Source organism: Citrifermentans bremense R1 (assembly GCF_000426865.1).
GTDB classification, from domain to species: Bacteria; Desulfobacterota; Desulfuromonadia; order Geobacterales; family Geobacteraceae; genus Geomonas; species Geomonas bremensis.
Window position 1 is genome coordinate 111,701 of sequence record NZ_AUGE01000007.1, and the last position, 54,483, is coordinate 166,183.

Here is a 54,483-nt window from a genome sequence, read left to right on the forward strand (position 1 = left end):
GAAGCCGTCTTCCTCGAGGTAGGCGTCCAGGCGCTCGGGGTCGATCTGACCGCAGCCGGTCATGACCACGCGCATCTGCTGGTCGACGAAGGTGTTGTAGTACTCCTTCGCCTTTTTCTTCTCGATGACCTCGTTGGCGACGATGTGCTGATCGAGAATGGCCTCGACGTCGGCGGGCACGACGAAGTCGTAAGTGACCCTGCCCAGTTCCGGAGTGATGACGTCGACGAGGACGTCGTTGGCGCACAGGCCGCGGCACCCCGTCTTGACGACGTCGCAACGCTTCCCTACCTGGGCCACGATTCCCTTTTCCGCGATCAGCCTGGTGAACTCGGCCTCGACCTGCTTGGCGCCGGCGGAAATACCGCCGGTACCCTGACAGATTAATATTTTTACTGCTGCGTTATCACTCATGACAAAAGGTCCCCTGCTCAAAAATTGACGTCGGCTACTTCATCGGCCTTTGGTTGTAGGTTTCCACGATCTCGTCCACCTTCTGGACCGTCATCTTGCCGTAGGTGTCGTCGTTGACCATCGCCAGGGGAGCCATGCCGCAGGCGCCCAGACAAGCAACCTTTTCAAACGTGTAACGGAGGTCCGGCGTGGTCTCGGCGTGCCCGATTCCTAGGCGGCCGAAGAAGGTTTCCACGATGCGCTCCGCCCCCTGCACGTGGCAGGCGGTACCGACGCAGACCCTGATGATGTAGCGGCCGCGGGGCTTCAGGTGGAACTGGGCGTAGAAGGTCAGCACGCCGTAGATCTGACTCGGGTAGACGTTCAGCCTCTCCGCCACCAGGTCGATGGTCGGTCTGGGGATGTACCCGTAGGAATCCTGGATCCCCTGCAGAACCGGCATGAGGTTACCCGGCAGGGTCAGGTACTTGTCGATGATATGATTGGCCTCGGCCAGATCGATTTCTTCGGCCGGAATTTCTTCGGCTGGAGCGTTAGACATTTACCCCATCTCCTTTAGTTATGTTTGAATTACCGGTCTATTTCGCCAAGAACGATGTCGAGCGTTCCGATTACAGCCACGAGGTCCGCGATCATCGAGCCTTTGGCCATCTTCTCGATGGCGCCCAGGTTCACGAATGAGGGGGGACGCACCCTCATGCGGTACGGCTTGGAGCCGCCGTCGGAAACCATGTAGTAGCCGAGTTCCCCTTTCGGGTTCTCAACCCCCTGGTAAACCTCCCCTTCAGGAACAGGGAAGCCTTCGGAAGCGATCTTGAAGTGATGGATCAGCCCCTCGATGGAGTTGTAGACGCTCTCTTTCGGCGGGTAGCAGACCTGCGGCGCATCGGCCAGAACCGGTCCGGGCTTCAGGCGCTTCATGGCCTGGTCGATGATCTTCACTGCCTCGCGCATCTCCACCAGGCGGACCTTGTAGCGGTCGAAGGTGTCGCAGTTCTCGCCGACCGGCACCTTGAAGTCGTACTTCTCGTAGCCGGAGTAGGGGAGGTCGCGCCTGAGGTCGAAGTCGACGCCGGAGCCCCTGAGGGCCGGGCCGGAGATGCCGAAGTCGATGGCGTCCTCCGCGGAGATGACACCGTTGCCGATGGTCCTCTGCAGCCAGATGGTGTTCTTGGTGAGAAGCCCCTCGTAGGTGTCGAAGTGACCCGGGAAGGTGTCCACGATCTCCTGGACCGCGCTCTCGAAGCCGGCCGGCAGGTCGCGGGAGAGCCCGCCCACGCGGAAGTAGTTCGAGGTCATCCTGGCGCCGGAGACCATCTCGTACAGCTCCATGATCTTCTCGCGCTCGCGGAAGGCGTAGATGAAGACGGTCATGGCGCCGATGTCGAGGGCGTGGCAGGCAATCCAGACCAGGTGGCTCTTCAGACGGGTAAGCTCCGCCATGATGACGCGGATGGTCTCAGCCCGCTCGGGAACCTCGATGCCGAGGAGCTTCTCCACGGCCAGCACGTATCCCAGGTTGTTGTGCATAGGCGCCAGGTAATCCATGCGGTCGGTAAGCGGCAGCGCCTGGTGGTAGGTGCGGTGCTCGGAGAGCTTCTCGATGCCCCGGTGCAGGTAGCCGATGTGGGGAGTAATCTTCTGTATCACCTCGCCGTCCAGCTCTACTACGAGCCTGAGAACGCCGTGGGTACTGGGGTGCTGGGGCCCCATGTTCAGTGTCATTATTTCGCTAGCCATTGATCGCCTCTATTTTTTGGAGATGGAAATCGTCCTGGTTTGTGACTAAGACAGCCGCCCCTTGTACGGTTCGCGGTCCGGTCCCTGCAGCGGGTAATCTTTCCTGAGGGGATGCCCCACCCAGTCGTCGGTCATCAGGATGCGCACCAGATTCGGGTGGTTCTTGAAGTCGACGCCGAACAGGTCGTAGGCCTCGCGCTCCAGCCAGTTGGCGGAGTTCCAGAGTGCGGTGGCGGAATCGATGGAGCAGTCCGCCTCGGTCACCGGCGCCTTCACCCTGATGCGATCCTTGTTCGGGATCGACATGAGGTGGTAGACCACCATGAAACGCGGATCCTGGCCCAGGTAGTCGACGGCCGTGATGTCGGTCAGGAAGTTGTAGCGGAGGTCGTCCCTGAGGCACTTGAGCACCTCGAGGATGTTCTCTTTCTTCACGGTGACCGTCACCTCGCCCCGATATTCCTTGCAGTCGAGGAGGGCATTTGCGAAACGCTCTTTCAGTTTCACTACAGCGCGATTATTTTCTGCCATGTCAGCCTTACCTTTCCCTTTGGTCGTTGTAGATTAAGCAGCCGGTTCGAGTCTTTCGCCCAAGCCGATGGAAGAGCCGAAAGAGTTGCGCTCGTTGGCGATCTTCTCCTGGAGCTTCATAAGGCCGTAGAGGAGTGCCTCCGGACGCGGCGGGCAGCCCGGGATGTAGACGTCGACCGGAAGCGCCTCGTCGATGCCCTGCACGACGGAGTAGGTGTCGAAGACGCCGCCGGAGCAGGCGCAGGCGCCCATGGCGACCACCCACTTCGGTTCGGGCATCTGCTCATACACCGTTTTGATGACCGGAAGCATCTTCTTGGTCACGGTGCCGGCGATGATGATGCAGTCTGCCTGGCGGGGTGAGGCGCGGAAGATGATACCGAAACGGTCCAGGTCATGCTTGGCCGCACCGGTCGCCATCATCTCGATCGCGCAGCAGGCAAGACCAAAGGTCATCGGCCAGATGGAGGACTTCCTGGCCCAGTTGACCAGGCTGTCGAGGGAAGTCGTGATGATATTTTCGCCAAGCGGCTGATCTACTCCCATTCCAGTGCTCCTTTTTTCCAAACGTATACGTATCCTACGAAGAGGATGACTATGAAGACCCCCATCTCGATGAGGCCGAACATGCCGAGCCTCTTGAAGAGGACTGCCCAGGGGTACAAGAAGACCGCCTCGATGTCGAACAGGATGAAGAGCATCGCGATCAGGTAGAACTTGATCGAGAAACGCTCCCTTGCGCTGCCGACAGGCTCGCAACCGCACTCGTAAGGTGCAAGCTTCACGGTGGACGGTTTCTTCTGGCCGATCAGGGTGGAGAAGACCACCGAGCCCAGGCCGAACAACACCGCTATGACAACCAGCACCAAGATTGGCAGATAAGCACCAAGCATCCCTATCCTCCCGTACTCCTAAGGTTTGTTATTTTGTTGCATGCACGCGGAAAAGCCGTATACTGCACACTCCTTGAGCGTCAAACCCCAAACTTTTTGTAACTTGCGAAAGGAGACGGCGTCAAAAAGGTATACTGTATACAACATCGGGTCAGAAAATTATTTCATTTCCCCCACTTTGTCAAGCACAAATTATCTTGAAATCTTTGCCTCATTCCGCAGAAACCGTATACTTTCCCGCGCACATGACTCATTAGGAAGCCTCCCTTTCGACGCTAATCGAGAACCTCCCTCCCAAAACTTTTTAATTTCTTGACAGATAAGCCGGGCGCGTGCTACCAAACAGCCCATTATTTGTCAATTAACAGCGAGTTAGGAGAATCAGCCCATGCAAAACAGCCGCTCGACCAAACTCTTTCAGCAGGCGCTTCAGTCCATCCCCGGCGGCGTCAACAGCCCGGTGCGCGCCTTCAGGTCCGTTGGCTCCGATCCGCTCTTCATCAAAAAGGCCGCAGGCCCCCGCATCTATGATGAAGACGGCAACGCCTTCATCGACTACGTTGGCTCCTGGGGCCCGATGATCCTGGGGCACTGCCACCCGCAGGTGGTTGCCGCCATCAAGGCCGCCGTCGACAACGGCGCCAGCTTCGGCGCACCGACCGAGCTCGAGATCACCCTGGCCGAGATGGTGATCGACGCGGTCCCCTCCATCGAGATGGTGCGCATGGTGAGCTCCGGTACCGAGGCGACCATGAGCGCCATCCGGCTCGCCCGCGGCTACACCGGTCGCGACAACATCCTGAAGTTCTCCGGCTGCTACCACGGCCACTCCGATGCGCTTTTGGTCAAAGCCGGATCCGGCGCCGCCACCTTCGGCGTGCCCGACTCTCCCGGCGTTCCCGCCGACCTCGCCAAGCACACGCTGACCGCGATCTACAACGACCTGGACTCGGTCCGGGCGCTGGTGGCGGCCAACAAGGGGAGCATCGCCTGCATCATCGTGGAACCTGTGGCTGGCAACATGGGGACCGTCCCCCCCAAGGAAGGATTCCTGGAAGGGCTTAGGAGCATCTGCAGCGAGGAAGGGATCGTACTGATCTTCGACGAGGTGATGTCCGGCTTCAGGGTTGCCTACGGCGGCGTTCAGGAACTCTATGGCGTGACCCCCGACATGACCACCCTGGGCAAGATCATCGGCGGCGGGTTGCCGGTGGGGGCGTTCGGCGGGAAAAAAGAAATCATGTCGCTTCTTTCACCGGCAGGTGGAGTCTATCAGGCCGGAACCCTCTCTGGCAACCCCCTGGCCATGACCGCCGGCATCGAGACCTTGAAGCTCCTCAAACAGCCCGGGTTCTACCAGAAGCTGGAAGAAAAGAGCGCCTTCGTGGCGGAGGGGATCGCCAAGGCCGCCAAGGACGCCGGCTTCCCGATCTACTCCACCCGGGTAGGCTCGATGTTCTGCGCCTTTTTCTCCAAGGATCCGGTCTACGACTGGGACAGCGCCGCCAAGTGCGACACCAAGGCCTTCGCCGCCTACTTCAAGGCGATGCTGAATGAAGGCATTTACCTCGCGCCTTCGCAGTTCGAGACCGCTTTCGTCGGCATCTCCCACAGCACTGAGGATCTGGAGCAGACCATCGCAGCCGCCGCCAAGTGTTTCAAGGCGCTGTAGCGGGAATTGGCATTAGCACTGGCCCAGGGGATGCGACAGCATAGGCTCCCCTCACCGCGCTAATGCGCCCCGTTCCGCCTCAGATTGTTTATTAATTAAGAAGGGCGCCCAGCTTGGCTGCGGCGCCCTTGTTTTTTGCCTCTTCCGCTCTTTCATCACCCGGTCATGATCCTTTTCCTGAGTGAAAGCATCTCGAAGCTCAACTCTGCCATCACGGCGACCCGTTGCAGCTCGAAGACCCCACCGCCGAGTCTCCCCCTCTGATCGCTGGCGCAGATAACCCCCACCACATGCCCGCCAAGCGCCACGGGCACCAGCAGTGCCGCCCCGGGCACCGCCCCCCCCATCGCACTTAGCAACACCCCATCGCCCTGGTCCGGCCCTAGCTCCCCTAGAAAGAGCCGTCTTTCCTCCACCACCCGTTTCACCTGCCTCATTTCCGCCACCGCCGCGGCAAAATACGGGAAGCCTTTCACGGGTGCACCGGCATCAACTGCCTGGACCCCGTGCGCGCACCCCCCTTTCAGCCTCAGGAAGGCACCCCGGTCGAATTCCCCCGCCAAATAGGACAGTACTCCCTGGACAACCTCGGATTCGCCAACGGCTTTTGCCAGCCGCTGGGACAGATCCTCCAGGCTGACCCGCTCCGAAAAATGGCGAACGGCGCCGCCATCCCAGGCGGGGTCCGCACTCCCCCTCTCGGCGAGGGTGGCGGCGAAGCGGCTCCTAGCACCTCCCTCAACAGGGATGTAGCGCATGGGGCGCTTCACTCCGAAGATACGCTCCAACGCGATGCTCAGCCGGAGTTCGGAGCAGACCCTTGGGATGATGACCATCCCGGTAACGAAAGCGATGTCTTCGAGCGCCTTGAAATCCGAAGGCTTCGTCATGGCCACGGTGAGCCGCTTGCCGTCCAGGGCGAGGGGGAGCACACGATAGCGCTGCACCAGCTCAAGCGGGAACATCCTCACTAGGGATTCCGGAATGGAGCCGAGTTCGGAGGGGTGGGCGCAGGGTACGCCGAGCTGTTCGCTCAATACGTGCGCCAATTCTTCCTCTTCGACGAACCCCATCTCCACGAGATTTGTCCCGAGCCTGCCGCCATAGATGGACTGCGCGTTAAGAACCTGCTCCAGTTGGTCCTCGGTCAGGGTTCCAACTTTCAGCAACATCTCGCCAAGCCGTGCCGACATGTGACACCCCCTCGGTGAAGAAGAGTTTTAAAGGAATGGAAACAGCCGCAAAGCGGGCCCAATGCCAAATTAAACAATTCACATATTCTACCCAGCGAGCCCCCAGCCGCAACCGCATAAGCGTCACCCAGACGGGCTCAGGCGCTGGCCACCTCCCCTGTCGCAGCGAAACCACGATAGTGTCCTAGGCGTCAGGGCGGCTACCTGCAAAGCTGGTAAAATGAGCCGCAGCGCCCGAGGGAAGCGAGCAGACAGGGCGTGACACCGCGATAAATCATTATTTTTGTTGACTGGATAAACAGGAATTTATTGACATTGCCACCGCTACCGTGCTATTTAGCCTTGGTTTTCCTACCCGCAGTTTGTATACGGGAAAGAGAGCGACGACATGGATGAAGACAAGAAGGACCTGCTTAGAACGCTCGGGATGGTCTCCACGATGGGAATTTCCTTCGCGGTCGCCATCATCATCGGCGTGTTCGCCGGACTGAAACTGGACGAGTGGTTCGGGACCAAGCCCTGGTTTTTCTACATTTTCCTTTTCTTCGGTATTGCGGCAGGTTTCCGCAACATTTTCATACTAGCGGGAAAAGAACTGCGCGATGACCGGGACGAGACTAAACGAAAGTAACCTCTTCGCCTGGCTGGTCGGGGGAAGCCTTGTGGTGAGCGCCGTTGCGGGTGCTGGCTGCGCGCTTTTAATCTCCGGCAAGTTCGGCGGGTCCCTCTTCATCGGGGGGGTGCTCGCCACGGCCAACTTCCTCTGGATGAGAAGAGGAGTGGAAGCGGCGCTTCAGCTGCAACCCAGGAATGCCTCGCGCTTCGCCGTGCTGCGTTACCTGTTGAGACTAGCCGTGATGGCGGTCTTGCTGTATCTGCTGATCGTTCGGCTCGGGGTCGACATCTTCGCCCTGCTGATCGGACTGTCGGTCCTGGTCCTGAACATAACGGTATTTTCAATATATTTGTCCACCCGTAAAGGAGGCTAGCAGCAATGGTTCATCCGTATCTATTCCTCAATTTTTTCCGCGAGTTGCTTCATCCCCTCGGTTTTTCCGAGGCTGGAGCCGACGCCGTCGTCTATACCTGGCTGATCATGATCGGCCTGGTGGTCCTCTCCATCGCTGCCACCAAGCGGCTGCAGGCCGTTCCGTCCGGTCTCCAGAACTTCATGGAAGTCATCGTCGGGGGCATTGAGAACATGCTGGTGGAGACCATGGGCGAGCACGGCAAGCCGTTCTTCCCGCTGGTCGCAACCCTGGCGCTCTTCATCCTGGTGTCGAACCTGATCGGCATGATCCCGGGCTTCTTCCCGCCGACCGCCAACATCAACACCACTGCCGCCTGCGCGGTCGTTGTGTTCGTCACCACCCACATCGTCGGCGTCAAGCACCACGGCGCCGGCTACATCAAGCACTTTCTGGGCCCCATCGCCTGGCTCGCTCCGATGATGTTCTTCATCGAGGTGATCGGCCACCTGAGCCGCGTGATCTCCCTGACGCTGCGTCTCTTCGGTAACATGAACGGCCACGAGCTGGTCCTTATCATCTTCTTCGGCCTGGCTCCGTTCATAGTGCCCCTGCCGATGATGCTGATGGGCGTCCTGGTCTCCTTCATCCAGGCCTTCGTCTTCATGCTGCTGGCGATGATCTACATCCAAGGCTCGCTGGAGCACGCGCACTAAGAGGCAGATAAAGATAAAGATTGAGATTAAGAACACCCTCGATCTTTGTCCGGTTTCCTCAATCTTAGTCTTAATCTCAATCTGATTTTTAATTCCTATACTGTTTAGGAAAAATTCGCAGCAAAGGAGAAACAAATGGAATTCTTTACTATGTGTGTACTCGCAGCAGGCATCGGCATGGCTCTCGGCACCCTCGGCACCGGCATCGGTCAGGGTCTCGCAGTTAAGAGCGCAGTTGAAGGCACCTCCCGTAACCCCGGCGCATCCGGCAAGATCCTCACCACCATGATGATCGGTCTGGCGATGATCGAGTCCCTCGCTATCTACGCCCTGGTTGTCTGCCTCATCATCCTCTTCGCTAACCCCTACAAGGACATCGCCCTCGAACTGGCGAAATCCGTAGCGAAGTAATTTCTTCTTCGAAGAGACAAAAAGGGCGTGCCGCAAGGCGCGCCCTTTTTTGTTGCCCTCCACCTTCGCTGAAGCTGCCTCGGACAAAAACCTGCCTGACCTCTGCCCGCCCCTGCGCCTTGACTTTTTCCGACCCGTGTGGAATATTCCAAACCATGAAAATTCTTGCCGACATGCACACGCACACGCTCGCCTCAGGCCACGCCTACTCCACCATAAACGAACTCGCCCAGGCCGCTGCTCAGGCAGGTCTGCAGGGGCTGGCCATTACTGACCACGGCCCAAGCCTTCCGGGAGGGCCGCACCGCTACCACTTCAACGCCCTGCGCTTCGTACCGCAACGGATAGGCGGGGTCCGCATCCTCCGCGGGGTCGAGGCCAATATCATGGACCACCAGGGGACGCTCGATCTCGATCAGCCCCTCCTGGAAGAGCTCGATTTCGTCATGGCCGGATTCCACGAGGACTGCGGCATCTGCGGACAGGACATAGACCGCAACACCCGCACGCTTCTGGCGGTGATGGAAAACCCCCGGGTCAAATGCATCTCCCATCCGGGGAACCCCGTCTTCCCTCTGCGCTACGAAGAGATAGTAATGGGCGCGCTGGCCACCAGCACTGCCCTGGAGATCAACAATTCGTCACTGATGTCGGTGAGCCGCAAAGGGAGCGTCGGGAACTGCAGCGAGATCGCCAGGCTTTGCGCGCAGCTCGGAGCCCCCATCATGGTGGGTAGCGATGCCCATATCGCTCAGGGCGTCGGCATCTTCGGCGATGCGCTTAAACTGATAGCGGACGCAGGGGTGGCTGAGGGGCAGATAATCAACGCCTCCTGGCAGAGGCTTCTGGACTTCCTGCAGATCGAGGAATAGCCGTCCGAGGGTATATTCAAGCAATCACATAGAAAAAGGCTTTCCGGTAACTCGCCGGAAAGCCTTTTCTGCTGCTGTCTCTTATCCCCTTCTTCCCTGAGGATGATTCAATTTCTGCTTCAGCGCCCTTTGCCCGACATGGAGGCCGCAAGGACCGCGAGGCCGGCGAAAAGAAGGGGGATGCCGCAAAGCGCCAGCGGGGTGAGCCGTTCACCGAGGAACAGGATGCCCAGAAGCGCCGCTACCAGCGGCTCCGCCAGCGAAAGGGTCACAGCTGACGCCACCGGCACGCTGCGCAGCCCCCTGGCGAAGAGCCAGTAGGAGAGCGCGGTGACCACGACGCCAAGATAAACCACCACCGCCATGCCGCTTGGCTGTGCCAGCCATTTGAGGTTGGATATGAAGAGCAGCGGCGACAGCAAAAGCGCCCCTAGGGAGAAGACCACCGCCATGACCGCCTCAGAGCTCCGCCCCGGAAGCAGCACCTTGATCGACATGGTGTAGCAGGCATAGGACAGACCCGCCCCCAATGCGAGCAGGATCCCCACTACGTCGACGGCGATCGCCCCCCCTCCCCCCACCAGCAGGCCGCAACCTGCGATGGCTAAAAGGGTCGCCACCCCCCAGGCCCTGCCCGGTCTCTCTCCCCTGAAGACCAGTCCCAGCAATCCCGCGAGGACCGGGGAACTCCCGATCGCCACCAGGGTGCCGACCGCGACACCGGTCCTGCTCACCGCGGTGAAGAAGCTCAATTGATACGAGGCGACGAAGGCGCCGGCAAGGAAGGTGGCGCGAAAAGGCCAGCGGCCCGCACCGAGCCCCCCTCGCAGAAAAGCCAGCAGCATCAAGGCAGCGCCACCTACAAGAAGGCGCAGCGCGCCCAAGCTCCACGGGCTCACCCCTTCGGGCGCCAGCGCCTGGGAGGTACCTGAGGTTCCCCAAAGAACGCCTGCCGCTAAAACCAGCAAGGCACCGGCGCGAACGCCACCGGCTGACGACTCGGCCGCTTTGGTGGGCGCCGCTGTTTCTGGTCCTGTTTCCATAGTCACCTTATTACGGTGGAACTCCGAGAGGAACTGGGTGTCTAGGTGTCACCCGAGAGGTTGTCAGAGGTTCTCTCAGATTTTCTCTGTGGCCAACGGCGTTGGTTTAGCTATGCTCGCGGGTGGCGTGGAAGGTGAGATCCTTCCAGTTGTCCATGGTGTTGTCTAGGCGCCACTGGCTCCCCGCAAGGTAAGCGAGGTTCCCTTCGCCGTCCTGATAGAGGCTCAGCGCCTCCTTCTTCTGGAACTCGTCAAGCTTCTTCCTCTCGCCGGTGACCCAGCGCGCGGTGACGTAGGAGACCGGCTCGTAGACAGCCTTGACGCCGTACTCGTGCTCCAACCGATGCATGACGACATCGAACTGCAGCATCCCTACCGCGCCGACGATCCAGTCCGCGCCCATGAGAGGCCGGAACACCTGGGTCGTCCCCTCCTCCGCCAGTTGCACCAGCCCTTTTTCCAGCGACTTCGACTTGAGCGGGTTAAGGATGCGCACCTTCCTGAAGTGTTCGGGGGCGAAATTCGGGATGCCTGTGTACTTAAGCTCCTCCCCCTGGGTGAAGGTGTCGCCTATCTTTATGGTGCCGTGGTTGTGGATCCCTATGATGTCGCCGGCGTAGGCCTCGTCGACGTTGGTGCGGTCCTGCGCCATGAATATGGTCGCATTGGAGATCTGTACCTCGCGCCCGAGCCTTAAGTGCTTCACCTTCATGCCGCGCACGAACTTGCCGGAACAGATCCTGAAGAAGGCGATGCGGTCGCGGTGCGCCGGGTCCATGTTCGCCTGGATCTTGAAGGTGAACCCGGTGAACGGCTCCTCGTAGGGGGAGACGGTGCGGGAGGTCGCTTCGCGCGGCAACGGCGAGGGGGCGTTCTCCACGAAGGAGTCGAGCAGCTGCTGCACCCCGAAGGTGTTGATGGCAGAGCCGAAGAACACCGGGGTCTGCTTGCCGGCCAGGTAGGCTTCGGCGTCGAAGGGGTGCGCCGCGCCCTCGAGCAGTTCCACGTCGTTGCGCAGCTCCTCGACCTGGCTCCCCAAGAGCTCGTCGAGCAGCGGGTCGTCAAGTCCCTTCACGGTGACCACCTGCCCCACGCCGCGATCGGCCTCAGGGTCGAAGAAGGTGATTTCCTTAGTGTATAGATGGTAGGTGCCGCGAAAGCGTTTCCCCATCCCTATGGGCCAAGTCATCGGCGCGCACTGGATGTTGAGCGTGCTTTCGATGTCGTCCAGAAGGTCCAGCGGCTCGCGCCCCTCGCGGTCCAGCTTGTTGATGAAGGTCATGATGGGGGTGTGGCGCAGCCGGCAGACTTCGAGGAGTTTCTTGGTCTGGCTTTCCACCCCCTTCACGGAATCTATCACCATGAGCACGGAGTCCACGGCGGTAAGGGTCCGGTAAGTGTCTTCGGAAAAGTCGTTGTGGCCCGGGGTATCCAGCAGGTTGATCTCGAAATCGCGGTAGGTGAACTTCATCACCGAGGAGGTTACAGAAATGCCGCGCTGCTTCTCCATCTCCATCCAGTCACTGGTGGCATGGCGCGCCGATTTCCTTGCCCGCACCTCGCCCGCCTGCTGAATCGCCCCGCCAAAGAGAAGCAATTTCTCCGTTATGGTGGTTTTACCGGCGTCAGGGTGGCTGATGATAGCGAAGGTGCGACGCCTTTGTATCTCTTGCTCGTTGTACAGCATCTACTGGGACTCCCGTTTAAAATGTTCTGGACAAAAGAAAGGCGAAGAGGGTATCTTCGCCGGACTGACAGGGTATCATAATTGCACAGCCGTTACCCAAAGGGCAATAATTATTTTCTAGGCGGAACGATGAACGACATATACCAGAGGTTGAAAATTGCTGGGGCGGCGCAGGACAGCGCCGATATCATCGCCACCCTTGCAGCCATAGAGAAAGGAACGCTAAAAAACGACTTGAGGCTGCTCAACTTCTACCGCGAGGTCCCGGTCAGCTACGGCGCCGAGGTAATGAACGTAGAAAAGGATTACGCGGAACTGCAGGTGCACCAGGTGCAGGCCGTCGTGATCTCCCAAGACAAGCTGACCGTACTCAAAAGCAGCCATTTCCCCAAGGACGTTGTCGCTGCCGTTACCTACGTCAACGTCGAGAAGTCCCGGGTAGTGCTCTCCAAATTCAGCTACGGCGTGGTCCGGGCCGACCGCAGAATGTCGGTACGGGTCGAGATGGGGGGTGCGGTCAAGGTCACCTTCGCCGGGCAGGAAGAAAAAGTTGACGGAACCCTCCATGACATGTCTTTGACGGGGATGTCAATTAAAGTACCGCACGACCCCATGTTCCCCGTGAGCGAGAAGGGTGAACTGACCATCACTCTCCCCGGCGGGACCATCAAGGTTCCCGCCTCGCTGTTGAAGGTGATTTACAACGACGACGGGTGCCGACTCGTCTTCGAGATCGAGCCCTCACGTCCCGCCGAAGTTAGCATCTCGCAGTACATCTTTCAGCGCCAGGTCGAGATCATCAAGGAACTGAAGGAACATCCGGCCATAGGCGGGTAAGCCGTGCTTTTCGACAGCCACTGCCACCTGGACGACCCGCGGCTCCTCCCCCACCTGGAGAGGCTCCTCCCGGAGGCAGAGGCGGCAGGGGTCACCGGGTTCCTCGTCCCAGGCGTCGCGCCTCAGGGATGGAACCGGATCAGGGCACTATCCGCAGCATATCCCCAGGTCTTCCCCGCCTACGGCGTGCACCCCATGCACGCAGAACTACTCACCCCTCAGGCAGTGTCGGATTTATGCCAGCTTGCGACCGGCGCCTGCGCCATAGGCGAAATAGGCCTCGACTACCTCCTCCCCTCCCCCTCGCGGCAGGTCCAGCAGCAGGCCTTCAGGGTGCAGTTGCGCGTCGCCGCTGAAGCCCGGCTGCCGGTACTGCTTCATTGCCGCAAGGCGTTCGAGGACCTTTTGGCTATCGTCAGGGAAGAGGGGATTTGCGGCGGCGTCATGCACGCCTTCTCCGGCAGCCTCGATAGCGCCCGCAGCTGCCTGCGCCTCGGCCTGCACATATCCCTTGCCGGGAGTGTCACCTACGCCAACGCTCGGCGGCCGTTGGAGGTCGCCGCCGGGATACCGCTGGAACGCCTGCTTTTGGAGACCGACGCCCCCGACCTGGCTCCGGAGCCCCACAGGGGAAGCGTCAACCTTCCGTCCTATCTCCTGGAGACGGCTACCAGGGTGGCGCGCATCAAGGGTTTGCCCCTCGAGGAACTGGGTCGTACCACCACCGGGAACGCAGCCCGCCTCTTCCGGCTCCAAGGGAACGCTCCCCTGCTAAGCCATTGAATTAATAAGTATTAATGTTCAAATTACTCTCATTGACCTTGACATGCTCTCCGCTATACTCATTGCCAAGCAGTCCCACTGAAGCCTACGGAGGTGCAGCCATGTTCAAGGAGTACACACTGCAGGAGGCGCTGAAGCTCGCTATCAAAACCGAAAAGGGGAGCATGGATTTCTACCGGAAGGCGGCTTCCATTTCAAAGGACGAGAGTTCCAAAAAGGTATTTACCTTGCTGGCCGGCGAAGAGGCAGGACACCTGAAGGCATTCTTCGACCATTACAAAGGGGGAGACCTGGGCGACCTGGACAGCTTCATGGCGTCCCCCCCGGACAGGCAATCCGCCACGCACCAGGCGCTGGAGCAATCCATCGCCGAGGGAGCCGGAGAGCAGAAGGCGCTGGAGATTGCGCTCAAGGAGGAGAAATCCTGCGTCGACTTCTACACCATCTTGGTCAAAGACATCGTCGACCCCTTGGTGCGCCGGGTCTTCGAGACGGTGATCCGCGAGACCCAGGGGCACCACGACATGATCGAGGACGAGTACATGCGGATCATGACCATGGTGCACAGCTCTGATCAGAACATCTACGTCAGGGAGTAGGGGCGACTTGGTCGCCGAGGGTCACCGACCTGTGGACCTGATGGACGGAATGGACACCATGGACATGGTGGACACGGAGAGGTTCCCCAAAAAACAAAAAGCCTTCGCACCAAACGGTGCGGAGGCTTTTTTATGGTCGAACTCAGTCTTAACCTCAATCTCAGTCTTAATCTGCCTCTAAGCGATGTACTGGGTAAAGTAACCTTTCACTTTCGCCAGATACTGCCTGGTTTCCCTGGGAAGCGTGTCGACGCCGTGGCGGTCGACGTTCCCCGGGCCCCAGTTGTACGCTGCCAAGGCCTCGTCCAAATTCCCGTTGTAGCGCCGCAACATATCCTTCAGGAACCTGGTCCCTGCCATGACGTTTTGCTCCGGGTCAAAAGAGTCGCTCACGCCGAGCCCCCTGGCGGTGGCCGGCATCAACTGCATCAGCCCCTGGGCACCAGCAGAGGAGACCGCGTTCGGGTTGAAATTACTCTCGGCCTTGATCACGGCCCGGATTAGGCCGCTGTCGATTCCGTAGCGCTGAGATGCCTTGTCGATGATGGCGTCCAAGCTGCTGCCGCCGGCACTGCTTCCTGCTTCTGGAAGCTTGCCCGCCTCGAAATGGGCTTGCTGCGCCTGGAACGCCGCCTCTGGACCTTGCCCGTCTGCCGCCCCGGGCGCTGGAACCTGGGCGCCGGCGTGCCCCTTGGGAAGCTGCTCCATGAAGCGGCTCAACACCCCCTGCAAGTTGAGCTGCCTCGGGGCGGCCGCCTGGTCTGGGTCCGCACCGATGGCAAGTGCCGAACTGAGCATCTTCAGGCGCAAAAGCTCGGCCGCCGCCTCGGGCGGGACCTCACCTTCGCTCCCCTTCTGCGCCAGGTACTCCTCGAAACGAGCAGTGCTGGTTTCGGACGCGGCTGCTACCTTCCTGGCCGCGGTAACGTCGGGCGCTGTGGCTACCGGATTTATCGACATGAACCTGCTCCCTGTTACGGGGTGGCTGATCCCTCCCCGTAGACGAGTTTCTTTTTCTTCAACTTCTCTATCAGCGTGGTCCGCTTCAGGTTGAGGAGCTCAGCCGCTTCCTTCTTGTTGCCGCCGCTTTTCTCCAACGCCTGGAGGATCAGACGGTTCTCGAATTCCTCTACGGCACTGTTGAGGCAGAAACCGTCGTCGGGAAGGGTCATCGGCTCGCCATGCAGCACTGTAGTGGTCCGGCCGCCGCGGTACTTCTCCGGAAGGTCGTGGATGCTGATGACGCCGGTTGTTTTGATGATCACCAGCCGCTCGACGAGGTTCTCCAGCTCCCGCACGTTGCCGGGCCAGTCGTAGTTGCTGAGTGTCTCCATCACCTGCTTGTCAAAACCCTGAACCTTGCGCTGCTTGCTCCGGTTGAACTTCTCCAGGAAGCTGTTCAGAAGCAGCGGCACGTCGGAACCCCGCTCCCGCAAAGGGGGGAGCATGATCGGAATCACGGAGAGGCGGTAGTATAGATCCTCCCTGAACTCCTTGGACGCCACCATGTGGTCCAGATTCTGGTTGGTGGCGGCGATGATCCTCACGTCGACCTTCTTGGAACGGGTCGACCCTACCGGCTCAAGCTCGCGGCTTTGCAGCACGCGCAAAAGCTTCACCTGCAGGTTCGCCTTCATGTCGCCGATCTCGTCCAGGAACAGCGTCCCCTTGTCCGCCATCTCGAAGCGGCCGATGCGCGAGGCGACGGCGCCGGTGAAGGAGCCCTTCACGTGGCCGAAGAGTTCGCTCTCCAAAAGCTCATCGGGAATGGCCGCACAGTTGAGCGCCACGAAGTTCTTGTCCGAGCGGTTGGAGAGGTCGTGGATGGCCCGGGCCACCAGCTCCTTCCCTGTACCGGACTCCCCCTGGATCAGCACGGTGGAATCGGAAGTGGCGACCTTCTCTATCATCTCGAAGAGCGAGAGCATCTTTTCGCTCTCCCCGATGATGTTGTTCAAGAGGGCCCTGTTCTTTATGCACGGTTTGGACCGAAAACTCTTGCTCTGCAGAGCCTGGTGCTCGAGACCTCTCTTCACGTGGGTCTCCAGCTCCTCCAGGTTGAACGGCTTTTCCAGATAGAAAAAAGCCCCTGCCTTCAGGAGATTGGCGGTCATCTCGAAGTTGGCAAAGGCGCTGTAGGCTATGGTGACTATGTCCGGGCGTATCGACTTTAGTTGCTTGATGAACTCCAGTCCGTTGACCCGAGGCATCATGATGTCGGTTATCACCATCTGGACTTCGTGGAGTTCGATCTTTTGCAGGGCGTCCTGCCCATCGAAGGCTTGGTAGACCTGGTACCCCTTGTAGCTCAGGAAGGCGGCTACGAAGTCGCGGGTCTTCTTGTCGTCGTCTGCGATCAGTATTTTCGGCGTTTCCATCGTTTCCCCGATTTCGGTTAAAGTTGCTCAGAATCAAGCCGATACAAAAACGGTGTTGATCGGAACTATAGCGGGATATTTCCCCAATGTCAATTAAATGACTTGCCGGCAACGGCCTCCGGTGTCAATTATTTGCACTTGACCCCGCAGGTGCGCCTTCCTCAGTCGCTCACCGCCCCGAAGCCCCTGTTTGTGCGGGGGAGGCGGCAGCAGCGCAAGAGAGAAAAAAATATTCAACCTTTGGTTCAGGTTACCGAATAGGAAACTAATGCGGCGGGAGCCCGGCTTCCGCCGCCTATGATTTCACCGCACAGGGAGGGTCCATGGAGACCGCACTCACGAAGGTTAAAAGCGAGGAATACGGGGGTGAGCTGATCCAGTTGGTGAGCTTCAACCTCGAAAAAGAGGAGTACGGCATAAACGTCCTGATGGTGCGGGAGATCATACGCATGCTGAACATCACCCGCGTCCCCAACACCCCGCACTACGTGGAAGGGGTGATCAACCTGCGCGGCAAGGTGATCCCTATCATCAACCTGCGCAAGAAGTTCGACCTGGTGGACTCGGAATACGACAAAAGAACCCGGATCATGGTCATGGAGGTGGTCGGCGAGCTGATGGGATTCATCGTCGACGAGGTCTCCGAGGTGATCCGCATCTCCGAAAAGGAGATCCAGCCCCCGCCCCCGGCGGTTTCCAGCGGCATAGAGCAGGAATGCATGGCCGGGGTCATCAACCAGGCCGACCGGCTCCTCGTTCTGCTCGACCTGGAGCGTATGTTCTCCGCCGACGAGCGCAGGCTGTTCAGCAACGTAGGTTAAGGTACCAACGGGGGAAAACTCTTCCCCCTTCCCGGAGCGCATCATGGCTATAGACTGCGAAGATCAGGAGCTACTGGAAGGTTTTCTGGCGGAAACCACCGAACTCCTGGAAAAACTAGACGACGACCTGATCACCTTGGAGAAGAGCCCGGACGACGCCGAGCTGATGAATCGCATCTTCCGCTCTATCCACACGGTCAAAGGGGCCTCCAGCTTCCTCGGGTTCGACATGCTGGTCAAAGTGACTCACAAGACCGAGGATGTGCTGAACCGCCTGAGAAAGGGGGAGCTCTTCCTCAACCCTGAGATCATGGACGTGATCCTGGAGGCGGTCGACCTGGTGAAGACACTGGTGGCCGACATCAAGGGGGGGGATATCGTCGAGAGGGACCTCGAGGGGACCATCTCCAAGCTGATTCCGTTTCTCTCCGAGAACGCGACCGAAGCTACGGTGCTCGCCCCTACCTCAGCTCCCAAGGAGGAGAAGGTCGCGACGCCTCCTTCCCCCCCCGAGCCCGCCGCGGATGCAGCGGCGAAAGCAGCCGGTGAGAAGGAGAGCGCACCCGCCGATACCGGCGCGCCCAAGGCGGCAGCAGCGGCGCCGGCGACGCAGCCCAAGCCCCAGCCGGTCAAAGAGCCGCAAAAGCCTGCCCCCAAAGGGGAGGAACTGGCCGACAACTCCACCGTGCGCGTCGATGTGAAGCGCCTGGACGACCTGATGAACCAGGTCGGCGAACTGGTGCTCGAGCGCAACCGGATGATCCAGCTGCACAGCGACTACCAGACTGGTCTCGACCCCACCGGCTTCGGCGACGACTTCGGCAAACTCTCCAAGCGGCTCAACTTCGTCACCTCCGAGCTGCAGATGCAGGTCCTCAAGATGCGGATGCTGCCGGTGGAGAAGGTCTTCAAGAAGTTCCCGCGCATCGTCAGGAACCTGGCGCGCGACCTCGGCAAGGAAGTGGACCTGGTCATCATCGGCGAGGAGACTGAACTCGACCGCTCCGTCGTCGACGAAATCGGCGACCCCTTGATCCACCTGATCCGCAACGCCCTGGACCACGGACTGGAAACCCCGGACCAACGTCTTGCCTCCGGCAAGGACCGCACCGGCACCGTGGTCCTCTCCGCCGCCCACGAGGGGAACCAGATCGTCATCAGCATCAAGGACGACGGCCGAGGCATAGACCCCGAGCGGATCTCGAAGAAGGCGCTGGAGAAGGGGCTCGTCACCGAGGAACAGCTCGCTTCCATGGGGAACCGCGAGATCCTCGACCTCCTCTTCCTCCCGGGCTTCTCGACCAAGGAGCAAACCACCGACCTCTCCGGCCGCGGCGTCGGCATGGACGTGGTGCGCACCAACATCCGGAAGTTAAACGGCATCATCGAGATCAAGAACGACGTCGGGCACGGCACCGAGTTCACACTGAAGCTCCCGCTTACCCTGGCCATCATCCAGTCCCTGCTGGTGGAGGTGGAGAAGGAAGTCTATTCCATACCGCTTGCGTCGGTCATCGAGACCATGCGGGTGAGCAAGAACGAGTTCCACATGATCGGCGGACAGGAAGTGCTCAAACTGAGGGACTCGGTGCTCCCGCTCCTGCGGCTGCAACAGACCTTCAGCTGCCAGGAGGTCTACACCGATCGCGACACCTGCTACGTGGTCATAGTCGGCGTAGCCGAGAAGCGCATCGGCCTCATCGTCACCAGACTCCTGGGGCAGCAGGAGGTCGCCATCAAGTCGCTGGGCAAGTTCCTGGCCAATCTACCTGGCATCGGCGGTTCAACCATCATGGGCGACGGGCGGGTGGCACTGATCGTGGATCCGATTGGTCTGATCGGGGGCGGGGCAGCCTGAGGGGAAGATAATGGCATTGGACATGAAACCATTCGACGCGAAAGCGGCCCCGAAGATCAACGAAAAGGACTTCGAGCAGCTTCGGGACTATATATATAACGTCTGCGGCATCTACTTCCACAGCAGCAAGAAGTACTTCCTTGAAAGCCGGCTGGCCCGGAGGATGGAAGCTACCGGCTGCAAGAGCCACGGCGATTACTACCAGTACGTGCGCGGCGCCGCTACCGGCAGGACCGAGCTCACCAAGCTTTTGGACGAGATCACCACCAACGAGACCTGCTTCTTCAGGAACATGCCGCAGCTGACCGCGCTGGAGAACAAGTTTCTACCGGAGATCGTCGCGGCCAAGGGAAAGATCGGCTTCAAAAAGCTCCGCATCTGGAGCGCCGGCTCCTCCTCGGGGGAAGAGGCCTACACCATGGCCATGATCTTCCTGGAGAAAAGGGCCACGCTGCTCAAGGACTGGATCATCGAGATCGTAGGCACCGACATCAACGAGACGGTGCTGGCCCAGGCCAAGGAAGGGGTTTACAACAGCTACTCGGTGCGCAACACCCCCGACTTTTACCTGAAGAAGTACTTCAAGGAGGAGGCGCCCGGAAAGTTCCTGCTCTCCCCAGAGGTGAAAAAGCTCGCCACCTTCAGCCAGCTGAACCTTTACGACGACAACAAGATGCTCTTCATGAAGAGCTTCGATTTCATATTCTGCGCCAACGTGCTGATCTACTTCGACACCTCGTCCAAGAGCAAGGTGGTCCAGCATTTCTACAACAACCTGCAGCCTTACGGGTATTTTTTCGTGGGGCAGTCCGAGTCGCTGCACGGGGTGAACGATAAATTCAAGACCGTACACTTCCCCGGCGGGTTCACCTATAACAAGTGAGGATGAGTATGGAAAGAGCAGCCATGATGCAGACTGCTGAAGAGATGGTGGCGAGCTTCGTCGACCTCCCCACCATTCCGCAGGTAGCCACCCGGGTCATCGAACTCCTCGACCGCCCCGGGGTAGAACTGGACGAGGTGGCCGACATGATCCTGGCCGACCAGGTCCTCGCGGCCCGCGTCATCAAGATGGTCAACTCGCCGCTCTACAAGCCGGCGCACGAAATAAAGTCCGTTAAAAGGGCCCTGATCTATCTGGGTTTCCGTCACATCCGCGAGCTTGCCTTCACCTGCTCCTTCGTCGACGTCTTCGAGGGGCGAGACGGCGTCTTCGACATCAAGAGCTTCTGGGAGCACTCCTTCGGCGTCGGGGTGGTGTCGAAGATCATCGCGCAGCGGGTGCGCTATCCCGACACGGAGAAGGCCTATCTTGTCGGTATCGTGCACGACATAGGCGAGGTGTTCCTCTCCTACTACCGCCAGGACGCCTTCCGCGCCCTGCTCGATTCGGTGCAGGGGCAGTCGTTCCGCCTGGTGGAGAAGGAGGCCGAGTTCCTGGGGACTTCCCACAACGAGGTCGGCCTCTGCATCGCCAAGAAATGGAACTTCCCCGCGGATTACCGCGAGGTGATCGCATTGCACCACGCCCCCGAGGAGGCTGTCATCGATCCCACCCTTTGCGCCATAGTGAACCTGGCAGACCTCTTCTGCTCGGTACGTCAACTCGACTACGGCGGGACCTCGTGGGTTTCCTTCAACCTCGCGGATGAAAAAGCCTGGGCCATACTCAAGGGTTACGCCCCACACCTGGCAGACCTCGATGTCGAGCGTTTCTGCTACGAACTGGACGACCGGGTTCCCGAGATTCAGGACATGGTGAAATCGATCTTCCAGGGGATAGGAGCTTAGGAGCTATCATGATTCCCGACGGCCGGAACAAATTTAGGGTACTAATCGTCGACGACTCCTCCTTCATGCGCATGGCGATCCGCGGCATTCTCGCCAAGGCGCCGGGGATAGAAGTGGTCGGAATCGCTGCGGACGGGTTGGAAGGGGTGGACAAGGCGCTGGCGCTGAAGCCCGACCTGATCACCATGGACGTGGAGATGCCCCGCATGGACGGCATCGCCGCCCTGAAACAGATCATGGCCAAGCAGCCGACCCGGGTGCTTATGGTCTCAACGCTCACCAGCGAGGGGGCGCGCGCCACCTTCGAGGCACTGGAGGCAGGCGCCATCGACTACGTCCCCAAGAACGTGAGCGACTGCAAGGATGCCCAGGCCGTCTTCCAGGCGGCGCTACTCGCCAAGGTTCAGGAGGCTGCCCTTTCCGCCCCCCCGAAAAAAGCCGGGATAGGCGCAACTGCCCCGAGATTGGTGCAGCCGCCCCAGGTCCGCCCTTCCCACTTTGCGAACCGCCGCATCGGATGTGTCGGCATCGGCGCCTCCACCGGCGGCCCGGTCGCACTCCAGGAGGTGCTCTCGCGCGTACCGGTCAACTTCCCGCACGGCATCGTGGTCGCCATCCACATGCCCAAGGCCTTCACCGGCCCCTATGCGGACAGGCTGAATGCGAAGTGCTCCCTTTCCATCAAGGAGGCGGCCAACGGCGACGTGGTGAAGGGGGGCGAGGTGTTGATCGCGCCGGGAGGGCAGCACACCACCTTGGTGCGCCAAGGGAGCAACATCGTGGTACGCATCGCTCCCAGCGCCGATTTCCCGCAGTACGTCTATATTCCCAGCGTGGACCAGATGCTGACCTCGCTCTGCGACGCCAGCAACGGCTCCATGCTGGGGGTGATACTGACCGGAATGGGGAACGACGGGTTCAAGGGGATGAAGCACCTGAAGGAGAAAGGAGGCCTTACCCTGGTGCAGAACGAGGCGACCTCCACCATCTACGGCATGCCGCGGGCCTGCATCGAGGGGAGGGTCGCCGACCTGGTGCTGCCGTTGGACCAGATCGGGTTCGAGATAGGAAAGATGATCAGCTGAGGGCGGCGCCTAGCGCCGCCCGCGCACCAAGAGGCCGCGCTCCGCTGCCTCCACCCTGCAGCGCGAGAAACCCTCGCGCTTCAAGCGGAACAGGATGAAAGGGGCAGCCGGCGCCAGGCACTCCGGAAAGAAGAGCCGCAACTCCCCCCCCTCGTCAAGGAAACGCCCCATCCCCCCTCTGATCTGCAGCGGTTCGCACTCCCGCGCTTCCCCCGCAGCTCCCGGTTCCGCCGCCCCCCCCCGCGACGGAAGCAGCGCCAGAAAGGCCAGTTGCAGCGTGCGCCAGATGCGCAGCGGCAGCAGCCGCAGGCGCCCCGCTAAGGGCGCGTCCAGCCTGGCACGGATCTCTTCGAGTTTCACATCTCCCTCCTTCGCTATCAAAACCAGCGGATCAGCTGGCGATCCATCTCGATCTGGTGCGGGTGCTTCCCCAGGAAGTCCATGCCGAGCAGACCGTCGTGCACCCCGCCGCCGCTGAACGGTATCACCTCCAACTCCATCGAGGGGTGGGCGAAGGGGCCCACCGTCAGAAGATCCACCTTGCCGATCCGAGACCTGACCAGCCTGCCATCTGCAACCTCGGCCACAGAGGTTCGGACGGATCGCAGATCGATCGGGAGCCTCCTTAAAACCTCCTCGTGCACCACGCTCCTGGTGGCGCCGGTATCCACAACCAGTTGAACCGTTACCGATACACCACCCTGTTTCAGAGTTACCGGAACCAGCAATTGTCCGCTCACCATGCGGATGGGGGTCACCTGTTCCCCGCGGGTAGGTGGCGCCGGCGCGGGAGCCGGTGTCACCTTCTGAACCACCGGTTCGCTCTGCTCGGTCGGTAGAGGCGCATCAGCGCTTCGCTGCGGCGCCGGGGTTGGCGGCTTGTCAGGCGCCACGGCAGGGGCCGGGCTTATGAGTGCAGCGGCGGGGCTCGGTTTACCCGCTCCGGCTCGGGTGGGGCTCCCATAATCTAAGAGGTAGCAGGCAATGCTGCCGACCGTACAGACGGCTGCGCACCAAGCTGCAATCCGCCTGGCCCCACCTGCCTTCTCCCTGGCCACCGTCCTCGACTTGGCAACCAGTTCCTGGGCGTACACCGAAAGTTTCTTCTTCAAGAGGGGGTCGGCACACCCTTCCGCCAGCTCGGATAAGACGGCGATGCCCCACTCCCCTCCCCCCCGTACCAGCGGAATGGCGATGGAGCTCACCAGGTCCAGGACCGCATCGCGCGCCCGCTGGTACTCCTGCGATTTCCTCGGCATGCCGAGGTCCGCGAGCACAGTGCGGCTCACCTCGTAGAGCGCCGCTATCAGAAGCGCCTCTCGCGCCAGCGGATCCACCGTCTCCTGCAACTCCAGCGCAACCCTTTCCTTCATCTTGGCACACAGGCGATCCATGAATGCACCCCCAAGACAGCTGATGCGAAGGTACTAACAGCGCGTTCCGCGGGTCAGAGATGGTTGCTGGGACAGGGCCTTCCCGGCCGCGAGATCAGTCAGCAGCACTCTCCAGCTCCGCGCCGGCAAGACTCATGCCGGCCGCTAGCCGCAGCACGTATACGAGGGTGACGCAGGCAGCCCCCCAGGTCACCAGCAGTATTCCCCACCAAATCCCGGGGAGCCCGAACCCCAAGAACACCGCAAGGAGGTAGAACACCGGAAGGGGGAAAACGATCTGCCTCATCAACCCGATCATCAGGGCAAACCCAGGCCTCTTCAACCCCTGCAACACGGCGACGCAGGTGTAGAGGATGACGTAAGCGACGAAGACGAAAGCCTCGATCCTGAGATAGCCGACCCCTATTTCCACCACCTTGGGGTCGTTACTGAAAAGCCCCATCAACGGACGGGCCGCCAGGAATACGACAACCGTTCCCGCCCCCATGAACGCCACCCCGACCCGGAGCGCAGTCTTGATGGTCTGCACCACCCGCTCCAGTTGCCGCGCCCCGCTGTTCTGGGCCACCAGGGCGAGCGTCGCCACGTTCATTCCCATCACAGGAAGGAGAGCGATCTGCTCGATCCGCGCCCCGATGCCGTATGCCGCCACAGCCTCGCTCCCGAAGCGCCCGACGAACCAGGTGATCAGGAAGATGCCGCTCGCGACGGTCATCATGGTGAGGCTGGAGGGAAACCCCTGGCGGGCCAGTTGGGAGTAGGCGTGCCGACGGGGGACCAGCTCCCTCCAGCGGAACCCATCCAGCATCCCCGACTGCCTGACTCTCATGGCGAGATAAATGTTTCCCACCCCCTGAACCAGCACGGTGGCCCAGGCTATGCCGGAGAGCCCCAGCGCCGGCACCCCGAGTCCTCCATATAGAAACCAGGGGTCGAAAATCATGTTTAGGAAGAAGCCGACGACGAGGAAGTTGCGGAAGCTGCGGCTGTCGCCGGTCGCGTTCAAGATGGAGTTCAAGACGTAGTTGATCAGGAAGAAAATGCTCCCGGTGAAGATGGTGTCCATGTACTGCAGCGCGAACTGAAGCACTGGGCCTTTGGCGCCCAGGAGCTGGAAGAGCAGCGGAGCGGCCGAAAAGCCGACCGCTGCAACCAGAAAGCCGTGCACGATGCCAAAGGAGATGGTCTGCCCCGCCAGGTGCCTCGCCTCTTCGGCGTTGCCCGCCCCGAGCTCGTGACCTACGAGCGCGGTGGCTCCGGTGGAGATCCCGGCGCCGATGGCGATGATGAGGAAGAAGATGGGGAAAGATAAGGAAAGTGCGGCGAGCGCCTCGGTGGAGACCCTCCCGCCGTAGAAGGTATCGACCACGTTGAACATGGTGTTGAAGAAATAGCCGACGCTGGTGGGAACGGCCAGTTTCCTGATCAACCCCGGGATCGGTTGGTGCAGCAGCTCGTGACCGTGGTTCATGGAGCCCTCGACGAAAAAGGTGCGGACACCCGCCTTGGTGCAGGGAAAGCCGGTGGAGGCGCGGCTTCTGGGGAGAAAGAATAAATAGCTTACACGCTCTCCGGATAAAAAAAAAGAGCGGCAGGCCGCTCTTTTTAATGCATGGTAATCGTAAACGCTTAGCGTCTGGCCGCCTTGCCGGCGACCTGGACCCTGATCAGCGCGCGCTCGAGCGCGGCTTCGTAGATCCGGAAGTTCTTGTCCTCCGGGGTCAGGCCCTTTAGTTCGGTCTCGGCGCGGCCCAGGGCGGCCTTGGCGCGCTCCAGGTCGATCTCGTCCGCCTTCTCGGCGGTCTCCACCAGCACCGTAACGGTGTCGTTCTCGACCTCGAAGTAGCCCCAGTTCAGCGCCATGTGGTGCGACACACCGTCCTTTCTGTAGGCCAGCTCGCCGATCTTCAGCGAGGTGAGGAAGGGAGCGTGGCCCGGCAGAACGCCGAATTCTCCGAGGGCACCGGTAGCGGTGATCTCGTCGACCTCTTCGGAGAGGACCTTCTTGTACGGAGTTACCAGTTCAACCTTCAGTTTTTCAGCCATATAAACCTCTTGAGGCTAAGGCGTGATGAAGAGGGGGACAGGCACCAGCGGAGCCAGTCCCCCTTACCTCAAGCCTTTTGCCGTGACCAGATTAATTACACCGCGAGCTTCTGGGCCTTCTCGATAGCTTCCTCGATGGTGCCGACCATGTAGAAGGCCTGCTCGGGGAGGTCGTCGTGCTTGCCGGCGATGATCTCGGAGAAGCCCTTGATGGTGTCCTTCAGTTCGACGTATTTGCCGGGGGAGCCGGTGAAGGCTTCCGCGACGTGGAACGGCTGGGAGAGGAACTTCTGGATCTTCCTGGCACGGGCAACAACCAGCTTGTCCTCCTCGGAGAGCTCGTCCATACCGAGAATCGCGATGATGTCCTGGAGATCCTTGTACTTCTGCAGCACGTACTGAACCTGACGCGCGATGGCGTAGTGCTCGTCGCCGATTACCTGCGGATCGAGGATCCTGGAGGTGGAGTCGAGCGGGTCCACTGCCGGGTAGATGCCGAGCTCGGCGATCTGACGGGAGAGAACGGTGGTCGCGTCCAAGTGGGCGAAGGCGGTAGCCGGAGCCGGGTCGGTCAAGTCGTCGGCCGGAACGTAGATCGCCTGGACCGAGGTGATGGAACCCTTGTTGGTCGAGGTGATGCGCTCCTGCAGCTCGCCCATCTCGGTTGCCAGGGTCGGCTGGTAACCGACGGCGGAGGGGATACGGCCGAGGAGTGCGGAAACCTCGGAACCCGCCTGGGTGAAGCGGAAGATGTTGTCAACGAAGAGGAGCACGTCCTGGCCTTCCTCGTCGCGGAAGTACTCTGCGATGGAGAGCGCGGAGAGAGCGACGCGGGCACGCGCCCCCGGGGGCTCGTTCATCTGGCCGTACACGAGTGCAGCCTTGTCGAGAACGCCGGACTCCTTCATCTCCATCCAGAGGTCGTTCCCTTCGCGGGTACGCTCGCCGACGCCGGCGAAGACGGAGAAGCCGCCGTGCTGCTTGGCGATGTTGTTGATCAGCTCCATGATGAGAACGGTCTTGCCGACGCCTGCGCCGCCGAAGAGGCCGATCTTGCCCCCCCTGGCGTACGGTGCGAGGAGGTCGACGACCTTGATCCCGGTGGTGAACGCCTCGACCTTGGTCGACTGGTTCACGAAGAGCGGGGCTTCGCGGTGGATGCCGTACTCTTTCTCGTTGCCGATCGGGCCCATCTCGTCAACCGGCTCGCCGATGACGTTCAGGATGCGGCCCAGGGTCTTCTTGCCGACCGGTACCGAGATCTGCTTGCCCATGTCTTTAACCTGCTGGCCACGAACCAGACCGTCGGTGGAGTCCATTGCGATGGTCCTGACCGCGTTCTCGCCCAAGTGCTGTGCGACTTCCAGAACAAGGTTGAACTCCTGATCGTCGATCGCAGGGTTGGTGACCCTGAGAGCTTGATAGATCGGGGGAAGCTTGCCCGGCTCGAATTCGACGTCGATAACTGCGCCGATGACCTGCGATATTTTTCCGAAGTTCTGACTCATGTAACCTCTTCCTCCTGCGGCCCGCAGGGCCACATATGTTTATAAGTGTTAACCCTTTATCGATTCAGAGCCGGAGATGATTTCCATCAGCTCCGTGGTAATGGCGGCCTGGCGCGCCCTGTTGTAGATCAGGGTCAGCTTGCCGATCATCTCCGTGGCGTTCTTGGAGGCGCTGTCCATGGCGGTCATCCTGGCGCCGTGCTCGGAGGCGACGGATTCGAGGAGCGACTTGAACACCTGCACCTCGATGTGCTTGGGGAGCAGTTCGTCGAGAAGCGCAGCCTTGGACGGCTCGTAGATGTACTCGGTCCCTACCTCGTCGGTGTCGGTGGTTTTCGCCGTCACCGGGAGGAGCTGCTCCAGGGTGATGTCCTGGGTCATGACGCTTTTGAAGGCGTTGTATATGACGTAGACCTCGTCGTACTCTTCAGCCAGGTACCCTTCCACCAGTTCCGCCGCGATGAGCGCCGCCGTGTGGTAGGAGAGGGTGGAGAAGATGTTGCCGTGATGTTTCCTGACCGTGTGGCGGTTACGCAGGAACTCGTACCCCTTGCGGCCGATGGTCATCAGGGACAGCTCCGAGAAATCCCCCTTGCGCTCGTTGATGAAGCGCTCGGCGGCCTTGGACAGGTTGGCGTTGAAGCCGCCGCAAAGGCCCCTGTCCGAGGTGACCACCACCAAGAGCGCCCGACGCGTGTCGCGCTTCACCATGAGCGGGCTTGCGTCCGACTCCTGGGTCTTGGCCAGCCGCTCCAGCACCTCCGCGAGCTTCCCCGCGTAGGGTCGCGCAGCCACAACGTTTTCCTGGGCGCGACGCAGCTTGGCGGCAGAGACCATCTTCATGGCCTTGGTGATCTGCCTGGTATTTTTTACGGATACGATCCGTTTCTTGATGCTCTTGAGGTTTGCCATTCGCTAAGTCCGTCCTTGGTTTAGGCAGTAAATTCCTTCTTGAACTCTTCGAGGGAAGCGATGATCTCGCCCTTCATGGCGTCGTCGATCGCTTTCTTGTCGCGCAGTTCGCCCAGGAGAGTCGCCTTCCTGGAGTCGAAGAATGCGTAGAGTTCGGTCTCGTAGCGGCCGAGGGAGCCGATCGGGTAGTCGTCGACGAAGCCGTTGTTGGCCGCGAAGATGATCAGGACCTGCTTCTCGTTCGGGATCGGACGGTACTGCGGCTGCTTCAGGATCTCGACCAAGCGTGCGCCGCGGGCGAGCTGCATCTGGGTAGCCTTGTCCAGATCGGAACCGAACTGGGCGAAAGCCGCCATCTCGCGGTACTGGGCGAGGGCCAGACGCAGGGTACCTGCAACCTGCTTCATCGCCTTAACCTGCGCCGAGCCGCCGACGCGGGAAACGGAGAGGCCGACGTTGATGGCGGGACGTACGCCGGAGTAGAACAGGTCGCTCTCCAGGTAGATCTGGCCGTCGGTGATCGAGATCACGTTGGTCGGGATGTACGCGGAAACGTCGCCCGCCTGGGTCTCGATGACCGGCAGTGCGGTCAGGGAGCCTGCGCCGCAGTCGTCGGAAACCTTGCAGGCACGCTCGAGGAGACGGCTGTGCAGGTAGAAGACGTCGCCCGGGTAAGCTTCGCGCCCCGGCGGACGGCGAAGGAGCAGCGAAAGCTGGCGGTAAGCGACGGCCTGCTTGGAGAGGTCATCGTAGATGATGAGTGCGTGCTTGCCGGAATCGCGGAAGAACTCGCCCATGGTGACGCCGGTGTACGGTGCGATGAACTGCAGCGGCGCCGGCTCGGAGGCGGTTGCGGCGACGACGATGGTGTAATCCATGGCGCCGTGCTCTTTCAGCTTGGAAACAACCTGGGCGACCGTGGAGCGCTTCTGGCCGATTGCGACGTAGATGCAGACCACGTCGCCGCCCTTCTGGTTGATGATGGTGTCGATCGCTACGGCGGTCTTGCCGGTCTGACGGTCGCCGATGATCAGCTCGCGCTGTCCGCGCCCGATCGGAACCATGGAGTCGATCGCCTTGAGGCCGGTCTGCATCGGCTGATGCACCGACTTACGCTTGACGATACCGGGGGCCTTCACTTCCACCTTGCCGAAGGTGTCGGTGCTGATCGCGCCGAGGCCGTCGATCGGGTTACCGATCGCGTCGACCACGCGGCCGATCAGGGCCGGGCCTACCGGAACCTCGACGATCTTGCCGGTCAGTTTGACCGAGTCGCCTTCCTTGATCTCGGAGAACTCGCCGAGGATCGCCGCGCCGACGTTGTCTTCCTCGAGGTTCAGAACCATGCCGGTGATGCCGCCGGGGAACTCGAGGAGCTCGCCTGCCATCGCCTTGTCAAGACCGTGGATACGTGCGATACCGTCACCGATGGAGATAATGGTCCCCGTTTCGGCAACAGCTACTTCAGTGCCGTAGTCCTTGATCTGCTTCCTGATAATCTCGCTGATTTCTTCCGCTTTGATTTCCATAGAACCGTCTCACCCCTTCTGTAATATATCCTGAATTCTTGCTAGCTGTGTCCTTACGCTGCCGTCGAAAACCTTGCCGCCGATCTTGGTAACAACCCCGCCGATCAGCGAGGGGTCAACTTCAACTTTAAGCTCCACCTTCTTGCCGGTCGACTTGGCAAGGGCGCTCCTGATCTCTTCGATCTGGCTCGCTTCCAGGGGAAGACCCGAGGAAAGCGTCGGCCGGATGACTCCGGAAAGCTCGTCGGCGAATGCGCCGTAGCTCTCGGAGATCTGCGGCAGCACCGAGATGCGGCCGCGCTCCAGAAGGAGCATCAGGAGGTTGGAGATCATCGGGGAGAGCTGGAGTTTGGCTACCAGCTCCTTCATAACCTCGCGCTTCGACTCGATGCCGTAGGCGGGGTTGGCGAAAACCGCCGAGAGATCGCGGCTGTCCGTGAGGAGAGCGCTGAAACGGGTCAGCTCAGCGTTGAAGCTGTCCACGCTCCCGGCTTCCGAGCCAAGCTGCACGAGTGCCTTGGCGTAACGTTTGGCTATAGCGTTCGTACTCAATGTAGAGTCACCACCTTGGAGATATATTCGCCCACCAGCTTGTCCTGGTCGCCTTTTGCAATGTTCTTAACGATCTTCTGCTCGGCCAGTTCGACCGCGAGCTTGGCAGCCTCGGCGCGAAGCTCTGCTTTGGCCTTCAGCACTTCCTGTGCGGCGGAGGCTTCGGCCTGGGCCTTGATCCTGGCGGCCGCGTCGTTCGCCTCGGCGATGATGCGCTCTTTCTCGAGCTCCCCTTCGCGCTTCATGTTGGCCGAGATCACTTCGATCTCCTTGTTGGCCTGGTCCAGGCGCTGGGAGTACTCGGCGAACTTCTTCTCGGCTGCCTCTTTGGCGGCGACCGCTTCCTGCAGGGTCTTCTCGATGCCGGAGCGGCGAGCGGCGAGCGAGCCCTTCACGTCGGCCTTCTTGAGAGCCCAGACCGCGATGGCGACCAGGAGGGCGAAGTCGATCGTGCGCCACATGAAGTCTTTCATCTGCGCGCCGGAGTTTGCGTGGTGCGCCCCGCCTTCGGCAGCTTCCTGAGCGAAGCCCAGGGCCGCGAGGCCGAGGATCATGACGCAGACGGAGAGGGTGGTAACGAAACTTTTCTTATGCATGCTAGAGACTCCTCCCCAGAACTTTTTCGCAGATATCGGCGGACAGGGTCTCGGCGCTTGCGGTGAGAAGACGGCGTGCGTCCTCGGTCTCCTGGGCAACCTTCGCCTTGATGGAGGCGAGGCTCGCGCCGGCTTCGGAACGCGCCTTGTCCAGGATGGCGGCCTCCTGCTGCTGGGCCTCCTTCTTCAGTGCGCCACGCTCGTCGGCGGCACCGGCGCGGATCTCGCGCATGCGTGCCTCGTAGCCGGCCATTTTCTCCTGCACTTCCCGGTCGACCTCGGCGCTCTTTTGCTTTGCGCCGTTGATCTGGGCGGAGCGCTCGGCGAGCTGTTTCCTGATCGGCTTGTAGAGGAAGGCGTTCAGGAGCAGCACGAGAACCAGAAAGTTCACCAGCTGGAATACAAATGCGATGTCTAAATTGATCACCAAACCACCTCTATTCGAACATTTTTAAAGACGTATACGTCTTAGGCTGTAGCTGGGTCCGCGCAAAACAGGTGATAGCTACCACATAAATCCTTTTTGTGTCAAGCGATTTATCCCTTGGGATGAAGAATTGTATACAGTTTCGTCAGCTGCAGAGGAGGCTGAGCGGGGCGACTTTGCTGTGACAGTGGGCGCTGTAGCTGGAGACAGAGGGCACTCTTGCAAGTGGCATCAACCGGTTGCTATGAGCAAGTTCAAAACAGTTTTTGGCAAACGTATGACAATTTACTGCAGCCAACTTTTCCCTCTGCCAAATGGAGAATCACAGACTGAACATTCCGTCCCTCCCCTCTCCCAAAGGGCGAGGGGAGACAAGCAGCTTTCCTCTCCACATTACTGAAAGAGTTGGGGAAACATGCGGAAGACGAGGCATGGGTTGAGGCTCGTTCCAATCGAATCGAGACGGCGCGCTACAGGTTCAGGAGTTCCACGATCCTGGCGAGTTCCTTCTGGTCCGCGTAGCTTATCTCCAGCTTGCCGCCGCGCCCGGAACTCTTCAGGGCGACCTTGGCTCCGAAGAAGCGCTGCATCCGGTCCATGAGGTCCTTCTGGTCCGGGCTCTCGACAGGCTTCTGGGGCTTTTTCGCCGGTCCCGCCTTCTTGCGCTTGACCAGCGCCTCGGTCTCGCGCACCGAGAGGTGGTTCTTGACGATCTCGTCGCGGGCCGCCTTCTGCTCCTCGGGGTCTTCCAGGGTGAGGAGCGCGCGGGCGTGCCCCATGGAGATGCGGTCTTCGGCCACGTCGCGCTTGATCTCGGCGGGAAGCCTCAAAAGCCTCAGGGCGTTGGCAATGGTCGAGCGCTCCTTGCCGACCCTCTTGGCCAGTTCCTCCTGCGAGAGGGAGAAGCGCTCCAAAAGCGCATGGTACGCCTCGGCCTCCTCGACCGCGTTCAGGTCCTCGCGCTGGATGTTCTCGATGAGCGCCATTTCCAGGGCGGTCTCCTCGGAAACGTCCTGGATCACCACCGGGACCTCGCGCAGCCCAGCCTTTTGTGCGGCGCGCCAGCGGCGCTCGCCGGCGATCAGCTCGTAGTGCCCCGCCTTCTTGAGCACGACCAGGGGCTGGATGATCCCCTTCTCGCGGATGGAAGCGGCGAGCTCCTCCAGCTTCTCGTTGACGAAGGTCTTTCTCGGCTGTTCCTTGTTGGGCCTGATCTCCTCGATCGGGCAGGAGAAGTACTTCTTGCCGTGGTCCTCCACGACCGGGAGCAGCGCCCCCATCCCCTTGCCGAGCCCCATCTTCTTAACCATGTGACACCTCCCGTCCGATGATTTCCTTGGCCAGGTCCATGTAGCTCGTGGCCCCCCTGGAGGTTATGTCGTACAGGCAGATCGGCTTGCCATGCGAGGGGGCCTCGGAGAGACGAACGTTCCTGGGGATCACCGTCTGCAGGGTCTCCTTGGCAAAATGGGTGCGGATCTCCTCGCCCACCTGGCGCGACAGGTTGTTTCGCGCGTCGAACATGGTGAGCAGGATCCCTTCTATGATGAGGGAGCTATTCAGCCCCTGCTGGATCAGGTTGATGGTCTTCAAAATCTGCGAAAGCCCTTCCATCGCGTAGAACTCGCACTGCAGCGGTATCAGCACGGAATTGGCTGCGGTCATCGCGTTGATGGTGAGGAGGTTCAAAGAGGGGGGGCAGTCGATGAATATGTAGTCGTAGGAGTCGGAAACGGAATTGAGGATCCGCTTGAGCTTCCTCTCGCGGTCGGTGACGCTGACCAGCTCCAGTTCGGCGCCCGCGAGGTCGGAGGTCGCCGGGAACAGGTGCAGGTAGGGAAGTTCGGTGCGCTGGATGATCCTTGCCGCGGGCGCGTCATCGATGAGCGCGTCGTAGATGCTCTCTTCGAGCAGTTCCTTGTCCGCGCCGACGCCGCTCCCCGCGTTCCCCTGCGGGTCCATGTCCACCAGGAGCACCCGGCGTTCGGCGACAGCCAGCGAGGCTGAAAGGTTGACCGCCGTCGTGGTCTTTCCCACGCCACCCTTTTGATTCGCCACACAGATGATCTTAGCCATGTTTTCTTCTCGATATGGAGTTGATTCGGGTATTAAAGAACATTCAAAGCAGGGAAAACTACCATACTGCCGACTCTATGGAAAGCGTTTTTCTTCATAGCGGCGGTAACCGTTCCTTGACTTTGGTCAAGGCGGCTGTCTGGAAGCGGATATATCCTATCTCGGCGAAAGTTGTTTTCGGCCTAAGACACCCGTCAGGGTTCACTATGAGAACTTAGCAAAGGAGAGCAGATGAAGAAACTGATTCCGGCATTGGCAATGCTGCTGGTTGCGTCCGCAGCTTACGGCTACGAGTGCAAGGTCTGTCACAGCAAGAACCCCGCTATGGTGCGCATGCACAAGGCGCTGCAGGGAAGAAACTGTTTCGACTGTCACAAGATGGGCGAGAAGCTGATGGGTAAAGGTATTCCCAAAGACAAGGCTGCCCAATTGAAGCGCCGCGAGAGCGAGCAGATCTGCTTCGAGTGCCATAAAAAGCCGTAGTTTCGACAAATTCAGAATTTAGACCGGTCAACCTCAGGCCGGTCCTTGCCCCTCACCCCTCGTTGCCCTCCTGGCCCTGGTGAGGGGCCTTTTTTTACCCACCGTAGCCTTTGGCGAAGGTGGGTTGCGCATCCCCACTCCTTGGCTATACTTTCCCCTTTAGTCAATGAGATTAGGAGGATGCATGACCCGCCCCGCAGACCTTCCCATCCGCGTCAAATTCTTCGGACTGATGTCGCTACTTTTAATCGCCCTCTTGCTGGCAAGCGGCCTCTTCATCTACAACCGGCAGAAAGAATTCATCGTCAGGTTCGCCGTCGACAACGCCCGCAGCTTCGCCACCACCGTAATAGAGACGCGCGAGTACATGTCCTCCGTGGTCAGGGGGGAGCCTGAACAAAATTACAACCTGGTGCCCCAGGTGGTGGCCACCCAGGTCGCGAAAAGGGTCACCCAAAACAGCAAGTTCTACGTGCGCCAGGTCTCGCTGCGCTACCGCAACCCCGGCAATAAACCGGACGCCTACGAGACAAAGCAACTGCAGTACTTCATCAACAATCCCAACGCCGAGGTCTACGACATCGTGCAAAGCGGCGAGATCAGCCTCTTCCGTTACCTGCAGCCGATGCGCGCCACCGCCTCCTGCCTCGAATGCCACGGCAGCTACGAAACCGCACCCGATTTCGTGAAGAAGCGCTTCCCCCCCGGCCACTATTCCTACAACTACAAGGTGGGCGAGGTGATCGGGGCGGTCTCGGTCAGCATCCCGGTCAAGGACCTCTACGCCCAACTGGGCGCAAACCTCAAACTCGACCTCCTCTTCCGTGGCATGGTCTACGTGATCGTCACCCTGGTGATGGGATTCATCATGAGCCGCCAGATCCTGAATCCCATCAAGCTCCTCTCCGAACGCATGATCTCGGTGACCCGCACCGGCAACTTCAAAGACAAACTGCCGCAGAAGACCAAGGACGAAATCGGCATGCTGATCGGCTCCTTCAACGAGATGATGGACGAGCTCTCCAGCCGCACCGTCCAGTCGAAGGAGGCGGACGAGCGCTACCGCCGCTTCATCGAGGTGGCCGCCTCGGCGGTGATCACCTTCCTCAAGGACGGCAAGATCGTCATCGCCAACCAGAAAGCCGAGTCCCTCTTCGGGCGCTCGCGGCAGGAACTGCTGGGGGAATCGATCTTCGGCTTTCTGGAGGAGGGGGCCGCGCTCAAGGAGAGGCTTTCCACGCAGGCGGAGTTCCGGGACGAAGCCTCCCGCCAGATAGTCAACGGCGTCGGCGGGAAACGGACGGAAGTGGAGATGGTGCTCTCCGTTTCCAGGACGGACCGGGAGCCGATGTTCACCGCCATTCTCAGGGAGCGCAGGGGATAAGGGCGCGGCCGCGCGGGAAAGTTTGCAGCGCGGCTGCCGATTATGCTAGAGTGTGCCGATCATCGGCAAGGAGAACTCATTAAATGGCCAAAGCAGGAAAAGAATTGTACGTCGGAAGCCTGTCCTACGACGCTACGGAATACGATATTCACAAGATGTTCTCCGTCTCAGGGACGGTAACCTCCGTTCACCTGATCACGGATGCTGTCACCGGAGAGTTCAAAGGGTGCGGCTACGTCAGGATGTCAACCGAGGCCGAGGCCAAGGACGCCATCGATTCGCTGGACGGAGCGTGGCTCCTCGACAAATCGATCACCGTATCCTACGCGAACCCCCAGAAGATGAAGCCCGGCGGGGGCGGCGCCAAGGCGCTTCCGAAGCGGTGGGGCAAGAGCGCTGCGGAAAAGGCTGCAGCAGGCAAAACGGCTGCTCCAAAAGCCGCGGCTCCCAAGGCCGCAGCGGCAAAACCCGCTGCAGCGAAACCTGCAGCGCCTAAGCCGGCAGCTAAACCAGCTTCCTCCCGTCCCGCAGGTTCAAGACCCGCAGCTTCGAAGCCGGCCTCTTCAAGACCCAGCTCCGCGAAACCCGGCAGCAGATCCGGAAAGCGGTAACAGAAATCCCCCCTGCCTCCCTTTGCGAAGCTGCTTCTAAGAATTCCGGTGAACTTCGGGTCCCTCCCCCTCTGGGGGAGGGACAAGGTGAGGGAGACGCCACGAAGACAAGAGCTTGCCCGGGGCACCGCCCTCACCCCCTCTCCTCTCCCAAAGGGCGAGGGGAGACAGGCGGCCTTAAAACAACCCACCTTCCCTTCTAACCAGCTTCAGTCTATACTACGCCTCATGATTACTCAGGCGATGATCGAGAACTTCCCCCCCTCCCCCGGCGTCTACCTCATGAAGAGCGCCGACGGCACCGTCATCTACGTCGGCAAAGCGCGCAACCTCAAGAAAAGAGTCCGCTCCTACGCGGGAGACACCCGCGATTCCCGGGTCCACATCCGCTTCATGGTGCAACTTGTCCATTCGGTCGACTACCTGGTCACCGACACGGAGAAGGAAGCGCTCATCCTCGAAAACACGCTGATCAAGCAGCACCGCCCCAAGTACAACATCAACCTGCGCGACGACAAGACCTACTTCTCGCTGCGCATGGATATGAAAGAACAGTTCCCGCGCCTATCCATCGTCCGGAAGATCCCCTCTGACGGCGCGCGCTACTTCGGCCCCTACGCCTCGGCCACCGCCGCCAAAGAGGTGCTGAAGCAGCTCTACAAGATGTTCCCGCTGCGCCACTACCCGCTTGCCACCTGCATGGCCAGAAAGCGCCCCTGCCTGTACCACCAGATCAAGCAGTGCTCCGCCCCTTGCTGCGGCCTCATCTCGGCCGCGGAGTATGCGGCGCTGGCCCAGGGGGCCACACTCTTTCTGGAGGGGAAGAACACCGAGGTGGCGCGGCTGTACCGGTCCAAGATGAACCTGGCCTCCGAACAGATGCGCTACGAGGACGCGGCCCGCTACCGGGACCTGCTGCGCGCCATCGAGGTGACGGTCGAGCGGCAGAAGATGGTGGCGCAAAGCGGCGACAGCGACGTCTTCGGCTTGCACCGCGAGGCGGACCGGATGCAGATTGCCCTTTTGCACATCCGCGGCGGGACCCTGACCGGCGGGCGGAGCTTCCTCTTCGACTGGGAACTGGAGACCGAGGAGGGACTGGCCTCCTTCCTGAACGAGTACTACGACCTGGACGCGCCTATCCCCCCCCAGGTGCTGATACCGGTTCCCATAGCCGAGCCCGCCGCGCTGGAGGAGCTTCTTTCCGAAAAAGCGGGGAAGAAGGTGACCATCGCGGTGCCGCAGCGCGGCCCGAAACTCGAAATGGTGAAACTCGCCGGGAAGAACGCCGAGACCGCTGCCCAGGAGCGCCTGGCGCGGGAGAGTTCCTCGGCGACGCTTCTGACCGAACTGGCCGAGAAACTGAACCTGCCGCGCCCCCCGAGGAGGATCGAGTGCTACGACATCTCCAACATCCAGGGGGAGATGGCGGTCGGGAGCCGGGTGGTCTTCATCGACGGCAGGGCCGACAAGTCCTTGTACCGGCGCTACCGGATCAAGGGGGTGCTGCAATCGGATGACTTCGCCATGATGCGCGAGGTCCTCTCGCGCAGGTTCAAGGCCGAAAGCAGCGAAGAGAAGCCGGACCTGATCGTGGTCGACGGGGGTCTCGGGCAGCTGGGCGTCTTGAACGCGGTGCTCGACGAGCTTGAGGTCACCGGGGTCGAGGCGGCGGGGCTCGCCAAGAGCCGCGTGGCCCGCGACATGGAGAGCGAAGAGATCGAACGCAGCGACGAGCGCGTGTTCCGCCCCGGCCGCAAGAATGCCATTGCGCTCAGGCAGAGTTCCGCCCCGCTACTGCTCCTGGTGCGCATCAGGGACGAGGCGCACCGGTTCGCCGTCACCTACCACAAGGACGTGCGCAGCAAGGTCCTGACCGGGTCCGAGTTGGACGGAGTCGCGGGTATCGGCGAGAAGAGGAAGAAGGCGCTGTTGAAGCATTTCGGGAGCTTGAAGCGGGTGAAAGAGGCGACGCTGGAAGAGCTGAAGGGCGCGCCCGGGATGACCGAAAGCGCGGCGAAGGCGTTGGTGGAGCGGTTGCATGGCAGCCCCCTCCCCAACCCTCCCCCTCCGGGGGAGGGAGCGATGGACAACGACTAACCCCTCCCCCTCCGGGGGAGGGAGCCCTGCCGCAAATAAGAAGGGGGCGCCGGTTTTTCCGGCGCCCCCTTCTTCGTTCATTATCTCAAGCCCTCTCCTACTTCCCTTCTTGGATCCCTACTTCCCTTTCTTCAGATCGAAAAGGATCAGCTTGGCTACGGCCTTCAAGGTTTCGAAGACCCCCTCGCCGGTGGTGGCGCAGGCCTCGAATTCCGGGACGTTGGTGGGGTTCAGCTCGCGGCGCAGTTCCTCCACGGAGAGGATGTTGGGGAGGTCGCGCTTGTTGTACTGGACCACGTAGGGGATCTTGTCCAGATCGTACCCCTGCTCGATCAAGTTTATGCGCAGGTTCTCCACGCTCTCGACGTTGGCGTCCATCCGCTCTTCCTGGGAGTCGGCCACGAACACAACGCCGTCCACCCCCTTGAGGATCAGTTTCCTGGAGGCGTCATAGAAGACCTGGCCGGGGACCGTGTACAGGTGGAAGCGGGTCTTGAAGCCGCGGATCTCGCCCAGCGCCAGGGGGAGGAAATCGAAGAAAAGGGTACGTTCGGTCTCGGTGGCGAGGCTGATCATCTTCCCCTTCGCGTCCGGGGCGGTCTTCTGGTAAACGAACTGCAGGTTGGTCGTCTTCCCGCACAGCCCAGGGCCGTAATAGACGATTTTGCAGTTGATTTCACGGGAAGCGTAGTTGATGAATGACATCCGACGTTACCTCTTATAGTTGATGCATCACACTGGTTACTATGGGGCGGGCCATGCTTTAGCTGAACAGGTTGTCGATATCGTCGTCGGTGATCTCGGCAAAGGGGAATTCGCTGTCGCCGCTTTTCTCCTTCTCCTCGCTCTTCTGCATCAGCCTGCCGAATATCGCCGAGAGTTCCTCCGAAGACTTCTTCACCCTGAGCCGCACCAGCCCCAACGAAGAGCGGGTATCGAACAGCACCACGAGAATGACCCTGCCGGCAACGATGGAGATGTGGAGGTTGTCCTTCTCCCCCTCATGGAACAGGATGGAGAATTCCTTTTCGCCGATCAGTTTGGCCAAGCCTCCGGTGGCGGCGATGTTCCCGGCGGTGAGCGAAGCAAGCGAGGTGGTGTCGAAGCGCTCTGTTTCGCCGCAGCCGGTGATGAGCTGGCCGTTTTTGTCCACCAGGAAAATCACCTTGGCGTTTGCTTCCCGGAGAAGCTTTTCGATCACAGCGTTTATCTGCTTGAATTCCTCGTCGTACATAATCAACTGAGGATTCGCCATGGGTGACTCCTTGGGGGGTACTGAATTTTTCCGCGAAAGCTATTCTATAACAGAAGCTATCAGCCATTTCAAGGTAATTGACCTCAGCAATAACCGCTTCTTACACGCCTGCAACCCGCTTCGCCGCCTCCAGGAGCCTGGCCACCAGCTCCGGTTCCCTCGCCTCGCTGTACAGCCTCAGCACCGGCTCTGTTCCCGAAAGGCGGATCAAAAGCCACGCCCCGTCCTCCAGGATGTACTTGAAACCGTCGCTGAAGTTCGTCGCCGCCACACGGTGCCCGGCGATGACGTCGACGGCGTCGCCGCCCAGGCGCTCCAAGAGCCGCTGCTTCGCCGCCGCCGAGATGGGGACGTCGATGCGGCGGTAATAGAAGTGCCCTATCTCCTCCATGGTCTCCTCAAGGAGGGCCCGCAGCCCCTTGCCGCTCATGGCCATCGCCTCCAGAAGCAAGAGCGCCATCAAGATGCCGTCGCGCTCCGGGATGTGCCCCTTTACCCCGAGCCCGCCCGACTCCTCGCCACCCATCAGAATGTCGTGCTCCAGCATCACCTCGCAGATGTGCTTGAACCCGATCGGGGTCTCGAAGAGCTGCAGGCCATACTTTTCGGCCAGCCGGTCGATCATCTGAGTGGTCGAGACCGTCTTCACCACCCCTCCCCGCAAACCCTTCCTCTCGTAGAGGTGACGGAGCAGCACGGTGAAGATCCGGTGCGAGGAGAAGTATTTGCCCCGCTCGTCGACGGCGCCGATACGGTCGGCGTCGCCATCGAGAGCGAGTCCCACCTGGAAGAAACCGTCGGCGACCACCTGCGACAGCTCCCCCAGGTGCTCGGCGATCGGCTCGGGAGGATGGCCGCCAAAGGCAGGGTTCTCGCTGCCGTGAATCTCGACGACGCCGGGCAGCAGGCGCGGCAAAAGGCCGCACCCCGCGCCGAACATCGGGTCGACCACCGCCTTGATGCCGCTGGAGCGGATCAGCTCCAGATCGACGTACCTTGCCAGCTGCGCCAGATAGGGGGCGCAGGCATCGAAATATGCGATTTTTCCCGACTCCAGCCCCTCCGCCAGCGTTACCGCCTGCACCGGGCGCTTCTCCGCCATGTTGCGAGCCACCATCTGCTCCAGAACCTTCGTGGTGCTGGGCCTCGCCGAGCCCCCGAAGCCTTCCTTTATCTTGAAGCCGTTGTAACAGGGGGGGTTGTGGCTGGCGGTGATCATGATTCCCGCGCCCGCCCCCCCCTCATGGACCGCCCAGGAGACGGCCGGAGTCGGGGCGTAGCTTTCGGAGAGGCGGGTCGCGATCCCGTTTGCCGCTGCGATCCCCGCTACCCTTTCGGCGAACTCCCGCGACAGGAAGCGCCTGTCGTATCCGACCACCAGCCCCTTTTGCGCCACTCCCTGCTCATGCATGTAATCCATGGTGGCCTGCGCCACGAGGGATAGGTTCTCGAAGGTAAAGGTGTCCGCGATCACGCCGCGCCAACCGTCGGTACCGAATCGGATCTGCAAAGGTAGAATCCTCCATATAAGCTAATGTTCGGCATTTTCCACAGCGATGGCTGCTCTGTCAACCTTTACTTGCCCTAATGCAATCCGAATTGGTTGACCGCCTGTTTCGATTGGCTTATAAATGGCCAATACAAATTTATCTGAAAGGGAGGAACTACATGCTGAAAAGAATCATGCTAATCGCGGTCCTGGTAATTTGCTTCGCCGGCAGCGCATTCGCTGCCGAAACAAAGAACCCGGTCGTGGTCATTGAGACCAGCCAGGGGAACGTGAAGGTGGAACTGTTCGAAAAGGAAGCTCCCTTGACCGTGAAGAACTTCCTGGAGTACGCGAAGAGCGGGTTCTACGAGGGGACCATCTTCCACAGGGTCATTCCCGGCTTCATGATCCAGGGCGGCGGGCTCACCAAGGACATCGCCCCCAAGGCGACCCGTGCACCCATCAAGAACGAGGCCAATAACGGCCTGAAGAACGACCGCGGGACCCTGGCAATGGCGCGTACCGGCATGGTCGATTCGGCTACCTCGCAGTTCTTCATCAACGTCGTGAACAACGGCTTCCTGAACCACAACCCGGCCGGCGGCCAGAGAACCTTTGGCTACGCCGTATTCGGCAAGGTGCTGGAAGGGATGGACGTGGTAGACAAGATCGCCGCCACCCCGACCGGGATCAAGAACGGCATGCCGGACGTCCCGGTGACGCCGGTAGTGATCCAGAGCGTAAAGGTAGTGAAGTAGCAAAAAGGGGCGCCTCGCGGCGCCCCTTCTCATTTCGTCATCTCCCCTTGCGCTGCGCTAGCAGCATCACGTTTCCCGCCATGAAGAACAGCGCCCCGAGAAGGGCCGCCCAGGCACCCGGCTCGCGGTGGATCTCGACGAGAGCCATCGGCACCGGGCTGAGCGCCACCTCTTTGAGGTAGATGCCGTACCCCTGGTGGAAGACCGGTTGGTTCGGCTGCACCTCCTCTATCCTTCCTTTTACCCGCAGCTGCGCGCGGTAGGAGCTGAGCATCCCCATCTGCCCCACCTCACCGGAGATCCTCTCCAACAGCACCTGGTCGCCGTCCGGAAAGCCGATCGTCCCTCCCTCCGTCAGCTGCATCTGCTGCTTATACCCTCCGTAAGAGGAGAAGAGGTGGGCGATCACGACGAGCAGGAATCCCGCGTGCATCAGGTGCGGAGCAATGCTGCGCCCCTTCTTCCTCAGGGCGTCGATGCTGCAAATAAGAGCGTTCAGGAAGAGGACGGCCAGAAAGACGATGCAGAGCCAGAGCCACCAGGAAAGCGAGAGCGGCGCCCGTTGCAGCCAGAAGAGAAGCGGCATCTCATTGATGCCCGACTCGCTGGCGCGGGTGAAAGAGCCGAGCGCCAGGGTGAGCATGACGCCTGTCATGAGCCACAGGCCGAGGTTGAGAGAAGTCAGAAAAGAGTATATGGGTTTCAGCACTTTTACACTCCCAAAAGTCAAATGCATCGCACGCGGATGACGCGGATAAAACGGATTATCGCGGATAAGACCTAAAGCTGGAGGGTTTAATCCGCCTTTATCCGCGTCATCCGTTCAATCCGTGTGCGATGCCGTTGTTTGTAAAAATAATTCTTTTGAACTCCGGCTTCTTTCCGAAGTTCAGGAGCAACCCTACTTCTTTATTTGAAGCCTTGAGATAATTTGTTAGTTGCGCATAGTGCTCATTACGAATGGCTTCTGCAGCTTTAAGCTCCAGAATAATTACATCTTGAACTAAGACATCGGCAAAATAATCTCCAACCAGTATGCCGTCGTAGTAAACAGGAACCTGTATTTGCTGCTTCACCTCGAGCCCTAACTTCGTCAGCTCGATCGTGAGGGCGTTTTCGTAAACCTTCTCAAGAAACCCGAAGCCGAGAGTATTATAAACGTTGTAAAACGCGTTCAGTATCTTGTCAGTAATGCTTTCGTGAATCATTTCAACCTCCCGCAAGAGAAAGTAGAAAAGATTCTACCGTACAAATTCAGATGCATCGCACACGGATGACGCGGATAAAAAACGATTACCGCGGATAAGACCTAAAGCTGGAGTGTTTAATCCGCCTTTATCCGCGTCATCCGTTCAATCCGTGTGCTACGCCTCTAAAAGCTATGCGAGCTACGCATCAGCAAGCTGACGCCAAGGTAGGTGAAAAGGGTCACGAAGAAACCGACGATCCCCATCCAGGCGAAGCCGCGGTCCCAGGACTGCCCCTTGAGGCGCAGGTGCAGGTAGAGCGAGTAGTAGACCCAGAGGATCGATGTCCAGAATTCCTTCGCGGTCCAAAGCCAGTAGGTTCCCCAGGCGTAATATCCCCAGATCCCCCCGGATATCATGGAAAGCGAGAAGAAGGTGTACCCCACCAACGCCGCCCGGTACTGCAGGTCCAGGACCTGCCTTTTCCCCTGCATCAGGAACACCACGCCGAAGAGCGCAGCGATACCGAAGAGGGCGTAGGCGAAGAAGGCAAGCGCCACGTGCAGTTCGAACCAGTAGGTGTCCAGGACGGGGGGAAGCGGCATGTTCAGCGTAGGGAAAGGTGTCGCCAGGAGCGCGAAGAGACCGGCGAAGACGCCGGTGCCCCAGGTGAAGAAGCGCTCGTTCGCGGCCGCGCGGGCGTAGACGAAGGGAAGCGCCATGAGTCCGATGGAGCTGGAGAAGAAGGCGAGGGTGTCCTGCGGCCCGATCAGCGGCAGCCTTCCGAGCGCGAGGCCGCGCGAGCCCAAGTACACAAGGCCGGCGGCGAGCGCTGCCAGGAACACGGGGCGCTTGAAAGAAGCGAGATAGAGGACCGCGGAGCTAATCAGAAGCCACTTCATCACAAAACCCTCAAAACCATTAACAAGGAGAACATCTGATGACATCTGAGAAAAAACTAAAAGGAGAAAACCTTCAAACCTAAACCTTTAGCCACGGAGAAAATCTGAGAACTGTGAGAAGCAAAGCCTTTAAAGGTTTAACCCTTTCTTTTTGCTTCTCTCCGGTGTGCCTATGCTCAGATTTCCTCAGATTTCCTCCTTGTGAGAGGTTTGGTTTTACTTGTAGCTCTTCCGACGGAAGAGGCCGGTCTTCAGCGAGGCGATGCGGTCCAGGAACAGCAGACCGTCCAGGTGGTCCAACTCGTGCTGTATGGCGACCGCCTCGAAGCCGGAGGCCTCGAACTCCCGGACGGTACCGTCGGGCTCGGTGAAGCGAAGCGTAAGCTCGGTAGAGCGCTCGACGTCGCCGGTGTAATCGGGGACACTCATGCAACCCTCGCGCATCACGGCGGCGCCGCTTCGGGCCAGGATCTCCGGGTTTATCATCAACAGCAGCCCGTGGTTGTTGTCCTTGCCGTGACGGTTCTTGGAGACGTCGATGACGCAGACGCGCAGCGATACGCCGATCTGGGGGGAGGCGACGCCGACGGAACCCGGCCCGGCATGCATGGTGTCCACAAGGTCGTCCACCAGCTGGCGCACCCAGTCGTCGATCTGTTCCACTACCTGGCAAGGGGTCTTCAGTATCTGGTTCGGGTAGGTGACTATATTTCGAACTGCCATATCGTCAGAGCGAGACCGGTGTGATAAGCCGCACCGAAATCTCCACACTCAACTCCTTTTTCAGTTTTTCCAGCAGGTTGGTGACGTCTTCCACCGCCATACCGGTGGGAAGTGCCGCTTCCAGTACCAGCACGTAGACGGGCTCCTCGGGCGTCCCGATCAGCTTGGTGTTGAGGTCGGCGATGCTCACGCCGCGGTCGGCGAGCTCGCGGGTGACGCGGTAGACGATGCCGGATTTGTCGCTGCCGTACACCGAGATCAGGCAGAGCTCCCCTTCCGGTCCGCGGTAGCAGACCTCGTCTTCCTTCAAGGTCCGGATGAAGGCGGAAAGGCCCGTGTTGGCGTTCTTGGCCGCGAACTCCGCCTCCAGCTGCTTCTTGGAGAAGGGCTTTTCGTGGGAAACGATCAGGATCATGGCGAACTCGCCCCCCAGCATGGTGCAGCTGGAGTCTTCCACGTTGCAGCCGAGCCTGTAGAGGACCTCGGAGGCGTCCGCGACGATGCCGGTGCGGTCCTTGCCGATGATGGTCACGGCGAAATGGGCCAAATTGGGCTTGCGGCAAAGGTTCATTGTTTCTCCTTCTAGTTGTTCCCGAAGGTTCGATCCCTCAGATCTTATTGATAAATACTTCGCGCGGCTTACTGGTGCCGTCGGAGGGGCCGATGACCCCTTCCTGCTCCATCTTCTCGATGATGCGGGCGGCGCGGTTGTAGCCGATGCGCAGGCGGCGCTGGATCATGGAGATGGACGCCTGCTTCGCCTCGGCCACCAGTGCCAGCGCGTCGTCGTAGCGCTCGTCAAGCTCTTCCTCGTCGTCGCCTCCTCCCTTCTCGTCGGAGGCCTTCATCTCGAGGATCGACTTCTCGTAAACCGGCTTCCCCTGCTTCTTGAGGAACTCGACCACGCGCTGCACCTCTGCGTCGGAGACGAAGGCGCCATGGGAGCGGAGCATCTTCGAGGTCCCCGGCGGGAGGAAGAGCATGTCCCCCGCACCCAGAAGCGACTCGGCGCCATTGCCGTCCAGGATGGTGCGCGAGTCGATCTTAGAGGAAACCTGGAAGGAGATCCTCGCCGGGAAGTTCGCCTTGATCAGACCGGTGATGACGTCGACCGACGGGCGCTGGGTGGCGAGGATCAGGTGGATTCCCGCGGCGCGCGCCATCTGCGCCAGCCGGGCGATGGATTCCTCGATCTCGCGGCCGGCGACCATCATCAGGTCGGCAAGCTCGTCGACGATGACCACGATGTAGGGGAGATGCCCGTGCTCCAGCTGGTCTTCCTTGGCCAGGAAGGCCTGGATCGCCGCCTCGCGCGCCTCCATGTCCTCCGGATCCTCGAGATGGTCTGCCTCCTCGATCTCCTCGACCACCACGGTCTCGCGCGCCTTGTTCTCGGCGACTTCCTTCTCTTCCCGCTCCAGCTCCCTGTTGTAGGAGTCGATGTTCCTGACCCCCTTGTCGGCCATGAGCCTGTAGCGGCGCCCCATCTCCTCGACCGCCCACTTGAGCGCGAGCGCCGCCTTCTTCGGGTTGGTGACCACCGGCAGCAAGAGGTGCGGGATACCCTCGTACACCGAGAGTTCCAGCATCTTGGGGTCGACCATGATGATCCGGACGTCGGTCGGGGTCGAGGTGTAGAGAAGCGAGAGGATCATGGTGTTGATCGCCACTGACTTGCCCGAACCCGTCGCGCCCGCGACCAGAAGATGCGGCATCTTGGCCAGATCGGTAACCAGCGGATTCCCCGCGATGTCCTTTCCGAGCGCCAGCGGGAGCTTCATCTTCCCCTTGTGGAACTCCTCCGAGTTGAAGATCTCCTTCAAGGAAACCATCTCCCGTTCGCGGTTGGGAAGCTCGATACCGACGACACCCTTGCCCGGAATCGGCGCCACGATGCGGATGGAATGGGCCTGGAGCGCCATGGTGAGGTCGTCCTGGAGCCCGGCGATGCGGCTTACCTTGATACCGGGGCCCGGGGAGAACTCGTACATGGTGATGACCGGGCCGGGGCAGATCTCCACCACCTCACCGTCGACGCCGAAGTCCTTCAGCTTCTTCTCCATGAGCTTGGCGTTCATGGTCAGGGTCTCGCGGTCCTGGCGCTTGCCCGCCTCGGGAACCGGATCGAGCAGGGAGAGCGGCGGGGTGCGGAAGTTCCCCTCCACCTTGATGAACTCGAACGCCTCCTGGACCGGCGCGGTCTTCTTCTCGTCCTGCTTCTTCTCCTTCTTCACGTTCGGGGCGGGAACCGGCGGCGCAACCACGGCCGGCTTTATCACCGGCGCCGCATGAGGCTTCGTCTTCTCCCCTTTATCCCCCTTCTCCTTCTTCTCCGCCGCGAGTTCCTTATTCAGCGCCTGGCGCTGCTTGTGCTTCGCCCACCGCTCCTTCAGCGCCGTCACCCACCAGTTGGCGAAGAGGACGAAGGAGAAACGGGACAGGAGCATGGCGGAGGCCGCCAGCATAGGGAGGAGGATAAGGAGCGCCCCGAACTTCCCGAAGCCGCGCTTCAAAAGGTCCGCGCTTTGGTAGCCGACGAAGCCACCGCTGGGAACCCTCTGCCCCAGGAACTCGGTGAACTGCAGGTTGAAGGCGAAGAGCCCCGACACCGAGACCACGAGCAGGACGAAGCCGACTCCCTTATAGCGGCGCCACCGGATCGGGTCCGGCCCGAAGGCCCGGTAGGTCAGGTAGATGAGAGTGCAGGGGAAAATATAAGAGGCGAGCCCGAAGAGTTGCAGGAAAACGTCCGCCAACTGCGCGCCGAAGCGTCCCCCGAGGTTATGGGTCTGCATCGAGGTGGACACGCTGTTGAAAGAGAGGTCCTCCCCGTTGAACGAGGCGAGAGCGACGCTAAGGAAGATCCCGGCGACGGCGAACGCCATCCCCTTCATCTCCTTCGTCACTTTCTCTTTCTTTTCTATCTTCTCGTCTGTCGCCATAGTCTAAAAATCCGTTAGTTGCGATTCAACGTTCAACGTTCGATGCTGGACGTCTGTAGGTAGCTCATTTCTCCTGGCTTGGGACAGCACCGTACGAAGGTTCACGCCAGAGGCAGAATTCAACGTTGAACATTGAACCTAGAACGTTGAACGGGTTCTCACATCTCCAACACGAGCGGCAGTATCACCGGTCGCCTTTCCAGGGTCTTGTTGAAGAGCCGGCGCAGCACGCGGCGCACCTCCAGCTTCACCTCGTTCCAGTCTGTCATCACCTCGGGGGTGACCAGCGCCAGCGTATCTAGCACGACCTTCTTCGCCTCTTCCAGGTACTCCTGGCTATCGTCCTCGAAGACGAAGCCGCGTGAAACGATGTCGGGGCCGTAGATGATCTCGCCGGTGGTCTGGTTGATGCCGATGATGACCACCACCATTCCATCTTCGGAGAGATGCTTCCGGTCCTTAAGCACTACGTTGCCGACGTCCCCTACCCCTTTGCCGTCCACGAAGACGCGGCCGGTGCTGACCTGGTCCACGATGCACGCCTCGTCCCCGGCAAAGAGGATGACGTCGCCGTTGACCGCGAGGATGCAGCGCTCCTCGGGAGTGCCGACCTTCTGGGCCAGTTGGGAGTGCTTCACCAGGTGCCGGTATTCGCCGTGCACCGGGACGAAGAAGCGCGGCTTCACCAGGTTGTGCAGGAGCTTCAACTCCTCCTGGCTGGCGTGGCCGGAGACGTGAACCTCGGAAACCTTCTCGTGGATCACCTCGGCGCCGCGCCGGTACAGGTGGTTCATCAGGTCCGATATGGTCTTTTCGTTGCCCGGGATAAAGCGGGAGGAAAGGATGACCGTATCCCCGCGCTCCAGCTTGATCTGCTTGTGATCGTCCATGGCGATCCGGATCAGCGAACTCCTCGGCTCCCCCTGGCTCCCGGTGGTGATCATGCAGACCTGCTCCTTGGGGAGCCTGGGAAGCTCCTTCAGGTCGATCAGTATGTCGTCCGGGATCTTCAGGTAGCTCAATTCGCGCGCGATCTGCACGTTGCCGATCATGGAGCGGCCGTTCAAAAGCACCTTCCTGCCGCTTTTCTCCGCCGCGCGCACCACCTGCTGCACACGGTGGATGTTGCTGGAGAAGGCGGCGACGATGACCCTGCCGGCGCAGGCCGGGAAGATCTCCTCGAAAGCATCCCCCACCAGCCGTTCGGAAAGCGTGTACCCCTCGCGCTCGATGTTGGTCGAGTCCGCGAAGAGCGCGAGCACCCCCTTCTCGCCGTAGCGGGAGAAGGTCGCGAGATCGGTCAGTTCGCCGTCGACCGGTGTCTGGTCCAGCTTGAAGTCGCCGGTGTGTATCACCACCCCTTCCGGGCAGCTTAGGGCCAGGGCGCAGCCGTCGACGATGGAATGCGCGACCCGGATGAACTCGACCTCGAAAGAGCCGAGCTGCACCGTGTCCCGCGGCTTGACCACCCTCAGGTCGACCTTTTGATCCAGCTCGAATTCCTTGAGCTTTTCCTTCACGAAGCCCAGGGTCAGCGCCGTCCCGTAGATGGGGGGATTGATATCCCTAAGCACGTAGGGAAGCGCGCCGATGTGGTCCTCGTGGCCGTGGGTGAGCAGGATGGCGCGGATGCGGTCCGCCCTCTCGATCAGGTAGCCAATGTCGGGGATCACCACGTCAATTCCCAGCATGTAAGGCTCGGGGAACATGAGCCCGCAGTCGACGATGACGATGTCGTCGCCGTACTCGAAGGCCGCCATGTTAAGGCCGATTTCTCCTAGTCCTCCCAGTGCTACAAACTTAAGCCCGGTACTCTCTGTGCTGGTTTCTTCCAAAAATTATCCTTTTTCTTTGTATCCCACGCGGGAATGCTTGCCCTTCTTTAGATCTCTACCGCTGCGCCGGCTGCAGCTGCACCAACTGCGCGATCCGTGTGTCGCAACGCTTGATCCAATCCTCGCCCGGTGAGTAGATGCCGGCCGTCGCAAGAAACGAGCTTCGCAGCGCGCGGTAAGCAATAAGCGCGCGGGGGATGTCGTTGCTGCGCTCGGCGGCGTCGCCGATGGCCCACAGCTTCTGGGCGCTCTTTTCGACCACCGAGCTCCACGGGGTGTACATGTGGATGGCCGCCTCGTAGCCGGCCACGGCGGCGGTGAAGTTCCCGGTAGCCGCAGCCTGCTCCCCCTTTTTGAATTGGGCGTGCTGCCGGTACAGCGTGTTTCCCCAGATGAGGACCAGCGATATGAGCGCGATGGCGGCGATGTTAACCGCTACGGTTTTTACCTTTTCCATGTGTTACTTCCTGTTCGTCCGGTGCAGGGAATCATCCCTGAAAGAAGTGGGGCGCCACCGTAAGCAGCGTGCCGAGCAGAAAGGACGCCACCCCCGCGAGAACCGCCAGTGCCGCCAGGATATCGAAAGGCTTCCGCAAGCGATGGGACGCGGGAAATCCCCAGCAGACAAGGGCTATGCCCGCCGCGGCGAGCGCCAAATAAGCCATCACCATTTAGTCAACCTCCAACTTTGCCGCGATAGCTTCACGCACCTGCTCCATAAGTTCACCCTCGGCACCCCGCTTCACCTCGATCGGCGCGCCGAAAGCCACCGAAATAGTCCCCGGCCGCAGTTCCAGCTGGTTGCGCGGGTTTATCGCCCGGCTGCCGTTAATGGTGAAAGGAACGATAGGGACCCCCGCCATGCCGGCGAGCATGAATGCCCCGCGCTTGAATGGGAGGAGCAATCCGTCCTGAGTGCGGGTTCCTTCCGGGAAGATCACCACGCTGGCTCCCGAGGCGATCCGCTCCGCCGCCTGCTTCATGCTTTTGAGCGCCTTCCTGCCGCCGCTTCTGTCCAGGGGGATGTATCCCGCCCGTCTCATGGCCGCGCCGAATACCGGCACCTTGAACAATTCCTCCTTGGCAACCCAGGAGAAAAGGCGCGGCACCGCGAGCGTCAGTGCGAAGATATCGAAGTTCCCCTGGTGGTTCCCCATGTAGATGACGGGCCCCTCAGTAGGAACGTGGTTAAGGCCGTTCACTTCAAGCCGGATGCGGGCCGCTGACAGGGAGCCGAAGCTCCAGATCCTGGCGCAGGCGTGTCCGGCCCGGCCGGAACCGTCGAAAAGCCCCCCGATCACCGCGGCGAGGCTGCATAACAGGGTGTACGGAACGAAGAAAAGTAAGTAGATACAAGCTCTCAGCATGACCGGCTAAGTTACTTTTTTTTATCATAGGAGTCAAACCAATTATCGGTAGACCCATACACGAACCCGCGCCAGCTCCAGCTTGCGCGAAATATGTAGCTGTGACACAGCGATTTGAGCAAGGCAAAGGATTAGGGTAAATCAACATTGCCATTTAAGCGGTGCATTAATCGATGCCTGGAAGTTAAAAGTCCTGCGATAACGGATGCTTCACACTGCAGAACATTGACGTGAAGATTGCCGGAATTTCCCCGAATCATCTGGGACTGGCACCTCGCCTTACTCTGTGTCCTCCGTGAACCTCAGGGTCCTCTGTGTTCCGCCTTCGGTTTTGTTCCTCCGGAAAATATTGCTTTTCTAGAGGCGGGTTTTGATGTAGCATCGGCGCTCAATATTCAAGCGAAAAGGAGAAAGCATATGGCAAGTCTGAACAAGGTGATGCTCATCGGGAACCTGGGGAAAGACCCCGAGGTGCGCTACACCGCCGGCGGCACCGCCGTAGCATCCTTCTCCCTCGCCACCACCGAGAAGTTCAAGGGCAAGGACGGCAACTGGGAAGAGAAGACCGAATGGCACAACATCACCCTCTGGGCGCGTCTTGCCGAGATCGCCGGCGAGTACCTTTCCAAGGGGAAGACCGTATATATCGAAGGGCGTCTGCAGACCCGCAAGTGGACCGACAAAGAAGGCAAAGACAGGTACACCACCGAGATCGTAGGCGAGAAGATGCAGATGCTTTCCGCCAAAGGCGAAGGCGGCGGCGGTGGTCAGCGTCAGTCCAGGCCGCAGCAAGATTACAACCAGGGCGGCGGTTACGAAGAGCCGGTATTCAACCCGGACGACGAGATCCCCTTTTAGACCTATAAACGAAAGAATAAAAGCCGCTACCGCCAAGGTCGCGGCTTTTTTGTTTTAAAAAAATTGGCTGTTTCCGGGAATTCAGTAATGTGTCCACGGAACTCAGAGAGGGGACGAGGGCAATTTCCCGTCAATTAGGTCGTTGTGGCTGGAAAGGAGTGAAGTATGGATGTTTTGGCGTTATGTTTATCGATCATTAACATCATAGTCTTTGGCATATTAACCCTCTTCGGCAAAAGCTTCCTGACCTCATACTTTAACGAGAAAGGGAAAAACCTTGCCTCCAAGGAGGATATTCATGAAATAACTGACAAAGTGGAAAGTATAAAATCTCAATATCTTATTGATCTTGAGCAGGTGAAAACATCCTTGCAGTCAGAGATTGCCTTTCTACAAAAAAGAAGGCAAGTATATGAAGACATAGCGGGAGCCTTGAGAATTTTCATATCAGGAAATGCAGCAGGGCAAGAAGAGCAACAAAATTTTCTTCAGGCATATGCGATTGCTTGGCTTTGGGCACCAGATACGGTTTTGAACTCACTGAATGAGTTTATGAAAAAGCAGGTAATCATTGCACAGCAACCGACAGCATTTCCACAGACAGATTTGAAAAGGCTTTATGCTGCCTGCATCCTCGAAATGAGGAAGGATGCCGGTTTTCCGCAAAGCCAGGTCCTTACCGACGACTATCAGTTTTTCAACTTTTTACAAAACGCACAACCAGCGGCGACAACGGTCTCCGCTAGCGCTCCGCCGCTGGCGCCTTGAGACATTGGTTGAAATTGATTAAAACTTGATTTTGTAACGGTCGAACTGCCGGTTTGTGTCACATAAGTATCAAACACACATTGAGAATACTGGGGCTATTGATGAAAAATGATAGATCGACCTCCACCGCATCTTGGCTTGTTCCAAGTATAGCCGCAATCTTTGCAGTTTTTTTTACATTTTGGTTGCAAAAAAACTTCTCAGAGAAAGCAGATGTCAGGTATTCCTTATCCTCTCCTATCTCAACGAAAATGCTTAATAGCTCAGAGCAAAATTCCATACAGGAGATTATGGTCAAGAATATTGGTGATGCTCCTGCAAAAGATGTTGTTTTTGGTTCTGAGTTTCCAGTTCTCGGCTATGAAATTCATCGTTCAGTTGAAACGGACAAAATTGAAGAGTATTTTAAGGAAGGCAAACTTGAAGTAAGGTACTTAGATTTAAGGCCAAGTGAAGCTTTTCGCGTCGTAGTCAAATCAAGAGATCCATTACCCGCTTCTAGCATAGAGTTAAAGCATAGCCAGGGAATTGGTAAAGATATTTTCGCAAAAGCTAATCCCATAACTGGATTTCTTTCAGGTAGTTCATTATTTATTATTTATATTTTGGGGTGGGGATGGTTTATGTGGAAAAATGCCCCCTTAGAATGGGATGCAGATTTCAATCCTGATCGGCTTCTTAAGCGCTCGAAACCTTGGCACTTAAAACGGAAAAAGTGGATTTCTCTGGTTGGGAAAGCAATTGATAAGTATTTCTCTGACACTATTTCTACGCCTGCTATCACTAAATTGGCTGATCTTTACAAAAACAGAGGTTATAGGTACTTGAACTGCAACTCAGAATCTTTGTCAATTCCAAGTGAGCTAGCTGAACAAGCTGATAGAGCCGCAAGTAAAATATTTAAAACAGCTGTACTGCAAACCATAAAGTTTTCTACTGGCAAGGATGAAGCTTGCAAAGTCTTAGATCTACTTGTTTCATTTGACAAGAATGAATACTCAGAAATACGTGTTGCAGGGAGTAGGAGTTGGGTAGACAAAATGCTCGAAAGTTTTTCTCGAAAATCTGGCACTAAAATAAATAATATGATTGAGTTTTTTATTCAAAAACCAGAAGGTATAACACCAGACCATTGGGTTGAGTACGTAAAATCTCTTGAACAATATATTTACCGAAATATCGATTACTGGTTAAAAACAGACGACAACTTTGAAAGCGTGCTGAGCCAGGAATGGTTTCAATCACTTTCTACTGAGCTTAGGCTTAAGATTGAAAGGGCTATCTATGATTTTAAAATATCAAAGTTTCCAAGAAAGTTTTTCTCAGAAGATGATGCCAAGGATTTCATAAATAATTACGACTTTAGCTGGATGGATAAAGATGATAAGGTCAGACTCATAGGATTGGCAGAGGACTATATAAAGCTCATAAATGATAAACAAAATTACAATAAGCTTCTTGGTTTGCTAGAGAGTTTATTAAATAATACCGAAGTTATAATTAATTATCAAGACTTGCCCGAATCATTCGTTGAACCAATTCAGAAACTTGATGTTGAGATGGTGCAAAAAAGAAAAGAACTAATTGAAAAATCCAATGAACTTGCAGAAAATACTGTGTTCGTTCAACAAGCCAAAGCAAAAGTGGACCGACAACTCGAAATTATCCGTTCTGCCTTAAGTGGCAACGAAGGAGTTTTCAGTAGTATTGAATATCCAGAAGAGATTTTTGAACGAGTTAACGTTGAACAACTGCGTGAGGTATTCCGTCGGGTTACGTCGTAGGAAGTGACATTTGGCCTACGCCTACGGCGCGCGTCAAGCTAGTTGTCGCCTAGTCATGCTGCTACTTGAGTCTTGTTCTCTGCCTCCAAAGCAGCTGTGCTGACGATCGCTTCGCGTTCTGGATTGAGTGTGACTGGGCCTACTGGAGTCCAGTCACGAGTGTTGCCTGACCATCGACTTGGTTTGCTTTCTTTGGCCTTGATGTAGAGCTCGTGACGCGCCATGAGGATGTCCCTGTCCTGCGTGGCGTTGCGCAGGCGTGACATAGCGAATCCCGCTATGACGATGTTGTTCGAAGTTATACCACTGGACAAATTGCGCTCCCCAGAGGCGGGCTTCCTCAAGATCTGTGGATGAGGTGCGGCGCGTGTCAAGCTAGTTGTCGCCTGACCTATGCAGCGTTGACAGTTTTATTTTCTTCTTCGAGGACGACTTTGGTCACTACTGCCTCGCGTTCTGGATTGAGTGTCACGGCTGCCACTGGCGTCCAATCACGGGTACTACCTGACCACCGCCGAGGGTTCGCTTCTCTTGCTTTTCCATAGAGCTCGTGGCGAGCCCTGAGAATCTCAACATCCTCTCCGGCATGACGTTGAGCGGGGGTTACGTACTTGATGCCACTGTGTCGATGATCGAAGTTGTACCAGTGGACAAATCGCGCTCCCCAAAGCCGTGCTTCCTCTAGGTCCTTGAATCCGCCGGTTG

General features: G+C 59.2%; 58 protein-coding genes and 2 pseudogenes (1 of these 60 running past the window's edge). 22 read left to right on the forward strand and 38 right to left on the reverse strand.

Features of this window, described 5'->3' with window-relative positions:
- The 6 genes in view from nuoF to K419_RS0107610 are tightly spaced (at most 45 nt apart) and all read right to left on the reverse strand, a layout consistent with a single transcriptional unit that may run on beyond the window.
- Positions 1–414 carry the beginning of an NADH-quinone oxidoreductase subunit NuoF gene (nuoF, locus tag K419_RS0107585; protein WP_026841064.1) on the reverse strand. Its footprint begins 1,368 nt before the window's first position, so only the first 414 of its 1,782 coding nucleotides appear in the window; its start codon is at positions 412–414; its stop codon lies off the left edge, out of view.
- 34 nt (positions 415–448) lie between these two features.
- Positions 449–955 (reverse strand): NADH-quinone oxidoreductase subunit NuoE, encoded by a 507-nt coding sequence (gene nuoE / locus K419_RS0107590; RefSeq protein ID WP_026841065.1) that lies wholly within the window; start codon positions 953–955, stop codon positions 449–451.
- A 29-nt stretch (positions 956–984) separates the two neighbouring features.
- Entirely contained in the window at positions 985–2,154 is a 1,170-nt protein-coding gene (gene nuoD, locus K419_RS0107595) for an NADH dehydrogenase (quinone) subunit D (RefSeq protein WP_026841066.1), read from the reverse strand.
- 45 nt (positions 2,155–2,199) lie between these two features.
- Complete coding sequence (locus K419_RS0107600) at positions 2,200–2,685, reverse strand: NADH-quinone oxidoreductase subunit C (protein WP_026841067.1); 486 nt, start codon at positions 2,683–2,685, stop codon at positions 2,200–2,202.
- A 33-nt stretch (positions 2,686–2,718) separates the two neighbouring features.
- A complete protein-coding gene (locus tag K419_RS0107605) occupies positions 2,719–3,231 on the reverse strand; it encodes an NADH-quinone oxidoreductase subunit B (RefSeq protein ID WP_026841068.1) in 513 nt (170 codons plus the stop codon).
- Positions 3,222–3,578: an NADH-quinone oxidoreductase subunit A gene (locus K419_RS0107610; protein WP_026841069.1), complete on the reverse strand. Its 357-nt coding sequence runs from the start codon at positions 3,576–3,578 to the stop codon at positions 3,222–3,224. The genes K419_RS0107605 and K419_RS0107610 overlap by 10 nt, the downstream gene beginning before the upstream one ends.
- A 388-nt stretch (positions 3,579–3,966) precedes the next feature.
- Here K419_RS0107610 and hemL point away from each other — a divergent pair, with 388 nt between their 5' ends.
- The gene (gene hemL, locus K419_RS0107615) at positions 3,967–5,250 is read left to right on the forward strand and encodes a glutamate-1-semialdehyde 2,1-aminomutase (RefSeq protein WP_026841070.1); all 1,284 of its coding nucleotides are present in this window, start codon (positions 3,967–3,969) and stop codon (positions 5,248–5,250) included.
- 155 nt (positions 5,251–5,405) lie between these two features.
- Here the strand turns inward: hemL and K419_RS0107620 are convergent, their stop codons facing one another.
- Complete coding sequence (locus tag K419_RS0107620) at positions 5,406–6,443, reverse strand: GspE/PulE/PilB domain-containing protein (protein WP_026841071.1); 1,038 nt, start codon at positions 6,441–6,443, stop codon at positions 5,406–5,408.
- 388 nt (positions 6,444–6,831) lie between these two features.
- On the opposite strand from K419_RS0107620, the gene K419_RS0107625 reads away from it, so the two are divergent.
- The 5 genes from K419_RS0107625 (at position 6,832) to K419_RS0107645 (ending at position 9,410) form a co-directional block, all read left to right on the forward strand.
- Complete coding sequence (locus tag K419_RS0107625; RefSeq protein WP_015839204.1) at positions 6,832–7,074, forward strand: AtpZ/AtpI family protein; 243 nt, start codon at positions 6,832–6,834, stop codon at positions 7,072–7,074.
- Positions 7,046–7,432: an ATP synthase subunit I gene (locus K419_RS0107630; protein WP_026841072.1), complete on the forward strand. Its 387-nt coding sequence runs from the start codon at positions 7,046–7,048 to the stop codon at positions 7,430–7,432. Before K419_RS0107625 ends, K419_RS0107630 begins: the two co-directional genes overlap by 29 nt.
- Before the next feature lie 5 nt (positions 7,433–7,437).
- Positions 7,438–8,127, forward strand: coding sequence for a F0F1 ATP synthase subunit A (gene atpB, locus K419_RS0107635; protein ID WP_026841073.1), 690 nt, complete (start codon positions 7,438–7,440; stop codon positions 8,125–8,127).
- Positions 8,128–8,262: 135 nt separating this feature from the next.
- Complete coding sequence (gene atpE, locus K419_RS0107640; protein ID WP_012532358.1) at positions 8,263–8,538, forward strand: ATP synthase F0 subunit C; 276 nt, start codon at positions 8,263–8,265, stop codon at positions 8,536–8,538.
- 155 nt (positions 8,539–8,693) lie between these two features.
- A complete protein-coding gene (locus tag K419_RS0107645) occupies positions 8,694–9,410 on the forward strand; it encodes a phosphatase (protein ID WP_026841074.1) in 717 nt (238 codons plus the stop codon).
- Positions 9,411–9,529: 119 nt separating this feature from the next.
- Here K419_RS0107645 and K419_RS0107650 read toward each other — a convergent pair whose 3' ends face one another.
- Positions 9,530–10,453, reverse strand: coding sequence for a DMT family transporter (locus K419_RS0107650; protein WP_026841075.1), 924 nt, complete (start codon positions 10,451–10,453; stop codon positions 9,530–9,532).
- A 106-nt stretch (positions 10,454–10,559) separates the two neighbouring features.
- A complete protein-coding gene (locus K419_RS0107655) occupies positions 10,560–12,140 on the reverse strand; it encodes a peptide chain release factor 3 (protein ID WP_026841076.1) in 1,581 nt (526 codons plus the stop codon).
- Between the two features lie 129 nt (positions 12,141–12,269).
- On the opposite strand from K419_RS0107655, the gene K419_RS0107660 reads away from it, so the two are divergent.
- The 3 genes from K419_RS0107660 (at position 12,270) to K419_RS0107670 (ending at position 14,359) form a co-directional block, all read left to right on the forward strand.
- Positions 12,270–12,977, forward strand: a complete 708-nt coding sequence (locus K419_RS0107660) for a PilZ domain-containing protein (protein WP_026841077.1) — start codon at positions 12,270–12,272, stop codon at positions 12,975–12,977.
- Positions 12,978–12,980: 3 nt separating this feature from the next.
- Complete coding sequence (locus K419_RS0107665) at positions 12,981–13,760, forward strand: TatD family hydrolase (protein WP_026841078.1); 780 nt, start codon at positions 12,981–12,983, stop codon at positions 13,758–13,760.
- 101 nt (positions 13,761–13,861) lie between these two features.
- Positions 13,862–14,359, forward strand: coding sequence for a ferritin-like domain-containing protein (locus K419_RS0107670; RefSeq protein ID WP_026841079.1), 498 nt, complete (start codon positions 13,862–13,864; stop codon positions 14,357–14,359).
- Between the two features lie 177 nt (positions 14,360–14,536).
- Here the strand turns inward: K419_RS0107670 and K419_RS0107680 are convergent, their stop codons facing one another.
- Together K419_RS0107680 and K419_RS0107685 are read right to left on the reverse strand one after the other, a co-directional pair.
- On the reverse strand, positions 14,537–15,319 hold the full coding sequence (locus tag K419_RS0107680; RefSeq protein WP_026841080.1) for a lytic transglycosylase domain-containing protein: 783 nt from the start codon (positions 15,317–15,319) through the stop codon (positions 14,537–14,539).
- A gap of 14 nt (positions 15,320–15,333) precedes the next feature.
- Positions 15,334–16,737 (reverse strand): sigma-54-dependent transcriptional regulator, encoded by a 1,404-nt coding sequence (locus K419_RS0107685; RefSeq protein ID WP_026841081.1) that lies wholly within the window; start codon positions 16,735–16,737, stop codon positions 15,334–15,336.
- 323 nt (positions 16,738–17,060) lie between these two features.
- Between K419_RS0107685 and K419_RS0107690 the strand changes: the two genes are divergently transcribed.
- From K419_RS0107690 to K419_RS0107710, 5 genes are read left to right on the forward strand one after another with little or no spacing between them, the layout of a single operon-like run.
- The gene (locus tag K419_RS0107690) at positions 17,061–17,558 is read left to right on the forward strand and encodes a chemotaxis protein CheW (protein ID WP_012532367.1); all 498 of its coding nucleotides are present in this window, start codon (positions 17,061–17,063) and stop codon (positions 17,556–17,558) included.
- A 43-nt stretch (positions 17,559–17,601) separates the two neighbouring features.
- Positions 17,602–19,416 carry a chemotaxis protein CheA gene (locus tag K419_RS0107695; RefSeq protein WP_026841082.1) on the forward strand — a complete coding sequence of 605 codons (1,815 nt, stop codon included), beginning with the start codon at positions 17,602–17,604 and terminating at the stop codon, positions 19,414–19,416.
- Between the two features lie 10 nt (positions 19,417–19,426).
- Positions 19,427–20,299 (forward strand): CheR family methyltransferase, encoded by an 873-nt coding sequence (locus K419_RS0107700; protein WP_035496998.1) that lies wholly within the window; start codon positions 19,427–19,429, stop codon positions 20,297–20,299.
- Positions 20,300–20,307: 8 nt separating this feature from the next.
- Positions 20,308–21,207: an HDOD domain-containing protein gene (locus K419_RS0107705; protein WP_026841084.1), complete on the forward strand. Its 900-nt coding sequence runs from the start codon at positions 20,308–20,310 to the stop codon at positions 21,205–21,207.
- Between the two features lie 8 nt (positions 21,208–21,215).
- Positions 21,216–22,292, forward strand: a complete 1,077-nt coding sequence (locus tag K419_RS0107710; protein WP_026841085.1) for a protein-glutamate methylesterase/protein-glutamine glutaminase — start codon at positions 21,216–21,218, stop codon at positions 22,290–22,292.
- A 9-nt stretch (positions 22,293–22,301) separates the two neighbouring features.
- On the opposite strand, the gene K419_RS0107715 is transcribed toward K419_RS0107710, so the two are convergent.
- The 12 genes from K419_RS0107715 to K419_RS0107770 all read right to left on the reverse strand — a co-directional run bounded on the left by K419_RS0107715 (position 22,302) and on the right by K419_RS0107770 (position 33,332).
- On the reverse strand, positions 22,302–22,652 hold the full coding sequence (locus K419_RS0107715) for a hypothetical protein (protein ID WP_026841086.1): 351 nt from the start codon (positions 22,650–22,652) through the stop codon (positions 22,302–22,304).
- A 17-nt stretch (positions 22,653–22,669) separates the two neighbouring features.
- Complete coding sequence (locus K419_RS0107720; protein WP_026841087.1) at positions 22,670–23,686, reverse strand: retropepsin-like aspartic protease; 1,017 nt, start codon at positions 23,684–23,686, stop codon at positions 22,670–22,672.
- Between the two features lie 94 nt (positions 23,687–23,780).
- A complete protein-coding gene (locus tag K419_RS0107725) occupies positions 23,781–25,157 on the reverse strand; it encodes an MATE family efflux transporter (RefSeq protein ID WP_026841088.1) in 1,377 nt (458 codons plus the stop codon).
- A gap of 158 nt (positions 25,158–25,315) precedes the next feature.
- Positions 25,316–25,732: a F0F1 ATP synthase subunit epsilon gene (locus K419_RS0107730; RefSeq protein WP_012532375.1), complete on the reverse strand. Its 417-nt coding sequence runs from the start codon at positions 25,730–25,732 to the stop codon at positions 25,316–25,318.
- Positions 25,733–25,827: 95 nt separating this feature from the next.
- Positions 25,828–27,240 (reverse strand): F0F1 ATP synthase subunit beta, encoded by a 1,413-nt coding sequence (atpD, locus tag K419_RS0107735; protein WP_012532376.1) that lies wholly within the window; start codon positions 27,238–27,240, stop codon positions 25,828–25,830.
- Between the two features lie 48 nt (positions 27,241–27,288).
- Entirely contained in the window at positions 27,289–28,152 is an 864-nt protein-coding gene (gene atpG, locus K419_RS0107740) for an ATP synthase F1 subunit gamma (RefSeq protein ID WP_026841089.1), read from the reverse strand.
- Between the two features lie 20 nt (positions 28,153–28,172).
- Positions 28,173–29,681, reverse strand: a complete 1,509-nt coding sequence (gene atpA / locus K419_RS0107745; RefSeq protein ID WP_026841090.1) for a F0F1 ATP synthase subunit alpha — start codon at positions 29,679–29,681, stop codon at positions 28,173–28,175.
- A 9-nt stretch (positions 29,682–29,690) separates the two neighbouring features.
- On the reverse strand, positions 29,691–30,233 hold the full coding sequence (gene atpH, locus K419_RS0107750; RefSeq protein ID WP_012532379.1) for an ATP synthase F1 subunit delta: 543 nt from the start codon (positions 30,231–30,233) through the stop codon (positions 29,691–29,693).
- Positions 30,230–30,829, reverse strand: a complete 600-nt coding sequence (locus tag K419_RS0107755; RefSeq protein WP_012532380.1) for a F0F1 ATP synthase subunit B family protein — start codon at positions 30,827–30,829, stop codon at positions 30,230–30,232. The genes atpH and K419_RS0107755 overlap by 4 nt, the downstream gene beginning before the upstream one ends.
- A 1-nt stretch (position 30,830) precedes the next feature.
- Positions 30,831–31,256, reverse strand: coding sequence for a F0F1 ATP synthase subunit B family protein (locus K419_RS0107760; RefSeq protein WP_026841091.1), 426 nt, complete (start codon positions 31,254–31,256; stop codon positions 30,831–30,833).
- A 470-nt stretch (positions 31,257–31,726) separates the two neighbouring features.
- A complete protein-coding gene (locus K419_RS0107765; protein ID WP_012532382.1) occupies positions 31,727–32,566 on the reverse strand; it encodes a ParB/RepB/Spo0J family partition protein in 840 nt (279 codons plus the stop codon).
- Positions 32,559–33,332, reverse strand: a complete 774-nt coding sequence (locus tag K419_RS0107770; RefSeq protein WP_026841092.1) for a ParA family protein — start codon at positions 33,330–33,332, stop codon at positions 32,559–32,561. The genes K419_RS0107765 and K419_RS0107770 overlap by 8 nt, the downstream gene beginning before the upstream one ends.
- Positions 33,333–33,563: 231 nt before the next feature.
- On the opposite strand from K419_RS0107770, the gene K419_RS0107775 reads away from it, so the two are divergent.
- The 4 genes from K419_RS0107775 (at position 33,564) to uvrC (ending at position 37,910) form a co-directional block, all read left to right on the forward strand.
- Complete coding sequence (locus tag K419_RS0107775; RefSeq protein WP_026841093.1) at positions 33,564–33,815, forward strand: cytochrome c3 family protein; 252 nt, start codon at positions 33,564–33,566, stop codon at positions 33,813–33,815.
- Positions 33,816–33,999: 184 nt separating this feature from the next.
- A complete protein-coding gene (locus K419_RS0107780; protein WP_026841094.1) occupies positions 34,000–35,199 on the forward strand; it encodes a Tll0287-like domain-containing protein in 1,200 nt (399 codons plus the stop codon).
- Between the two features lie 83 nt (positions 35,200–35,282).
- Positions 35,283–35,810: an RNA recognition motif domain-containing protein gene (locus tag K419_RS0107785; protein ID WP_026841095.1), complete on the forward strand. Its 528-nt coding sequence runs from the start codon at positions 35,283–35,285 to the stop codon at positions 35,808–35,810.
- 228 nt (positions 35,811–36,038) lie between these two features.
- The gene (gene uvrC, locus K419_RS0107790; RefSeq protein ID WP_026841096.1) at positions 36,039–37,910 is read left to right on the forward strand and encodes an excinuclease ABC subunit UvrC; all 1,872 of its coding nucleotides are present in this window, start codon (positions 36,039–36,041) and stop codon (positions 37,908–37,910) included.
- Between the two features lie 117 nt (positions 37,911–38,027).
- Here the strand turns inward: uvrC and K419_RS0107795 are convergent, their stop codons facing one another.
- From K419_RS0107795 to K419_RS0107805, 3 genes are all read right to left on the reverse strand, one after another.
- Complete coding sequence (locus K419_RS0107795) at positions 38,028–38,615, reverse strand: GTP-binding protein (RefSeq protein ID WP_012532388.1); 588 nt, start codon at positions 38,613–38,615, stop codon at positions 38,028–38,030.
- A gap of 58 nt (positions 38,616–38,673) precedes the next feature.
- On the reverse strand, positions 38,674–39,165 hold the full coding sequence (locus K419_RS0107800; RefSeq protein ID WP_026841097.1) for a roadblock/LC7 domain-containing protein: 492 nt from the start codon (positions 39,163–39,165) through the stop codon (positions 38,674–38,676).
- A 100-nt stretch (positions 39,166–39,265) separates the two neighbouring features.
- On the reverse strand, positions 39,266–40,675 hold the full coding sequence (locus K419_RS0107805) for a phosphoglucomutase/phosphomannomutase family protein (protein WP_026841098.1): 1,410 nt from the start codon (positions 40,673–40,675) through the stop codon (positions 39,266–39,268).
- Between the two features lie 158 nt (positions 40,676–40,833).
- On the opposite strand from K419_RS0107805, the gene K419_RS0107810 reads away from it, so the two are divergent.
- Positions 40,834–41,412, forward strand: a complete 579-nt coding sequence (locus K419_RS0107810) for a peptidylprolyl isomerase (RefSeq protein ID WP_026841099.1) — start codon at positions 40,834–40,836, stop codon at positions 41,410–41,412.
- Between the two features lie 37 nt (positions 41,413–41,449).
- On the opposite strand, the gene K419_RS0107815 is transcribed toward K419_RS0107810, so the two are convergent.
- The 10 genes from K419_RS0107815 to K419_RS0107860 form a co-directional block, all read right to left on the reverse strand.
- Complete coding sequence (locus K419_RS0107815; RefSeq protein ID WP_026841100.1) at positions 41,450–42,121, reverse strand: cytochrome c biogenesis protein ResB; 672 nt, start codon at positions 42,119–42,121, stop codon at positions 41,450–41,452.
- Positions 42,122–42,227: 106 nt separating this feature from the next.
- Positions 42,228–42,620: a GxxExxY protein gene (locus tag K419_RS0107820; protein ID WP_026841101.1), complete on the reverse strand. Its 393-nt coding sequence runs from the start codon at positions 42,618–42,620 to the stop codon at positions 42,228–42,230.
- 164 nt (positions 42,621–42,784) lie between these two features.
- Positions 42,785–43,501, reverse strand: coding sequence for a cytochrome c biogenesis protein (locus K419_RS0107825; RefSeq protein ID WP_026841102.1), 717 nt, complete (start codon positions 43,499–43,501; stop codon positions 42,785–42,787).
- A 216-nt stretch (positions 43,502–43,717) separates the two neighbouring features.
- Positions 43,718–44,224: a peptide deformylase gene (def, locus tag K419_RS0107830; RefSeq protein ID WP_026841103.1), complete on the reverse strand. Its 507-nt coding sequence runs from the start codon at positions 44,222–44,224 to the stop codon at positions 43,718–43,720.
- 4 nt (positions 44,225–44,228) lie between these two features.
- Positions 44,229–44,795, reverse strand: a complete 567-nt coding sequence (locus K419_RS0107835; RefSeq protein ID WP_026841104.1) for a glycine cleavage system protein R — start codon at positions 44,793–44,795, stop codon at positions 44,229–44,231.
- A 37-nt stretch (positions 44,796–44,832) separates the two neighbouring features.
- Positions 44,833–47,166: a DNA translocase FtsK gene (locus K419_RS0107840; protein WP_026841105.1), complete on the reverse strand. Its 2,334-nt coding sequence runs from the start codon at positions 47,164–47,166 to the stop codon at positions 44,833–44,835.
- A gap of 158 nt (positions 47,167–47,324) precedes the next feature.
- A complete protein-coding gene (locus tag K419_RS0107845; RefSeq protein WP_026841106.1) occupies positions 47,325–49,001 on the reverse strand; it encodes a ribonuclease J in 1,677 nt (558 codons plus the stop codon).
- Between the two features lie 55 nt (positions 49,002–49,056).
- Entirely contained in the window at positions 49,057–49,458 is a 402-nt protein-coding gene (locus tag K419_RS0107850; protein ID WP_026841107.1) for a tetratricopeptide repeat protein, read from the reverse strand.
- Between the two features lie 31 nt (positions 49,459–49,489).
- On the reverse strand, positions 49,490–49,672 hold the full coding sequence (locus K419_RS0107855; protein WP_012532399.1) for a hypothetical protein: 183 nt from the start codon (positions 49,670–49,672) through the stop codon (positions 49,490–49,492).
- Positions 49,673–50,368 (reverse strand): lysophospholipid acyltransferase family protein, encoded by a 696-nt coding sequence (locus K419_RS0107860; RefSeq protein WP_026841108.1) that lies wholly within the window; start codon positions 50,366–50,368, stop codon positions 49,673–49,675.
- Between the two features lie 417 nt (positions 50,369–50,785).
- On the opposite strand from K419_RS0107860, the gene K419_RS0107865 reads away from it, so the two are divergent.
- The 3 genes from K419_RS0107865 to K419_RS23485 all read left to right on the forward strand — a co-directional run bounded on the left by K419_RS0107865 (position 50,786) and on the right by K419_RS23485 (position 53,778).
- The gene (locus K419_RS0107865) at positions 50,786–51,226 is read left to right on the forward strand and encodes a single-stranded DNA-binding protein (protein ID WP_026841109.1); all 441 of its coding nucleotides are present in this window, start codon (positions 50,786–50,788) and stop codon (positions 51,224–51,226) included.
- A gap of 165 nt (positions 51,227–51,391) precedes the next feature.
- The gene (locus K419_RS21755) at positions 51,392–51,994 is read left to right on the forward strand and encodes a hypothetical protein (RefSeq protein ID WP_051292920.1); all 603 of its coding nucleotides are present in this window, start codon (positions 51,392–51,394) and stop codon (positions 51,992–51,994) included.
- A 101-nt stretch (positions 51,995–52,095) separates the two neighbouring features.
- Positions 52,096–53,778, forward strand: coding sequence for a hypothetical protein (locus tag K419_RS23485; protein ID WP_156912186.1), 1,683 nt, complete (start codon positions 52,096–52,098; stop codon positions 53,776–53,778).
- A gap of 53 nt (positions 53,779–53,831) precedes the next feature.
- Here the strand turns inward: K419_RS23485 and K419_RS23490 are convergent.
- Both K419_RS23490 and K419_RS23065 read right to left on the reverse strand, forming a co-directional pair.
- Positions 53,832–54,126 (reverse strand): annotated as a pseudogene (locus K419_RS23490) (hypothetical protein); the annotation flags it as partial.
- Positions 54,127–54,169: 43 nt separating this feature from the next.
- A pseudogene (locus tag K419_RS23065) lies at positions 54,170–54,483 on the reverse strand (integrase core domain-containing protein); the annotation flags it as partial.

Coding starts and splice junctions, on each gene's coding strand:
- nuoE (WP_026841065.1), bottom strand. CDS start 955: ATGTCTAACGCTCCAGCCGAAGAAATTCCGGCCGAAGAAATCGATCTG.
- nuoD (WP_026841066.1), bottom strand. CDS start 2,154: ATGGCTAGCGAAATAATGACACTGAACATGGGGCCCCAGCACCCCAGT.
- K419_RS0107600 (WP_026841067.1), bottom strand. CDS start 2,685: ATGGCAGAAAATAATCGCGCTGTAGTGAAACTGAAAGAGCGTTTCGCA.
- K419_RS0107605 (WP_026841068.1), bottom strand. CDS start 3,231: ATGGGAGTAGATCAGCCGCTTGGCGAAAATATCATCACGACTTCCCTC.
- K419_RS0107610 (WP_026841069.1), bottom strand. CDS start 3,578: ATGCTTGGTGCTTATCTGCCAATCTTGGTGCTGGTTGTCATAGCGGTG.
- hemL (WP_026841070.1), top strand. CDS start 3,967: ATGCAAAACAGCCGCTCGACCAAACTCTTTCAGCAGGCGCTTCAGTCC.
- K419_RS0107620 (WP_026841071.1), bottom strand. CDS start 6,443: ATGTCGGCACGGCTTGGCGAGATGTTGCTGAAAGTTGGAACCCTGACC.
- K419_RS0107625 (WP_015839204.1), top strand. CDS start 6,832: ATGGATGAAGACAAGAAGGACCTGCTTAGAACGCTCGGGATGGTCTCC.
- K419_RS0107630 (WP_026841072.1), top strand. CDS start 7,046: ATGACCGGGACGAGACTAAACGAAAGTAACCTCTTCGCCTGGCTGGTC.
- atpB (WP_026841073.1), top strand. CDS start 7,438: ATGGTTCATCCGTATCTATTCCTCAATTTTTTCCGCGAGTTGCTTCAT.
- atpE (WP_012532358.1), top strand. CDS start 8,263: ATGGAATTCTTTACTATGTGTGTACTCGCAGCAGGCATCGGCATGGCT.
- K419_RS0107645 (WP_026841074.1), top strand. CDS start 8,694: ATGAAAATTCTTGCCGACATGCACACGCACACGCTCGCCTCAGGCCAC.
- K419_RS0107650 (WP_026841075.1), bottom strand. CDS start 10,453: ATGGAAACAGGACCAGAAACAGCGGCGCCCACCAAAGCGGCCGAGTCG.
- K419_RS0107655 (WP_026841076.1), bottom strand. CDS start 12,140: ATGCTGTACAACGAGCAAGAGATACAAAGGCGTCGCACCTTCGCTATC.
- K419_RS0107660 (WP_026841077.1), top strand. CDS start 12,270: ATGAACGACATATACCAGAGGTTGAAAATTGCTGGGGCGGCGCAGGAC.
- K419_RS0107670 (WP_026841079.1), top strand. CDS start 13,862: ATGTTCAAGGAGTACACACTGCAGGAGGCGCTGAAGCTCGCTATCAAA.
- K419_RS0107680 (WP_026841080.1), bottom strand. CDS start 15,319: ATGTCGATAAATCCGGTAGCCACAGCGCCCGACGTTACCGCGGCCAGG.
- K419_RS0107685 (WP_026841081.1), bottom strand. CDS start 16,737: ATGGAAACGCCGAAAATACTGATCGCAGACGACGACAAGAAGACCCGC.
- K419_RS0107690 (WP_012532367.1), top strand. CDS start 17,061: ATGGAGACCGCACTCACGAAGGTTAAAAGCGAGGAATACGGGGGTGAG.
- K419_RS0107695 (WP_026841082.1), top strand. CDS start 17,602: ATGGCTATAGACTGCGAAGATCAGGAGCTACTGGAAGGTTTTCTGGCG.
- K419_RS0107700 (WP_035496998.1), top strand. CDS start 19,427: ATGGCATTGGACATGAAACCATTCGACGCGAAAGCGGCCCCGAAGATC.
- K419_RS0107705 (WP_026841084.1), top strand. CDS start 20,308: ATGGAAAGAGCAGCCATGATGCAGACTGCTGAAGAGATGGTGGCGAGC.
- K419_RS0107710 (WP_026841085.1), top strand. CDS start 21,216: ATGATTCCCGACGGCCGGAACAAATTTAGGGTACTAATCGTCGACGAC.
- K419_RS0107720 (WP_026841087.1), bottom strand. CDS start 23,686: ATGGATCGCCTGTGTGCCAAGATGAAGGAAAGGGTTGCGCTGGAGTTG.
- K419_RS0107725 (WP_026841088.1), bottom strand. CDS start 25,157: ATGAACCACGGTCACGAGCTGCTGCACCAACCGATCCCGGGGTTGATC.
- K419_RS0107730 (WP_012532375.1), bottom strand. CDS start 25,732: ATGGCTGAAAAACTGAAGGTTGAACTGGTAACTCCGTACAAGAAGGTC.
- atpD (WP_012532376.1), bottom strand. CDS start 27,240: ATGAGTCAGAACTTCGGAAAAATATCGCAGGTCATCGGCGCAGTTATC.
- atpG (WP_026841089.1), bottom strand. CDS start 28,152: ATGGCAAACCTCAAGAGCATCAAGAAACGGATCGTATCCGTAAAAAAT.
- atpA (WP_026841090.1), bottom strand. CDS start 29,681: ATGGAAATCAAAGCGGAAGAAATCAGCGAGATTATCAGGAAGCAGATC.
- K419_RS0107755 (WP_012532380.1), bottom strand. CDS start 30,829: ATGCATAAGAAAAGTTTCGTTACCACCCTCTCCGTCTGCGTCATGATC.
- K419_RS0107765 (WP_012532382.1), bottom strand. CDS start 32,566: ATGGTTAAGAAGATGGGGCTCGGCAAGGGGATGGGGGCGCTGCTCCCG.
- K419_RS0107770 (WP_026841092.1), bottom strand. CDS start 33,332: ATGGCTAAGATCATCTGTGTGGCGAATCAAAAGGGTGGCGTGGGAAAG.
- K419_RS0107775 (WP_026841093.1), top strand. CDS start 33,564: ATGAAGAAACTGATTCCGGCATTGGCAATGCTGCTGGTTGCGTCCGCA.
- K419_RS0107780 (WP_026841094.1), top strand. CDS start 34,000: ATGACCCGCCCCGCAGACCTTCCCATCCGCGTCAAATTCTTCGGACTG.
- K419_RS0107785 (WP_026841095.1), top strand. CDS start 35,283: ATGGCCAAAGCAGGAAAAGAATTGTACGTCGGAAGCCTGTCCTACGAC.
- uvrC (WP_026841096.1), top strand. CDS start 36,039: ATGATTACTCAGGCGATGATCGAGAACTTCCCCCCCTCCCCCGGCGTC.
- K419_RS0107795 (WP_012532388.1), bottom strand. CDS start 38,615: ATGTCATTCATCAACTACGCTTCCCGTGAAATCAACTGCAAAATCGTC.
- K419_RS0107800 (WP_026841097.1), bottom strand. CDS start 39,165: ATGGCGAATCCTCAGTTGATTATGTACGACGAGGAATTCAAGCAGATA.
- K419_RS0107810 (WP_026841099.1), top strand. CDS start 40,834: ATGCTGAAAAGAATCATGCTAATCGCGGTCCTGGTAATTTGCTTCGCC.
- K419_RS0107820 (WP_026841101.1), bottom strand. CDS start 42,620: ATGATTCACGAAAGCATTACTGACAAGATACTGAACGCGTTTTACAAC.
- K419_RS0107825 (WP_026841102.1), bottom strand. CDS start 43,501: ATGAAGTGGCTTCTGATTAGCTCCGCGGTCCTCTATCTCGCTTCTTTC.
- def (WP_026841103.1), bottom strand. CDS start 44,224: ATGGCAGTTCGAAATATAGTCACCTACCCGAACCAGATACTGAAGACC.
- K419_RS0107835 (WP_026841104.1), bottom strand. CDS start 44,795: ATGAACCTTTGCCGCAAGCCCAATTTGGCCCATTTCGCCGTGACCATC.
- K419_RS0107840 (WP_026841105.1), bottom strand. CDS start 47,166: ATGGCGACAGACGAGAAGATAGAAAAGAAAGAGAAAGTGACGAAGGAG.
- K419_RS0107850 (WP_026841107.1), bottom strand. CDS start 49,458: ATGGAAAAGGTAAAAACCGTAGCGGTTAACATCGCCGCCATCGCGCTC.
- K419_RS0107855 (WP_012532399.1), bottom strand. CDS start 49,672: ATGGTGATGGCTTATTTGGCGCTCGCCGCGGCGGGCATAGCCCTTGTC.
- K419_RS0107860 (WP_026841108.1), bottom strand. CDS start 50,368: ATGCTGAGAGCTTGTATCTACTTACTTTTCTTCGTTCCGTACACCCTG.
- K419_RS0107865 (WP_026841109.1), top strand. CDS start 50,786: ATGGCAAGTCTGAACAAGGTGATGCTCATCGGGAACCTGGGGAAAGAC.
- K419_RS21755 (WP_051292920.1), top strand. CDS start 51,392: ATGGATGTTTTGGCGTTATGTTTATCGATCATTAACATCATAGTCTTT.
- K419_RS23485 (WP_156912186.1), top strand. CDS start 52,096: ATGAAAAATGATAGATCGACCTCCACCGCATCTTGGCTTGTTCCAAGT.